At 69.5% G+C, this 54,853-nt stretch carries 59 protein-coding genes, 1 tRNA gene and 1 pseudogene (1 of these 61 running past the window's edge); 23 read left to right on the forward strand and 38 right to left on the reverse strand.

Annotated features, from left to right (window positions below; all coding sequences use genetic code 11):
- Together BG418_RS13010 and BG418_RS40850 are read right to left on the reverse strand one after the other, a co-directional pair.
- On the reverse strand, window positions 1–180 hold the start of the coding sequence (locus BG418_RS13010) for a response regulator transcription factor (protein WP_317453634.1). 513 nt of this gene lie to the left of the window's left edge; only the first 180 of its 693 coding nucleotides appear in the window; its start codon is at window positions 178–180; its stop codon lies beyond the left edge, outside the window.
- 7 nt (window positions 181–187) lie between these two features.
- Window positions 188–916, reverse strand: coding sequence for a 4'-phosphopantetheinyl transferase superfamily protein (locus BG418_RS40850; RefSeq protein WP_188273967.1), 729 nt, complete (start codon window positions 914–916; stop codon window positions 188–190).
- A gap of 295 nt (window positions 917–1,211) precedes the next feature.
- Here BG418_RS40850 and BG418_RS13020 point away from each other — a divergent pair, with 295 nt between their 5' ends.
- Window positions 1,212–2,462: an NAD(P)/FAD-dependent oxidoreductase gene (locus BG418_RS13020; protein ID WP_317453635.1), complete on the forward strand. Its 1,251-nt coding sequence runs from the start codon at window positions 1,212–1,214 to the stop codon at window positions 2,460–2,462.
- Window positions 2,463–2,517: 55 nt separating this feature from the next.
- On the opposite strand, the gene BG418_RS13025 is transcribed toward BG418_RS13020, so the two are convergent.
- From BG418_RS13025 to BG418_RS13045, 5 genes are all read right to left on the reverse strand, one after another.
- Window positions 2,518–4,065: a long-chain fatty acid--CoA ligase gene (locus BG418_RS13025; protein ID WP_188273968.1), complete on the reverse strand. Its 1,548-nt coding sequence runs from the start codon at window positions 4,063–4,065 to the stop codon at window positions 2,518–2,520.
- Window positions 4,066–4,141: 76 nt separating this feature from the next.
- Window positions 4,142–5,359, reverse strand: coding sequence for a 5-aminolevulinate synthase (gene hemA, locus BG418_RS13030; protein ID WP_188273969.1), 1,218 nt, complete (start codon window positions 5,357–5,359; stop codon window positions 4,142–4,144).
- 57 nt (window positions 5,360–5,416) lie between these two features.
- On the reverse strand, window positions 5,417–6,994 hold the full coding sequence (locus BG418_RS13035) for a fatty acid--CoA ligase family protein (RefSeq protein WP_317453636.1): 1,578 nt from the start codon (window positions 6,992–6,994) through the stop codon (window positions 5,417–5,419).
- Window positions 6,995–7,183: 189 nt separating this feature from the next.
- Window positions 7,184–8,158, reverse strand: a complete 975-nt coding sequence (locus tag BG418_RS13040; protein ID WP_188273970.1) for an MBL fold metallo-hydrolase — start codon at window positions 8,156–8,158, stop codon at window positions 7,184–7,186.
- 110 nt (window positions 8,159–8,268) lie between these two features.
- A complete protein-coding gene (locus tag BG418_RS13045; protein ID WP_188273971.1) occupies window positions 8,269–8,949 on the reverse strand; it encodes an XRE family transcriptional regulator in 681 nt (226 codons plus the stop codon).
- A gap of 639 nt (window positions 8,950–9,588) precedes the next feature.
- Between BG418_RS13045 and BG418_RS13050 the strand changes: the two genes are divergently transcribed.
- The 3 genes from BG418_RS13050 to BG418_RS13060 all read left to right on the forward strand — a co-directional run bounded on the left by BG418_RS13050 (window position 9,589) and on the right by BG418_RS13060 (window position 14,202).
- The gene (locus BG418_RS13050; RefSeq protein WP_188273972.1) at window positions 9,589–9,930 is read left to right on the forward strand and encodes an SDR family NAD(P)-dependent oxidoreductase; all 342 of its coding nucleotides are present in this window, start codon (window positions 9,589–9,591) and stop codon (window positions 9,928–9,930) included.
- Window positions 9,931–10,719: 789 nt separating this feature from the next.
- Window positions 10,720–11,991 (forward strand): hypothetical protein, encoded by a 1,272-nt coding sequence (locus BG418_RS13055; protein ID WP_188273973.1) that lies wholly within the window; start codon window positions 10,720–10,722, stop codon window positions 11,989–11,991.
- 459 nt (window positions 11,992–12,450) lie between these two features.
- Window positions 12,451–14,202, forward strand: a complete 1,752-nt coding sequence (locus BG418_RS13060; protein WP_317453637.1) for a hypothetical protein — start codon at window positions 12,451–12,453, stop codon at window positions 14,200–14,202.
- 50 nt (window positions 14,203–14,252) lie between these two features.
- On the opposite strand, the gene BG418_RS13065 is transcribed toward BG418_RS13060, so the two are convergent.
- Both BG418_RS13065 and BG418_RS13070 read right to left on the reverse strand, forming a co-directional pair.
- Complete coding sequence (locus tag BG418_RS13065) at window positions 14,253–14,807, reverse strand: GNAT family N-acetyltransferase (protein WP_188273974.1); 555 nt, start codon at window positions 14,805–14,807, stop codon at window positions 14,253–14,255.
- A gap of 125 nt (window positions 14,808–14,932) precedes the next feature.
- A complete protein-coding gene (locus BG418_RS13070) occupies window positions 14,933–15,901 on the reverse strand; it encodes an ankyrin repeat domain-containing protein (protein ID WP_317453638.1) in 969 nt (322 codons plus the stop codon).
- Window positions 15,902–16,069: 168 nt separating this feature from the next.
- Between BG418_RS13070 and BG418_RS13075 the strand changes: the two genes are divergently transcribed.
- Window positions 16,070–16,219 carry a hypothetical protein gene (locus BG418_RS13075; RefSeq protein WP_188273976.1) on the forward strand — a complete coding sequence of 50 codons (150 nt, stop codon included), beginning with the start codon at window positions 16,070–16,072 and terminating at the stop codon, window positions 16,217–16,219.
- A 20-nt stretch (window positions 16,220–16,239) separates the two neighbouring features.
- Window positions 16,240–16,689, forward strand: coding sequence for a hypothetical protein (locus BG418_RS13080; RefSeq protein WP_223184761.1), 450 nt, complete (start codon window positions 16,240–16,242; stop codon window positions 16,687–16,689).
- 180 nt (window positions 16,690–16,869) lie between these two features.
- Here the strand turns inward: BG418_RS13080 and BG418_RS13085 are convergent, their stop codons facing one another.
- The 14 genes from BG418_RS13085 to BG418_RS13150 form a co-directional block, all read right to left on the reverse strand.
- On the reverse strand, window positions 16,870–17,874 hold the full coding sequence (locus tag BG418_RS13085) for an MmcQ/YjbR family DNA-binding protein (RefSeq protein ID WP_188273978.1): 1,005 nt from the start codon (window positions 17,872–17,874) through the stop codon (window positions 16,870–16,872).
- 66 nt (window positions 17,875–17,940) lie between these two features.
- On the reverse strand, window positions 17,941–19,197 hold the full coding sequence (locus tag BG418_RS13090) for an ATP-grasp domain-containing protein (protein WP_188273979.1): 1,257 nt from the start codon (window positions 19,195–19,197) through the stop codon (window positions 17,941–17,943).
- 84 nt (window positions 19,198–19,281) lie between these two features.
- Window positions 19,282–20,556: an MFS transporter gene (locus BG418_RS13095; protein ID WP_188273980.1), complete on the reverse strand. Its 1,275-nt coding sequence runs from the start codon at window positions 20,554–20,556 to the stop codon at window positions 19,282–19,284.
- Window positions 20,557–20,587: 31 nt separating this feature from the next.
- On the reverse strand, window positions 20,588–21,979 hold the full coding sequence (locus BG418_RS13100; RefSeq protein WP_188273981.1) for an FAD-binding oxidoreductase: 1,392 nt from the start codon (window positions 21,977–21,979) through the stop codon (window positions 20,588–20,590).
- A gap of 31 nt (window positions 21,980–22,010) precedes the next feature.
- A complete protein-coding gene (locus BG418_RS13105) occupies window positions 22,011–22,850 on the reverse strand; it encodes an isocitrate lyase/phosphoenolpyruvate mutase family protein (protein ID WP_188273982.1) in 840 nt (279 codons plus the stop codon).
- An 80-nt stretch (window positions 22,851–22,930) separates the two neighbouring features.
- Window positions 22,931–24,016, reverse strand: a complete 1,086-nt coding sequence (locus BG418_RS13110; protein WP_188273983.1) for an FAD-dependent oxidoreductase — start codon at window positions 24,014–24,016, stop codon at window positions 22,931–22,933.
- Window positions 24,017–24,020: 4 nt separating this feature from the next.
- Window positions 24,021–25,274: an ATP-grasp domain-containing protein gene (locus BG418_RS13115; protein WP_188273984.1), complete on the reverse strand. Its 1,254-nt coding sequence runs from the start codon at window positions 25,272–25,274 to the stop codon at window positions 24,021–24,023.
- Window positions 25,274–25,597 (reverse strand): hypothetical protein, encoded by a 324-nt coding sequence (locus tag BG418_RS13120; protein WP_188273985.1) that lies wholly within the window; start codon window positions 25,595–25,597, stop codon window positions 25,274–25,276. Before BG418_RS13120 ends, BG418_RS13115 begins: the two co-directional genes overlap by 1 nt.
- Window positions 25,590–26,408: a dimethylargininase gene (gene ddaH, locus BG418_RS13125; protein WP_188273986.1), complete on the reverse strand. Its 819-nt coding sequence runs from the start codon at window positions 26,406–26,408 to the stop codon at window positions 25,590–25,592. The genes BG418_RS13120 and ddaH overlap by 8 nt, the downstream gene beginning before the upstream one ends.
- Window positions 26,405–27,646, reverse strand: coding sequence for an ATP-grasp domain-containing protein (locus tag BG418_RS13130; protein ID WP_188273987.1), 1,242 nt, complete (start codon window positions 27,644–27,646; stop codon window positions 26,405–26,407). Before BG418_RS13130 ends, ddaH begins: the two co-directional genes overlap by 4 nt.
- Window positions 27,643–29,205, reverse strand: a complete 1,563-nt coding sequence (locus tag BG418_RS13135) for a class I tRNA ligase family protein (RefSeq protein ID WP_188273988.1) — start codon at window positions 29,203–29,205, stop codon at window positions 27,643–27,645. The genes BG418_RS13130 and BG418_RS13135 overlap by 4 nt, the downstream gene beginning before the upstream one ends.
- Window positions 29,202–29,567: a cupin domain-containing protein gene (locus BG418_RS13140; protein ID WP_188273989.1), complete on the reverse strand. Its 366-nt coding sequence runs from the start codon at window positions 29,565–29,567 to the stop codon at window positions 29,202–29,204. The genes BG418_RS13135 and BG418_RS13140 overlap by 4 nt, the downstream gene beginning before the upstream one ends.
- A gap of 14 nt (window positions 29,568–29,581) precedes the next feature.
- A complete protein-coding gene (locus tag BG418_RS13145) occupies window positions 29,582–30,865 on the reverse strand; it encodes a SidA/IucD/PvdA family monooxygenase (RefSeq protein ID WP_188273990.1) in 1,284 nt (427 codons plus the stop codon).
- A 310-nt stretch (window positions 30,866–31,175) separates the two neighbouring features.
- On the reverse strand, window positions 31,176–31,334 hold the full coding sequence (locus BG418_RS13150) for a hypothetical protein (protein WP_188273991.1): 159 nt from the start codon (window positions 31,332–31,334) through the stop codon (window positions 31,176–31,178).
- 178 nt (window positions 31,335–31,512) lie between these two features.
- Here BG418_RS13150 and BG418_RS13155 point away from each other — a divergent pair, with 178 nt between their 5' ends.
- On the forward strand, window positions 31,513–32,538 hold the full coding sequence (locus BG418_RS13155) for a LuxR C-terminal-related transcriptional regulator (protein ID WP_188273992.1): 1,026 nt from the start codon (window positions 31,513–31,515) through the stop codon (window positions 32,536–32,538).
- 126 nt (window positions 32,539–32,664) lie between these two features.
- Here BG418_RS13155 and BG418_RS13160 read toward each other — a convergent pair.
- Both BG418_RS13160 and BG418_RS13165 read right to left on the reverse strand, forming a co-directional pair.
- Window positions 32,665–33,613, reverse strand: a pseudogene (locus BG418_RS13160) (alpha/beta fold hydrolase).
- A 37-nt stretch (window positions 33,614–33,650) separates the two neighbouring features.
- Entirely contained in the window at window positions 33,651–34,271 is a 621-nt protein-coding gene (locus tag BG418_RS13165) for a TetR/AcrR family transcriptional regulator (protein WP_188273993.1), read from the reverse strand.
- A 246-nt stretch (window positions 34,272–34,517) separates the two neighbouring features.
- On the opposite strand from BG418_RS13165, the gene BG418_RS39845 reads away from it, so the two are divergent.
- The 4 genes from BG418_RS39845 (at window position 34,518) to BG418_RS13185 (ending at window position 37,114) form a co-directional block, all read left to right on the forward strand.
- Window positions 34,518–34,694, forward strand: coding sequence for a dihydrofolate reductase family protein (locus BG418_RS39845; RefSeq protein ID WP_223184762.1), 177 nt, complete (start codon window positions 34,518–34,520; stop codon window positions 34,692–34,694).
- A gap of 30 nt (window positions 34,695–34,724) precedes the next feature.
- Complete coding sequence (locus BG418_RS13175; protein ID WP_188273994.1) at window positions 34,725–35,012, forward strand: DUF4287 domain-containing protein; 288 nt, start codon at window positions 34,725–34,727, stop codon at window positions 35,010–35,012.
- A gap of 209 nt (window positions 35,013–35,221) precedes the next feature.
- On the forward strand, window positions 35,222–35,881 hold the full coding sequence (locus tag BG418_RS13180; RefSeq protein ID WP_188273995.1) for a rhomboid family intramembrane serine protease: 660 nt from the start codon (window positions 35,222–35,224) through the stop codon (window positions 35,879–35,881).
- 21 nt (window positions 35,882–35,902) lie between these two features.
- Window positions 35,903–37,114, forward strand: a complete 1,212-nt coding sequence (locus BG418_RS13185; RefSeq protein WP_188273996.1) for a cytochrome P450 — start codon at window positions 35,903–35,905, stop codon at window positions 37,112–37,114.
- Here the strand turns inward: BG418_RS13185 and BG418_RS13190 are convergent.
- Window positions 37,104–38,045 (reverse strand): FAD-dependent oxidoreductase, encoded by a 942-nt coding sequence (locus tag BG418_RS13190; protein ID WP_188273997.1) that lies wholly within the window; start codon window positions 38,043–38,045, stop codon window positions 37,104–37,106. The genes BG418_RS13185 and BG418_RS13190 overlap by 11 nt on opposite strands.
- A gap of 167 nt (window positions 38,046–38,212) precedes the next feature.
- On the opposite strand from BG418_RS13190, the gene BG418_RS13195 reads away from it, so the two are divergent.
- The 3 genes from BG418_RS13195 to BG418_RS13205 all read left to right on the forward strand — a co-directional run bounded on the left by BG418_RS13195 (window position 38,213) and on the right by BG418_RS13205 (window position 41,066).
- Entirely contained in the window at window positions 38,213–38,548 is a 336-nt protein-coding gene (locus BG418_RS13195; protein ID WP_188273998.1) for a helix-turn-helix transcriptional regulator, read from the forward strand.
- Window positions 38,549–38,758: 210 nt separating this feature from the next.
- Entirely contained in the window at window positions 38,759–39,157 is a 399-nt protein-coding gene (locus BG418_RS39850; protein ID WP_398998630.1) for an ATP-binding cassette domain-containing protein, read from the forward strand.
- 667 nt (window positions 39,158–39,824) lie between these two features.
- Complete coding sequence (locus BG418_RS13205; protein ID WP_188273999.1) at window positions 39,825–41,066, forward strand: MFS transporter; 1,242 nt, start codon at window positions 39,825–39,827, stop codon at window positions 41,064–41,066.
- 23 nt (window positions 41,067–41,089) lie between these two features.
- Here the strand turns inward: BG418_RS13205 and BG418_RS13210 are convergent.
- From BG418_RS13210 to BG418_RS13220, 3 genes are all read right to left on the reverse strand, one after another.
- Window positions 41,090–41,164: transfer RNA gene (locus BG418_RS13210), tRNA-Ala, on the reverse strand.
- 410 nt (window positions 41,165–41,574) lie between these two features.
- Entirely contained in the window at window positions 41,575–41,865 is a 291-nt protein-coding gene (locus BG418_RS13215; RefSeq protein ID WP_188274000.1) for a DUF6087 family protein, read from the reverse strand.
- A 12-nt stretch (window positions 41,866–41,877) separates the two neighbouring features.
- Window positions 41,878–43,248 carry a Tat pathway signal protein gene (locus BG418_RS13220; RefSeq protein ID WP_188274001.1) on the reverse strand — a complete coding sequence of 457 codons (1,371 nt, stop codon included), beginning with the start codon at window positions 43,246–43,248 and terminating at the stop codon, window positions 41,878–41,880.
- Window positions 43,249–43,403: 155 nt separating this feature from the next.
- Here BG418_RS13220 and BG418_RS13225 point away from each other — a divergent pair, with 155 nt between their 5' ends.
- The 3 genes from BG418_RS13225 to tgmC are packed head-to-tail and all read left to right on the forward strand — an operon-like array spanning window position 43,404 to window position 45,853.
- Window positions 43,404–43,670 carry a putative ATP-grasp-modified RiPP gene (locus tag BG418_RS13225; protein WP_223184763.1) on the forward strand — a complete coding sequence of 89 codons (267 nt, stop codon included), beginning with the start codon at window positions 43,404–43,406 and terminating at the stop codon, window positions 43,668–43,670.
- Between the two features lie 3 nt (window positions 43,671–43,673).
- Window positions 43,674–44,657, forward strand: a complete 984-nt coding sequence (gene tgmB / locus BG418_RS13230; RefSeq protein ID WP_188274002.1) for an ATP-grasp ribosomal peptide maturase — start codon at window positions 43,674–43,676, stop codon at window positions 44,655–44,657.
- Window positions 44,654–45,853, forward strand: a complete 1,200-nt coding sequence (tgmC, locus tag BG418_RS13235) for an ATP-grasp peptide maturase system methyltransferase (RefSeq protein ID WP_188274003.1) — start codon at window positions 44,654–44,656, stop codon at window positions 45,851–45,853. Before tgmB ends, tgmC begins: the two co-directional genes overlap by 4 nt.
- Before the next feature lie 152 nt (window positions 45,854–46,005).
- Here the strand turns inward: tgmC and BG418_RS13240 are convergent, their stop codons facing one another.
- A complete protein-coding gene (locus BG418_RS13240) occupies window positions 46,006–46,830 on the reverse strand; it encodes a hypothetical protein (protein WP_188274004.1) in 825 nt (274 codons plus the stop codon).
- Between the two features lie 254 nt (window positions 46,831–47,084).
- On the opposite strand from BG418_RS13240, the gene BG418_RS13245 reads away from it, so the two are divergent.
- Genes BG418_RS13245 through BG418_RS13255 form a run of 3 tightly spaced genes read left to right on the forward strand, consistent with a single transcriptional unit; the run spans window position 47,085 to window position 48,227 of the window.
- Window positions 47,085–47,567 (forward strand): hypothetical protein, encoded by a 483-nt coding sequence (locus BG418_RS13245; protein WP_188274005.1) that lies wholly within the window; start codon window positions 47,085–47,087, stop codon window positions 47,565–47,567.
- Window positions 47,561–47,881 carry a hypothetical protein gene (locus tag BG418_RS13250; protein WP_188274006.1) on the forward strand — a complete coding sequence of 107 codons (321 nt, stop codon included), beginning with the start codon at window positions 47,561–47,563 and terminating at the stop codon, window positions 47,879–47,881. Before BG418_RS13245 ends, BG418_RS13250 begins: the two co-directional genes overlap by 7 nt.
- A 19-nt stretch (window positions 47,882–47,900) precedes the next feature.
- Window positions 47,901–48,227: a DUF4288 domain-containing protein gene (locus BG418_RS13255; RefSeq protein WP_188274007.1), complete on the forward strand. Its 327-nt coding sequence runs from the start codon at window positions 47,901–47,903 to the stop codon at window positions 48,225–48,227.
- Window positions 48,228–48,239: 12 nt separating this feature from the next.
- On the opposite strand, the gene BG418_RS13260 is transcribed toward BG418_RS13255, so the two are convergent.
- From BG418_RS13260 to BG418_RS13275, 4 genes are all read right to left on the reverse strand, one after another.
- Entirely contained in the window at window positions 48,240–48,809 is a 570-nt protein-coding gene (locus BG418_RS13260; RefSeq protein ID WP_188274008.1) for a transcriptional regulator, read from the reverse strand.
- A 1-nt stretch (window position 48,810) separates the two neighbouring features.
- Window positions 48,811–50,337, reverse strand: a complete 1,527-nt coding sequence (locus BG418_RS13265) for a helix-turn-helix transcriptional regulator (RefSeq protein ID WP_188274009.1) — start codon at window positions 50,335–50,337, stop codon at window positions 48,811–48,813.
- A complete protein-coding gene (locus BG418_RS13270) occupies window positions 50,334–50,636 on the reverse strand; it encodes a helix-turn-helix transcriptional regulator (RefSeq protein ID WP_188274010.1) in 303 nt (100 codons plus the stop codon). The genes BG418_RS13265 and BG418_RS13270 overlap by 4 nt, the downstream gene beginning before the upstream one ends.
- Window positions 50,637–50,808: 172 nt before the next feature.
- Window positions 50,809–51,126: a hypothetical protein gene (locus BG418_RS13275; protein ID WP_188274011.1), complete on the reverse strand. Its 318-nt coding sequence runs from the start codon at window positions 51,124–51,126 to the stop codon at window positions 50,809–50,811.
- Window positions 51,127–51,468: 342 nt separating this feature from the next.
- Here BG418_RS13275 and BG418_RS13280 point away from each other — a divergent pair, with 342 nt between their 5' ends.
- Complete coding sequence (locus BG418_RS13280; protein ID WP_188274012.1) at window positions 51,469–51,663, forward strand: hypothetical protein; 195 nt, start codon at window positions 51,469–51,471, stop codon at window positions 51,661–51,663.
- Window positions 51,664–51,806: 143 nt separating this feature from the next.
- On the opposite strand, the gene BG418_RS13285 is transcribed toward BG418_RS13280, so the two are convergent.
- The 3 genes from BG418_RS13285 to BG418_RS13295 all read right to left on the reverse strand — a co-directional run bounded on the left by BG418_RS13285 (window position 51,807) and on the right by BG418_RS13295 (window position 52,726).
- Window positions 51,807–52,064: a hypothetical protein gene (locus BG418_RS13285; protein ID WP_188274013.1), complete on the reverse strand. Its 258-nt coding sequence runs from the start codon at window positions 52,062–52,064 to the stop codon at window positions 51,807–51,809.
- Window positions 52,065–52,248: 184 nt separating this feature from the next.
- On the reverse strand, window positions 52,249–52,506 hold the full coding sequence (locus tag BG418_RS13290; RefSeq protein WP_188274014.1) for a hypothetical protein: 258 nt from the start codon (window positions 52,504–52,506) through the stop codon (window positions 52,249–52,251).
- Window positions 52,496–52,726, reverse strand: a complete 231-nt coding sequence (locus BG418_RS13295; RefSeq protein WP_188274015.1) for a hypothetical protein — start codon at window positions 52,724–52,726, stop codon at window positions 52,496–52,498. Before BG418_RS13295 ends, BG418_RS13290 begins: the two co-directional genes overlap by 11 nt.
- 217 nt (window positions 52,727–52,943) lie before the next feature.
- On the opposite strand from BG418_RS13295, the gene BG418_RS40855 reads away from it, so the two are divergent.
- Complete coding sequence (locus tag BG418_RS40855) at window positions 52,944–53,477, forward strand: hypothetical protein (protein ID WP_317453639.1); 534 nt, start codon at window positions 52,944–52,946, stop codon at window positions 53,475–53,477.
- Between the two features lie 136 nt (window positions 53,478–53,613).
- The gene (locus BG418_RS40860; protein ID WP_317453640.1) at window positions 53,614–54,237 is read left to right on the forward strand and encodes a hypothetical protein; all 624 of its coding nucleotides are present in this window, start codon (window positions 53,614–53,616) and stop codon (window positions 54,235–54,237) included.
- A gap of 107 nt (window positions 54,238–54,344) precedes the next feature.
- Here the strand turns inward: BG418_RS40860 and BG418_RS13305 are convergent, their stop codons facing one another.
- On the reverse strand, window positions 54,345–54,761 hold the full coding sequence (locus tag BG418_RS13305; protein WP_188274016.1) for a helix-turn-helix domain-containing protein: 417 nt from the start codon (window positions 54,759–54,761) through the stop codon (window positions 54,345–54,347).
- Window positions 54,762–54,853 lie beyond the last annotated feature (92 nt).

The raw sequence follows: 54,853 nt of genomic DNA on the forward strand, positions 1-54,853 counted from the left end.
CTGCTCCGTGGCCAGTTCCGCCGCCGAGGTGACGACCAGGTCGAACGGAACCGCACCGTCCTGGAAGGCATGGCTCCCCTCACCGAAACTTGGGATGACGTGCACACTGTCGAGCTGACGGAGCATGCCTTCGACGCCATATCTGCTGACCTCGTTCTCCAGAATCAGCGCGATCCTCACGTCACTCTCAATCGACTGGATGAACACCTTTGCACTCTCCCCCAACGAACACTAGATCCTTTTCCGAATCCTGCACGGCCAGCGCCGAAGAATATCCGGCAACAGTCGGCAGGTCCATCACGAGCCAGGAATTTATCCCGCACTCGGGTACCCTGTGAGAGACTCTGGAAACGAGCGAATCCGGCCCCACTTCCACCTTTCTCAAATCACCTTCGATACCAATTCCGCTCGCCTTCACAACGGCTTCTTTTCGAGTCCAGCACCGCATGAACTCCCTGTCGCGGTGCTCGGTCGGCACCCCGTCCAAGTAGCTCCGCTCGCCCCTGCTGAGCACGGCAGGCGCGAGCGTCCCGAAGCTCGCCCGCCGCACCCGCTCCAGGTCGACTCCTATCCGCACCCCGTCGACGGCGGCACACAGCCACCGCGGGCCGGACCTGGACAGGCTGAACTCCCAGGTGGTCTCTGGATACTGGACATAGGGTCGGCCATGCGCGGCGCGCCCGCAGCCGGGACACGGAAGGCGGCCGAACCGGATCTCTTCCGGGCCGACACCGATCACCCCTGCGAGACGACGGCGTATTTCGGCATGCGCCCTGCCGAAATACGCGGCGCGCACCCGGTCGCGGAATGCGGTGAACCTCCGCCGTTCCTCCGCCGACAGAATGTCGAGGTCCGCCGTTTCAATAATCCCCGCGGACCGCCCCGACCACGACCAGACTTCTATGCCGCCAGTCACGGAAACAATCTCCCCGAATTCCTGGTCGAGGCCTGCCCGAAATCATTCGCCATTGAAATGATCCGTAGCCCCGCTTCCGCCGACCCATCGAACACGAGTCCGCTGTATTTTCTCTGTAATTTAAACTTTGCTTACAGCCTGCAGGTTCCGGGAACGGCCGCCCTGCCCGTCCGGCGTACCCGTGCGGGCTGCCCGCACGGTTCCCTGAAGGTGCTGGCCCGGCGAGCACACGGGCGCCGCACCGGCGCCGCGAGGATGCCACTGACCGCATTCGGCGCCAGCAGGAGGAGCGACAGTGACCACGCACGTCCCACCGAACGGGCCCGAAATCCCGCCCGGCACAGCCGAGTTCGACGCCGATGTGGTCGTGGCGGGGGCCGGCGCGAGCGCGCTGTTCGCCGCGTTGCGCTGTGCGCGCCTCGGCCAGTCGGTCGTCCTGGTCTCGCCCCGGGAGGAGTTCGAACCGGCCGGCACCGGCATCTCGCCACTGCTCGCCCCGCCGACGCTCGCCCTGCTCGCCGCGGACGGCATCGACGCCGAACTCACCGAGGCCGGCCAACGCGTCCTGGGCGTCGACGACCACGGCAGCGCGGGCCTGCTGTCCAGCTGGCGCTACACCGACCACGTCGGCGTCGCCCGGCCGCACGGCCTGACCGTCCCGACCGGCACCCTGGTCCAGGCGGCACTCGCCCAACTGCGCGCCGAGCCCCGCGTACGGATCAGGACCGCGGAGAGCGTCCTCGCGGTCGACCAGGACGAGTTGGCGGTGCAGCTCACCGTCGGCCGCCCGGGCACCGCGGACGCGGACCCGGCCGCCACCGCCCGCATCCGGGCCCGTTACGCGGTGGCCGCCGAGGGCCGCGGCTCGGCACTGCGCGACCTGGTCGGGATCGAGCTCGACGTGTCGCACTTCGACCGGCCCGCATGGCTGCTCGTCACGCCCGCGGTGCCGGACCGCGACCCGGTCCTCCTCGTACGGCACCAGGCGCCGAGCGCGCTGTTCACCATCCCGATACCGCCCGCGTCCCTCGCCGTGGTCTGGTCCCCGGACCAGGAAGGAGCGTCACAGCTCACGGCCGACGGGGCGGGTCCGGACGCGGCCATCACCCAATTGGCGCACGTGGACGCCGAGTTGGCGGCATGGATGGACAAGGCGCGGGAGCGGGTCTCACCGCTGATCCGGCTGAACTTCTCGCTGTGGCGGGCGAAGTCCTGGCGCGCCGGCCGGGTACTGCTGCTCGGCGAGAGCGCACACGGCCTGCACACACTCGGCGGCCAGGGCCTCAACCAGTCGCTGCAGAGCGGCGCTTCACTGGCCGCGGCCGTGCACGACGCGCTCTCCTCCGGTGACGCCGAACGGATCGGGGCGTACGAGCGCATCCGCCGCCCGCACGTCGAGCAGTTGCAGGACTTCCAGTGGAATCTGCAGGCGCTGCGCTCCTACAGCGCGGCCCCGCCCGAACGCGGCGCGCACGAGGACTTCATCGAGGTCATGACCCGCCTGCAGCCCGAACTCGCCGCACAGCTGGCGGCGCACCGGCCGTAGCACCACGTGTTCCCCTGCCGCGTCCGGCGCGGCAGGGGAACACGGCACGGTGGCATCACCCGGCCGGTCGGGGCGCGGCGAAGCGCGCCGCCAGTTCCCGCTTGAGCACCTTGCCACTGGGACCGAGCGGGAAGGCGTCCACGAACTCCACCCGCCGCGGGTACTTGTACGCGGCGAGCCGCTGCCGCGCCCAGGCCACGATCTCCTCGTCCAGACCGGCAGGCCGGGTCCGGTCCCGGGTCCGCACGACGGCACAGACCTCCTCGCCGCGCACGGCGTCCGGCACCCCGATGACGGCGACCTGCGCGATCGCCGGGTGCCGGGCCAGCACCTCCTCGACCTCCCGCGGATAGACGTTGTACCCGCCGCGGACGACCATGTCCTTCTTGCGGTCGACCACGGACAGATAGCCGTCGGTGTCCTGCACACCGAGGTCGCCCGTGCGCAGCCAGCCGTCGACGATCGCCTCGGCGGTCTCCTCGGGCCGGCCCAGATAGCCGGCCATCACGTTGTGCCCGCGCACCACGATCTCCCCGACGGCGCCCTCGGGAAGCAGTTCGATGCGGCCCACGGTCTCGGCGCGGGCGATGCCCACCTCGACGCCCCACACCGGCCGCCCCACGGTGCCCGGTTTGCAGGGCCAGGCGGGCTGGTTGTAGGCGACGACCGGCGAGGTCTCGGTCAGGCCGTACCCCTCGTAGATCAGGCAGTCGTACGTCTTCTGGAACTCCTCGAGGATCGGCACCGGCAGCGCGGAGCCGCCGGAGAAGGCCCGGTCCAGCGGGGGCCGTCTGGCGTCGTGGGCGGCGGCCTCCAGCAGGGCGAGGAACATCGTCGGCACACCCATGAGCACCGTGCACGTATGCCGCACCATGAGGTCGAGGGCTCGCGCCGACTCGAAGCGGTCCATCAGCACCATGGTGGCGCCAGCCCTGAAGCACGTGCTCATGCCGCAGATCTGACCGAAGGTGTGGAACAGCGGCAGACAGCCGAGCAGCACGTCCTCGGGCCGGAAGGCGAACGGGGACTCCATGCCGACCTGGATGTTCATGGTGAGGTTGAGCTGGGTGAGCATCGCGCCCTTGGGCCGCCCCGTGGTGCCGGAGGTGTACAGCACCACCGCCAGATCGTCCGGCCGCATCGGGACGCAGCCCGCGATGGGCGCCGTCCGCCCGGCGAGCACATCGAGCCGGGGCGCGTCGTGCTCCTGGCCAGGTCCCGCGGTGAACACCCGGACCCCGGCGGCCTCGGCGGCCGGGGCGCCCTCGGTGAGCAGATCCGTGCCGCAGACCAGGGCCACGGCGCCCGAGTCCGTCAGCACATGCTCGATCTCCGCCGCCTTGAGCAGCGCGTTGACCGGGACGACCACCGCTCCGAGCGCGAGCGCGCCGAAGTACGCGAGCGGGAACTCGAAGCCGTTCGGCAGCAGCAGCGCCACCCGGTCGCCGGACGTGATGCCGTGGGCGCGCAGCGCGGCCGCGTACTGCCGTGAGCGCAGCCACAGTTCGCCGTAGGACATGCTCCGTTCGCCGAAGACCACCGCCGGGTGGCCGGTCCTGCGTGCGGCGGACTCGGCGAGCACCGCGGCCACCGAGAGAGTCATGAGGCCTCCTGCCGGGAAGGGCCGCGCGGCGGCCCGGGCCCTTCGTGCGCCGGGCCCGGCCGCCGCCGGCGGGATGTCAGTGGTTCGTGCGCGGGATGTCGAGCTCCTGCCAGATGCTGTCGAGCGCCTCGGCGAACTTCTCGACGTCCGTGGTGGTGTGGGTGGCCGACGGCGCCACACGCAGGATCTCCTCGCCCTCGCGGACGCTGGGCGCGTTGATCGGCTGTACGTAGATGCCGTGCCGCGACAGCAGCAGCGCGGACGCCTCCCGGCAGCGGGCGTCGTCGCCGACGAAGACCGAGACGATGTGCGACATCGGCGAGACGAACGGGATCCGCCGCTCGTCGAGCAGCCGGTGCAGCAGCTGGGCGTTGGTGCGCAGCGACTCCCGCTCCTGCTCCGAGGAACGCAGGTGCCGTACGGCCGCCAGGGCGCCCGCGGCGATGGCCGGCGGCAGCGACGTGGTGAAGATGAACGAGCGCGAGAAGCTGCGCACCGCGTCGATCAGCGCGGCGGGTCCCGCCACATAGCCGCCGGCCGTGCCGAGCCCCTTGGCGAGCGTGCCCATGATCACCGAGAAGTCGTCGGCGATGCCCTCGCGGGCGGCGATGCCGGCGCCCTCCGGCCCGTACATGCCGACCGCGTGCACCTCGTCGAGGAAGGTGCTGGCGTTGTACCGCTTGGCTATGTCGGCGATCTCGGCGATCGGTGCGATGTCCCCGGACATGGAGTACACCGACTCCAGGACGATCAGCTTGGGCCGGTCCACGGAGTCGGCCGCGATCAACTCTTCCAGGTGGGCGGCGTCGTTGTGACGGAAGATCCGTTTCTGTGCGCCGCTGTGCCGCAGGCCGTCGATGATCGAGGCGTGGTTGAGCCGGTCCGAGTAGACGACGGTGTCCGGGGCACGGCCGGCCAGCACCGACAGCGCGCCGTCGTTCGCCGTGTAGCCCGAGGTGAACAGGAGGGCGGCCTCCTTGCCGTGGAGCGCGGCGAGCTCCTTCTCCAGCAGCACGTGGTAGTGGTTGGTGCCCCCGATGTTGCGGGAGCCGCCGGAGCCGGCCCCGTACGTGTCGATGGCCTCCTTCATCGCCGCGAGTACGGCGGGGTGCTGGCCCATGCCCAGGTAGTCGTTGCTGCACCACACGCTGATCTCGGTGTCGGCGCCGCTGGCCCGGTCGCGCGCCACGGCGCTGGGGAAGCGTCCGGCGTTGCGGCCGATCTCCAGGAACTGCCGCTGCTGACCGGAGAATTCCTGCATCTGGCGGGAGAAGTGCTCCAAGTGCTGGTTCATGACGTCAACTCGCTCTCTGGTCACTGGCGTACGGCCGATCGTTTGCTTCCTCGTGGTTCACGTCGCCGCGGCCGCCGGGGTGGAGGCGAGCGCGCGCAGCCGGGGCTTGTCCGGCTTGCCCGAGTCGTTGAGCGGCAGCGCGTCCAGCAGGACGACCGCTTCGGGGACGTGCCGCTCGGAGAGGGCCTCGGCGACACGGGCGCGTACGAGTGCGGGCTCGACCCGGGCGCCGGGGCGCGCCACCACCGCGGCGTGCAGACGCTCCAGGCCGTCCGCGTCGCGCACCCCGTAGACGGCGGCGTGCGCGACACCGGGCAGGGTCTGGATCTCCCGCTCCACGGCCGCCGGATACACCTTCACACCGCCGGTCTTGACGACATCGGCGATGCGGTCGAACAGGCGCAGATAGCCCTCCGCGTCCAACTGCCCCAGATCACCGGTGCGGTACCAGCCGTCGCGCAGCACCTTCGCCGTCAGTTCGGGGTCCTGCCAGTACCCGTCCATCATGTGCGGCGAACGCAGCCATACCTCGCCGGTGGCACCCACCGGCAGCTCCCGGCCCGACTCCGGATCGCACACCGTGAGTTCGACCTCGGGAAACGGCCGCCCCACGGTGGAACGCAGCCGCTCCTCCTGGTGCTCCACGGGGTTGAGCAAAGTGATCCGGCCGCTTTCGGTCGTGCCGTAGCCCTGCACCAGGGCGGGTCCGAAGACGCGTACCGCCTCCGCGATGCGCGCGGGCGCCGCGGCGCAGCCGGTGTAGATCAGCTGGCGCAGCGAGGACAGGTCGGTGGCGTCGATCAGAGGGTGGTCGAGGAGGCGGTACAGCTGCGGGGTGGCCACCAGGGTCCGGGTGATCCGGTGTTCGGCCACCGCGCGCAGAATCCGTTCGGCGTCCGCCTCTTCGTGCAGGTGGACCGTGCCGCCGCGGACGAGTACGGCGTCGGCCATCGGCCCGACCGTGTGGCTGAGCGGGGTGGTGACGAGCATCCGTGCAGCGGGCTCGGTCACCGCGGTGGTCGTCGCCTCGACGATGCTCTGCCAGCTGCGCCCCGACTGCCGTATCCCTTTGGGCAGCCCGGTGCTTCCGCTGGTGAACGCGATCACGGCGAGCGTCTGCGGGTCCCATGCCGCCGGCTCCTGCGACCCGTCGGCGCTCGTGCCCGTCGCGTCGAGGCCCTCCCCCTCGAAGCCCGCCGCCTCCTCGGACCCGGCCAGGGCGAACCGGCCGGGGCGCAGTGCCGCCAGCTCCCGTGCCCGGTCCGCGTTCTCCTCGTCGGTGTAGAGCACGGACGCCGCGGTGGAGTCCAGGATCCGCAGCTGAGCCGGGACACTCAAGGGCTGCTCCGAGGAGCCCGGGTTGATGGTCCGCAGATGACATACGGCGGCGCCGAGCCGGTGGGCCGCGTACCGCACGTAGAACATCTCGGGGCTGTTCGGCGCCACCAGGATCCCGACCACGCTGCCGGCCCCCGCGCCGAGCCCGCGCAGCCGGCGCGTCGCGCCGTCCACGGACTCGACGAACTCTCCCGCCGACACCGGGCGTTCGCGCCAGTACAGCGCGGTGCGCCCGAGATTCTCCGAGAGCACCGCCATGACCTGCGCGACATATCCCTCGCCATCCGTAGCCACCACGCCCGCCCTTCGTTGCCCTCACCGACGCAGGCCAGCCTCTTCGCACCCGCCACCGGCGACAATCTGCGAACGGAGTGCCTGAAGGGACAGCCGCACCCGCGCCCGACCGAGCTGACCGATCGGGCTCACCAGTGCCCCCACCTGGGCGTTTGACGTTTCTACGGGTTCGGCGCTTCGGTGATGCCGGCGCTACGCGGCGCGGACGCCGACACCTCGCCGCTCGAAGGCCCACCGCGCCGCCTCGCTCGCGAGGCCGATCAGGTCGGGGTCGGAGGTGTCCCCGTCCAAGTGGCGGTATTCGACGGCCGTTTGGATCAGCATGCGTTCCGCCAGGCCCAGGTGGCTGTGGAAGCCCGACTCGATGATGCTCGCGGCGGTCGCCTGCGCGCTGCGGCCGGCGGCGTGCCCGGCATGGATGCGGGCTTCGAGCTCGCGGAGATAGCGCAGGTATGTACGGACCCCCTCCGGGCCGACGATCGGGCCGTGCCCCGGGACGACGGTCCGGGGCTCCAGGGCCAGGATGGTTTCGCAGGCGTCGGCTACGCGGGACAGGGGGCCCTGCCAGTGGACCGGGTGGTCGCCGACGAAGAGGATGTCGCCGGCGCAGACGACGGCCTGTTCCGGCAGGTGGACGATCAGGTCTCCGGCGGTGTGGGCCGGGCCGACTTCGATGAGCTCCAGCGGAATGGTTCCGATGTGGAGTCGGTGGCGTCCGGTGAAGGTCTGCGTGGGGGGCTGGAGTTCGAGGCCGTCGTAGCGGTAGTGGCCGAAATGCTTGCGCATGTACCAGCCGAGCGGCTCGTCGGCGGGCGTGGCATGGGTGAGGTGATGCATCGCCTCGGGGTCCGGCTCGATGCAGATGTGGTCGAGGCTGGCCCGGGTGCTGATGATTTCGGCGTCGGGGAAAAACGCGTTGCCGAAGGTGTGGTCGCCGTTGGCGTGGGTGTTGATGACGGTCCGTACGCGGGCTTCCTCGGGCAGCACGGCCGAGGTCGCCGCTATGAGGGCGCGTGTCATCGGCCCGTCGTAGGGAGTGTCGACCAGAGCGGCCTCCGTACCCGAGGCGATTACCAAGCAGTTGGCGAAACCCCAGGTTCCGGATTTCTGCGGGACCCAGGCATGGATTCCCTCGGCGAGATGGGTGAGTGCAGTGGGCAAGCTCATGGACGCATTGTTTCCCCGTCCGCCCGGTTGTGCGCTGTGGTGATCACCACAGCGCACAACCGTGATTCTGTCTGGAAACAGCCGATGCCCAGGCCGACCGGGCGTCAGATTTACGGCTGGACCGGGTCGAACAGCAGGGTCATATAGCGGGCTCCGGACCCGCTGAGAAACTGGGAGAGCATCATGGTGACATGGCCCTGCCCGCGCACGGCGTGGTGCAGCGGCCGCCGGTCGCCGTCCGGGTGGATTCTCGTGCTGCCGCTCTCGTGGTACGGACCGCGCACCCACGGGTCTTCCATGATCTGCGCACGGATACCCAGCAGGACCGGGTCGTCGGGATGGGCGGCGAGGGAGGCCCTGAGTGCCGAGACGAGGGTGGGCAGCCATACGGACTCCCAGTCCACCAGCGAGAATTCGCGGGCCTCCCGGTCCAGCAGCATCCAGGCCAGGGTGTTCTCGGGCGGTTCGCCGCGCAGGAACATCTCGGCGAAGGGCTCGTTGTACAGGCGCAGGTTGTAACGGAAGTCCGTGATGTACGCCATCTCCCGCTGCCCGTCCAGCACCTGCTGCCAGATCGGCGGCACATCCGGATCCGCGGACGGGTGGAGCGGGAGGGACGGCTCCGTCCCGAAGTACTCCAAATGGACATAGATGTACTCACTGTCCTTGAATCTGAGTACCCGGGCCAGCTCCAGCAGATACGTCGGCGTCGGGCGCAGGGCACCCGACTCGACCTTCTGATAGGTGCCGATGCCTTTCCGCATCAGCAAGTCGACGTCCGTCTGGCTCAATCCCTTGACCCGCGGCCCGCGTCGGCCGCCGGCAGGGCGCGGCGGTAGCCCTGCTTCTTCCGGACCGAGTGCCTCCCTGCAGGCCCGCATTATCTGCTGTATGACCTCACGATTCACGCGCCTCTTCCCCCAGAGCAGTAGTAGTTGAAAGTTAAATAGCAGATACGAGAATACCGGAGATTTACTTCCCGTTGTTAAAAGGGTGTCACGTCCGCCAGGATGAACCACCATCGGGATGCACAGTGGTCATCCGGACGACCGGAGCGAACGGGGATGGAGGACACGTGTCGTATGGCTCTTCGGTGTGGGAAGTGCGCCGACGGGCCGGGCATTTGCTCGACACGCACGCCCCGCACATCCCTTCACGGTCAGAACCGCATCTCGCCGATGGGCGACTCTCGCCTCGTACGGATTCCGACGTCTGGGGGGACATCGAAATCCGGTCATGAGGTGGCGAGTTGAACATGCCAAGGCAGGAGCGGCCCCTATCGCGGCGCCGACAAACGCATACCGATTTACCCCTCACGCACTGCGGCCTTGCCGATAGAGGCCGGTGCGGAGGTTTGTCTTTCCAGAGAGATCTGGTCCGGCGATGACGGGTTCAGAGGGTTCCCGGCCGGCGGAGACGGGGAGTGGAGAATGGCACGGGGACAAGCCCGTTCGGTCTTGGTGACCGGCGGCAACCGAGGCATCGGGCCGCAGACGGCCCGCCGCCTCGCGCGGGGTGGGGACAGGGTCGCCGCCGTATACCGCACTACCGCACCCGCTGAGGGGTTCCTCGGTGTGCCGTGCGATGTGACCGGCGGCGCCGAGGCCGATCCGGTCCTCGAAGAAGTCGAGGCCGCCCACGGCAACGGTCAGGCGCCGGTGGCGAACGCGAGAGTCACGAACGGCCAGTTGCCCGCCCGTATGACGGATGGCCAGGCCTGTATCTCCGGCGCGGCCCTCTGCGTCGGCAACGGGATCATCATGGGGCACTGATTCCTCGCGGCCCCGTACCGCAGGACGCCACCGGCGCCCGGTCGGCGAGCGGGACCTCATGCTCCAAGCCACTCGCGGTGTCGAGCAGGTCCAGGAAACCGAACTCACACTGCCGGGGTGCTCACGGCGCGCCGCCACCGCGCCGTCTTTGACGGACAGTCATGCCCAGGACGTGCGCGATCACCTCACGCCACGCGCGAACGGGGCACATCTGTTGTCAGGGTGCACGAGCTCCCCATCACCGAGGGGAGCCTCGTGCGCTGTTGTCCGCAGTCCCGGTCCACTACCCGGCGAGCAGGTACCGCCGGCGTCGTCCCATGCCCGGCCCCGGCCGAGCCCCGCCTTCGGCGCCGCGTGCCGCGGGGTCCCGGCGGCGGCCGTGTGCCGCCGGCCGGTGCCGCCCGCCCCGTGCGCCTGCCCGGAGCGGGCAGGCGGACCGGCCCACCGCCGAACCACCGTCGGCTCCGCCCCCAAGAGGTCCGGTCAGCACACTTCCCCCAGCTGACCGGGACCAGCCGAGACGGCGGCCTCGTTTCCCTCGACGAGCCGCCGTACGCCCGCCGCCTGGGGCGGGTGCCTCGGCCCGGCAGGGGGCGCCGTCCACTCCCGGCGGCGCCCCCTCCCCCGGCCGGCCCGCGAGCCCTTGGCGCCGGCCGACGCCCAACCGCCGCACGATCGCCCGGTTCCCCGGCGCGCTCATGCCCCCGACCACCCACCCACGGGAGCCCCGCTCCCCTGCCGCTCGGCCTGTTCGCCTTCCCGGCCAGCGTCCCGTTCCGGAGCCATACCGTGTCCCACACCTCGACTGCCCTGGCGCTGTCCGCCCGTTCCGTGCCGTCGCTGGGATGCGTGGCCGTCGTCGCCCCGTACGGTGACGGCGGCCACCACGCCCAGCAGTACGACCGCCACGGCTGGAGCGGTGTCGCCGTCACCCTGCCCGCGGAGACACTGCCCGCGGCGCACCGCAACTGCGGCCGACCGACCGGCTATCAGGACACGATCCGGCACGACAGCGTGAGCCGCACCGCGCGCGCCCTGCGGGCCCGCAACGTCAGCGCGATCGTGCCGGGGAGCGGACTCGGTGTCGACCTGGCCGAGCGGCTGGCCCATGCGCTGGGGATGGTCGGCAACCTGCCCTCGACGTCCGCGCTGCGCACCGACCGGGCCGTCCAGGCGGCCGCGCTGCGCGACCGGGGTCTGGCGGCCCCGCGCAGCCTGCGCACCAGCAGCCTGACGGCGGCGCTGCGGTGGGCGGAACTCTGCGGCCTGCCCGGCTACTTGCTCACCGCCGCCGACAGCGCGGTGACCGCGCCTGCCGCCGTGTGCACCAGCGACGCCGAGATCCGCTCGGCCTGGCCGTGGCTGCGCCGCGCCGCCCTGCACGAGAGCGGCACCGGCGACCTGGTCATCCAGGAAAGGGTGACGGGCCAGCAGTTCGTCGCCCATACCGTCGCCGTCCCGGGCACCGGGCAGCGCGTGGCCGCGCTCTGGTCCGAACTGCGCACCGGCGAGGGCGTGCACGGCCGCTCCGACCTGATGGATCCCGACAGCCTGCTCGGCCGCACCCTGACGCGCTACGCGATACGGGCCCTGGACGTGCTGGGCGTGGAGGCGGGTGCGGCCCGCTGCCGGATCGCCTTCTCCACCGAGCGCGGCCCCACCCTGCTTTCCGCCCGGGCCTTTGCCCGTACGTCACCGGGCGACGAGCTCGCGGCGCGGGCCACGGGCATCGACCCCGTGCGGGCCGCCGTCGAAGTCAGTGTCACCGGACGGCTCGCGCCTGCGACCGGCCCGCACCGGCACGTGTCCCGCGTGTCGCTGATCGCCCCGCACGACGGAGTCCTCGACGGACATCTTCTGCATACCCTCGACTCCCTGCCGACGGTGGTCGCCGGCGTCGGGCCGCTGGTGGCGGGTATGCGCGTGCGGCGCACCGTCGACCGCACGACGTGCCCCGGCCAGATCGTCCTGGCCGCCACCTCCCGCGATGCGATCGACGCGGACTACCGCTCGATCCGGGCACTGGAGGGACTCGGCCTGTACGGCGAGTCGGGCCGGTGACCACACGGCTCACGGACACCCGGACTCGGCCTGCCTGCTTCCGTATCCGCTCGGACGCGGACACGTCTGTGCTCCGACGGGGGTGGAGATGACGTAAGGAGTGGGCGGCCCGGCCGCCGGGGCGCTCAGCCGTTCGGTGTTTGCCGCACCGTGGCCGTGCGCCCCACATGTCTCCGGCTTCGGCTTACCAGGCCGCCCGGAGGAGTTGTTCGCCCCGGTACCAGCCGATGCGAACACTTCGATCTTTGGTTCTGCCCGAACCCATGACACAGACCGGCAGCGAACCACCAAGGCCCACCGAGCAGTTGTGTCATGTCCTCCCTATGAGATGGAGGCTGCCGCTATTTTGCACCAGAGTTTCGCCTTTCACCAGCCCGACGATGTCAACTTGGTCTGCTTGATCCTGTTCCGTGGGGGTGAGGGGCCCCGCATCGCACGCCCTTCGCCCTGGGCGATGCGGTGAGGGGCACGGCGGCGCAGCCCTGCGGGCAGTGCGCACCGCCCCCGTCGCACGAGGCCGCGAACACACCGCAGCGACGGCAGCGGGTACGCGTACCGTGGCGTCTGGTCGAGTCGGCGTTCTACGCCGACATCGCGCTGGCGGTCTACATGAAGGTGAAGGCGCTCGGACTGCGACCGCAGGGGTGCACCGCCTCAACGGCGACCCTCGCCGCGTACCTGGGGATGTCGAAGGCATCGGTCGAGCGCGGGCTGACGCAGTTACGCGGCCCGGCGCCCGACGGCGTGGTCGAGCTGCCGCAGAACGCGCGGCGCTCGCTGCCTGGAGGCACCGGGACGACAGCGCGGCGACAGGTGCGGGCGATGACTTCGTCGGAGCGGTTCGTGTGGCTGCCGGTCGCGGCGTGCGAGGCCCTCACCCCCCGGCAGTTACGCGCGTACGCGGTACTGGTGTTCACCCAGGTCCAGCGGATCCCGCTGACGCTGGGCGAGCTCGCCGGGTTCCTGCGCCACCACTCGGGCACACGGGCCGGGCAGCCGGTCACCGCCGCGGCGGCCGCAAGCGTCGTCGGCCAACTCGAAGCCGCGGGCTGGGTGAGCGTGGGACGGCGAGCCGGGACGCGCGGCCGCCACCAGTACGTCGCCCACGAGATCCCACCCGCGGCCGTACGGAGTACCCGGATCGGCGTCGTCGCCGTGGCCCGGTGCGCGCACAGCGCCGAAGAGGCACTGCCCGGCCGGGCTGCGACCGCGGTGGTCGGTGAGGGATCGGGTGCCTCGGTGGGTGAGGGATCGCTCGCGAATGAGGAATCACCTAGGACTGACCGACCTGATGACGAGCGGGGTGGTTTCCCACCCGCCGTAGGCGCACTACCGGTAGGTGGGGGCCCTGGCGTTGTCCTGGACCGGCCTGAAGCCGCGTCAGCTGCCGAGGTGCCACGAAATCGCGCGCCGCGCGCGCGGGAGACCACCCGCGCCGCCTCCTCGACACCGACGACGAAGGGGCGGGGCAGCGGCGCGCGATCGCCCCGGTCCCCGTACGCCGAAGCCCGGTTGGCCATGAGCCCGCAGGTCCACGCGGCGCTGGAGCCCGTCCACTGGCTGCTGAAGCGGGTCGAAAGCGACGTCGTCCTACGGAAGATCGCCCAGGAGGCCGGCCGCCAGCTGCGTGACGGCACCGCCGTGGACCGGCTGCGCCATCGTCTGACCGTCCGGTTCGCCGGGACCTCGCCGTCACTGATCCGGGATCCCGGCCGGTGGCTGCTGGGCGTGGCACTGCCGCGCTGGGGTTGCGGGCACTTCGACTGCGAGGCGGGCGTGCTGTGGTCGACCGGCGCGCTCTGCGCGCTGTGCGAGGAGGTCGTCGCCGACCGGCGCGCGGCCCGGCGGCGAGAGCGAGCCCTGCGTCCCGACGACGGCGCCGCGCGCCCCGGATCGGGGATGTGCGACAGCGGGCCCGCCATGGCCGACCCGGATGCGGCGACGGCCTCGGCACGCGCACCGCAGTGGCCGCCGCGCGGCGAATGCGCCGACTGCGGCTGCCGGATCCTTCTCGTCAAAGGCGCGCTCACCGACGGGCTGTGCGGGCCCTGCCGCGAAGGCGCTGCCCGGTCGTCCGCGCCCACCGGGCAGCCGGAGCCGGTTCGGTGTTCACACACCGAGGGTGTGCCGTGCGGCCGCCCGGCGCTGCCGACGCGCGGCGTCTGCGTCCGCCACCGGGCGCATGAACTGGTCGGCGCGGTGAGCAACTGATGGGCGTGCAAAGGCAGTTCACGGGCCGAGGGCGCCGGGTCGGCAGGGCGTCAGGGGTGGCGTACCGGGCGGATCATCGCCGTGTGGGCGGTGGTTGCGTGGAGCTCCCGGTGGTCGGCGACCCTGCGGTATCCCCAGGTTTCGCAGGCGGCCTGAAGTGCTCCGTCGCCGACGGCGGGGTCCACGAGCAGCGTGACCCGCTCCTCCTGCCGCAGCGAGAGCCATATCTCGTGCAGCTGGGAGGCGACCCCGGTGCCGCGCCAGGGCTTGCGTACCGCTATCTCGCTGAGCACGGCCGTACGCTGACCGGTCTCCCAGGTCACGTACTTCGGCAGCGGCAGGATCATGTTCGACCACCAGTCGGTGTCCGCCGCAAGGCAGAAGCCATGGCAATAACCGACGGGACGGCCGTTTTCATAGCCGATGGCCACCGTCCAGCCCGGCATCGACGCGGCCGCTTCCAAACGCGCCTCGAAGGACTTGTCCGACCCCGCGTCCACGGCCGGCTCCGCATCCTTGCGCCAGACCTCCGCGTGCACTTCCAGCAGACTGTGCTTGACGAACGGAAGATGCTCGGCGTCGGCCATGCTGAACTCGACAGTCACAGACGTGCCGCCCTCTCACTCGGTATCACCCACGCGGGCAAGGCCCACGGGCGCCAGCCCACCCCAGGAGCCAAGACGGCAAGGCTAACCGAAATCCGACCGGCTCGGCTGTTTCTATGGCGGCATCAGCGACTCCAGTAGTCACCCTGCGGCAGCCGGACCCATAGATCGGGTGGACCGACGACGGCGCGTGCGTCGGTGAGGCGCAGGCCCGCGTAGAGACAGGAGTGGGCCACCGCGTTGTAGCGGCAGAGGTAGGAGGCCAGGACTTCCTGCGCGGTGGAGTCCGGGTACGGCGGCCCGCCCGGGTGGAGGCCCCCGCGTTCGATGCCCCCGTCGCGGGTGATGCTGCCCTGGTTGCCGCTCTTGGGGTTGGCGTACAGGCCGTAGCAGACGGTGCCGGCGGACAGCCGGGCCAGCGGGCCCGGCATCGCTGGCGCGTAGCCCCACGGCTGGGTGACGACGCAGCCGCCCGGCACGCTCGTCACCCCGACGATCCGCAGACTCTCGTCCATGTCGTACGCGTACGGGTCCACGAGCAGCCCGTCCAGCGCCCGGCTTTCCGCCTCCGTCGCCTCCAAGCGGCGTACGGCCTCCTCGGCGTCGATCCCCGCGACGCACGCGAGGCCCGTGCCCTCGTAGCGGATGTCTCCCAGCACCGCGACGAGCCGTCGGCCCTCCCGCACCGCCGTACGCTCCGCCTCGGTCAGTCCGCGTTGCCCGGCGGGCAGCGCGAACAGGTCGGGCACCGGTCCGGCCAGGCTGAGCCGTCCCGGCGACCAGCCGCCGATCTGGATCCGCCAGGGATCGGCTCCGGCGGCGGCGAGAGCCCGCGCGTTGTCCGGCCGGCCGGACAGAACGGCCTCCCACAACGCGGTCGTCCCTTTCTCCTCCTCCAGCGCGTCCACGTCCGCGACGCGTCGGGCCAGCTCCGCGACGACCTGCGGTGAGCCGTGCGACGCCGCCCAATGCAGGGGCAGGCCTCCGCGCCACGCGTCGGGATCGGCGCCCCGATCGAGGCGCTGCCGTATGCCGTCGTAGTCCTGCCAGTCCTCCCCACTCACGTCCGCCCAGCCGTCGTTGCGACCCACCACGATGCCCCCCTCAAGCCCCGATCCGGGGCGGCTCCTCTCACCACCGCGTACACACCCCCCGTCGCAGACGGGTCTGACAACGCCCGCGCCCTTTGCCTGCACGGAACGCCCGGCCTGGCCGGGGTTGCCATGCATAGGATCAGATCCTTTCGATCAGGAGACAGCAACATGCCGGTGGATTCAGGTCAGGAGCCGGACCGCGAGCGGGCGGGCGGCTCGGATCAGCGGGTGGGCACGGTCGAGACCGAGCGGGACTTCGTGCGCACGGTTCGCCCCGGCTATCAGGACGCCGGCGACACAGGGGCGGGGGCTTGGTGATGGGCCGACTTCGGGACAGGATGACCGGCACCCGCTACCCCGACAGCGGTGTGAAACCACTGCCCACCATGGAGGTGCGGGCCGCGCTGCTCGCACTCAACACCAACGCCCCCGACCTGCGCTTCCGCGTGCGCCACGGCATCCCCGAAGAACGCGCCGATGTGGTGGCCGAGTTCCAGATCCCGCAACTGAACGTGGCCCTCAAGACCCGCATGCGCCTGGTCCCGGCGGACCGCGAGGTCCGTGTCCTTGAGGAGCGGTGGGAGGACTCACCCGAGCACTCCGGCAGGCAGCACGGCCGAGGGCACGCACCCGCGGTGTACCGCCAGTGGTCGTACGAGCGCGGGGCCGACGGCCACCGACACAAGGTCGAGACGTTCCGCTTCGACACACGCGAGATGAGAGACCCACTGGTGAAGGTGGCCCTCGACGCGGGATGGACCTGGCGCGGCGTGATCTTCAGATGGTGACCGGCACCCCCACCCCTCCCCGTCCCGGCCACCCGGCCGCGTGGGCGCGCTGTGGCGGGGCGGGCGGGAGCAGGGGAAATGGGCATCCCGTTGGCGCTTGACCCTCCCGGCAGTGCGGTTCAGGAAACACCTTCGTGTTGCGGGCCTGCACCCGGGCTCACCCCGGCCGAAACGCCGAGGTCAACGAGGCATCTTCTTCTTCATGGAGAATCGGACATAGAGGTATTCATCCAGGATCTTCGACAAAGGGATACCCGGGCGGCCGACAAGTCCCGGGAGGGCGTCCTCAGCCACATCGGTCTCGCTCAGGACATCTCTGGCCCAGTTACGGCCGAGGGTGAGGTGTCGGGTGAACGCGGCCGCGTCGCGAGCGCCGTGCAGGCGTTCGGCGATCGCCGCGTCCCAAGCCATGATCGCTTCCGGTCGCAGGGCGTAGAGGGTCTTGGCGGCAGCGGTCGGGCCGAGGGAGCGTGCCGCCCGGCCCGCTGCGACGGGTATGGCCGCCAGTTCTCCGCAGGCACGGCCGAAGGCGGCCACGGAAGAGTCGCTCAGGCTCGCCAGGGTGCCCGACGGCAGAGCGTCCTGCCACGTGGCCCACCAACCGGCGAGCCCGGTGTCGAACAGGGCCGGCTCGCCTTCTCGGGGGTAGCGGATGCGGCAGCCCCAGGAGTTGAGCCAGCGCAGCAGAGCATCGCGATGGTCGGCGCGGGCCAGGTCCAGGGCCGGGCCGGTGCCGTCCCGAAGGGAGTGCCAGCTCCTGTCGATGTCGGCGAAACCGTTGAAGACGTCGGCCGCCGCCCGGAGGTCGGCAAGGGAGGGCGTGTGGAGGGCCGGCGTGGAGCCGGCTCCCAGGTGTGTCGACGCCACGCTCTTGGGCACCACCATCCGCCACGCCTCCGTGACGATTTCCCGCATCTCTTCGGCGTCGATGGCAGTCAGCCGCACCTGGGCCCAGTTGAAACGCTCGTCCCTGGGGGACGGCATCGCGAACTTGTCCGGCTCCGAGGCCACCAGCGCGGCGCGTTCCTCCTTCGGGTACGAGAAGCCCATGGCTCTCTCGTCCCGGGAGAACGCCAAGTAGACGATCCGGCCGACACGGAACTTCACCCGGTCCCGCACGAAGGCCTCGTACGTTCGGGGCAAGCTCAGGGCGTGGGCCCGCACTTCGTCAACTGTCACGGCCATGCCGATCCCCTCCTGTTGTGGTGGATGACGGGCTGGAGGGTGGCTCGGACCCGCCGCCCTGTGCCATCAGATCGTCGGCACCGTGACGATATTGATCCTGGCGAGGGCTTCCTCGGTGCGCGAGCGCGCCTCCCGTACCGTCTCGGCCACAGCAGTGGCGGCGCCGATGCGTTCCTTGGAACTGCGGAGCCTGCGCACTCGGTCACCCGCCTTCACCACGACGGTGCAGGAGACGACGCCGGGTACCTGCCGGGCCTGGTCCATGCCGTCGACCGTCTCTACCAGGCCGGGCCGGGTGTGCAGGAAGCGAACGGCTGCCGCCCTCTGGGCGCTGCTGGGCAGGGGGCCCGGCACCGGCTCGCCCTTCATCACGGTCCAGAAGTGCTTGACGAGGTCCATCGAGTACGCGCGGTCGATCAGGTCGATGATGCCGTCACCGGCGAAACGGCCCGCGCACTCGACGAGAAAGGCCGTGCTCGCGGAGACGATCCATTCGCAGTGGACCACCCCGCTGCCGAAACCGACCGCTTTGAGCACCTGCCTGGTCTGCTCGAAGAGCAGGTCCTGCAGTTCCTGCGAGATGTCGGCGGGCACCACATGCCCCATCTCCACCGGACGGTCGCCGGGGAAAAGGGTCTTCTCCGTCACGTTGGCGAACAGAGGGGTGCCCCGGTCGACCAGCATTTCCACGCTGTACTCGGCACCGGCCACGTACTGCTCCGCGAGCATGCGGACATCGCGGGGGCGGTCCGGTACGAAGATGCCCTCGTCGTGGTCGGTGCACTCGATCCAGGCCGCGTCCACTTCGTCCGCCCCCGAGAGGATCCTCGTACCCACGGAGCCTTGCCGGTTGGCCGGCTTCAGCACCACCGGCCCCTCGTGCTGGTCCATGAACTTCCGCAGGTCGGCTTCGTCGGCGACGGACACGGACCGCGGGTTGGGGATGCCCGCGGCGGCGGTCACCTTTCGCAGCAGTTCCTTGTCCCGCATGATCTGCGCCGCGCCGAAACCGGCCCCCGGCAGTCCGTACCGCTCCGCGAGTCTGGCCGCGAACGGCGTCGCGTACTCCTGGAGCGCGGCAATCGCCGCGGGGTCCAGGTCGGGGAACGCGTTGGCGAACTCATCGGCGGCTCCGGCGAGTTGGTATTCCCAGCCGATCACCTCACGGACGACCTGGGCGTCCGCCACCTGCGCACGTACATCACGCTTACGTATGACGTCCGGCTCATCGATGATGATCACGGATCGGTCGGGCTGGAACTGAGCGAGCGAAGCCACTGCCACGGGGACGAACCCGACCATGATTACGGGGCGGTCAGCCATTGTTGATTCCTCTTCCGCTGTCCAGCTTGAGTGGGGGTGGGCAGGCGCGCGCTGCCCAGTACACGGACGCGCCTACGGATCGGGTCAGGCAGCCGTCGCATCCGCGACCTTGCTGATGTCCTGCTGCCGACTCTTTTCCCGGGTTTCGCTGAGCCCGTACGCGGCGCACAGTGCCGCGATGGCCCCGATCGCTCCGCAGAGCAGCCAGATGCCGTTGCCGAGCATCCCCCAGGCGAGCACGCCGAGGGTCGTTCCCGTCGCCGACCCGAGGGAGAACGCCGCCTGCGACGAGCCGATGTACCGCCCCTTGACCTCCGCGGGCTTCTTGGCGGGATGTGCCCACAAGGTGGGTCCGCTCGTCATCATCCCGCTCACGAACACGGCCGTGCCCAGCAGGATCACCACCGGTGCACCGGATATGGCGTACGCGGTGAGGCCCAGTGACATGACGAGGGTCCCGATGCCGGCCGCCACCGGCGCCTTCCAGTGCGAGACATAACTGGTGATCTTCAGTTCCAGGGTGATCAGAAGCCCCGACGACAGTGCGAGGGCGCTGCTGTACAGAGCTATCGGGTGCCCGTCCGCCTGAACCTTGAGAGGAAGCACGGCCATGAACTGCATGTAGAACATGGCGCTCAGCGTCATCGAGGCGAGGTAGAGAGCGAATTTGGTGTCCCGCAGGATCGCCAGGTACCCGATTTTCTTTGCGGGCTGCACTTCTGTCACGGCCTGGGGGGAAGTTCCGTGGGAATCGGCAGCCTTGGCGGGGAGGAAGGCGAGGGAGAACAGGGCATATCCCAGCGCGGTGGCCCCATCGACCCAGTAGAGCAGATCCCAGTTGGCCTGGGTGAGGGCCGCGGCCGTGAACGGACCGATCACGGATCCGAGGTTGAGTGCGGTCCGCATCATCGAGAAGGCCATCACCCGAAGCTCCTCGGGCATCGCCTCGTTCAACAGCGCCGAGGCTCCCGGCCGGTACGCAGCCGTCGCCGCACCCGCCGCGCCGACCAGGGCGACGACGAAGCCGTAGTTGCCCGGGTCCTTCAGCAGCGGAAGGCTCGCCACCAACAAGGCCGAGCAGCTCATCGCGGTGATGATGGTGTTACGGGGACCCAGCCGCTGGGTCAGCTCGCCGCCGATCAGACCGCCTGCCAATGCACCGAGACTGTAGGCGCCGAGACAGAGTCCGGCGTGCTTCGTCGACCAGTGGTTGTGCACCAGGTAGAGCACGAGGAACGTCTGGACGAACGCGCCCATCTGGTTGACGAATATTCCGCCGAGAAGGAAGCGCGCGGTGCGCGGGGTTGCTTTCAGTGCGGCGAAGACACCTATGCGCTCGCCCTCACTCGTTTTCTTCATCGTGCACTGCCCCGCGTTTCGTGAAGAGATGTCATGGCCGAATTCCTTGGTCGAAGCCGAACACGTTCGCGGGATCGTACTTGCGCTTCACTTCGACAAGCCGCGCGTAGTTGGCTCCGTAGTAGGCGCTTGTCCATGCGGGCAGATCCGGATCGACGAAGTTCTGGTACGACGAGTGGGACATGTGGGAACCCATGTCGTCGTAGAGGCCGTTCACCCAGTCCTGAACCGCCCGAACCCGCTCACAGGAGTCTTCGCGGCTCCAGGACGCGTCCATGGAGGCGAGGAACATGGTGTCGCGGTGCACGAACGCGGTGTCGGTGGCGGGCACTTCGTTGATGGCGCCGCCCCAGGCGAACATGCCGAGCCCGCCGCCGTCCGGGTTGCTGCTGCCCGGCCAGCGTTCCATCCAGGAGAGGATCGACTGGATTCCCTGGTCGGAGACGGCCTGCTTCACATATCTGGTGCGGGTGATGAAGTGGTCGTCGACGGGTGAGGGGTGCGCCATGTTCCCCTTCGCCTCCCAGTACGTCTGATCGACGAACTGCTGCCTCGTCACAGGCGCCACGGCCAGCAGGGGTGCGACAAGCTCACGCAGCTCCTGGGAGGAGCCGAAGTAGTAGCCCGAGATCGCGACGACACGGTGCGTGGTGGACGTGGCGGTGTCGATACCGGCGGTGGCGATCCGCAGGTTGAGGGAGAAGTCGTGCGGTGCCTGCGGCAGGAGACGCTGCACGGCATCGATCACCCTCGCCGCGTCCGACCACTCCCAGGCGAGACGGCACATGGCGACATCTCGGGCCTGGTGCGCGCGGAAGGTGAACGACACGTTGATGCCGAAGTTCCCGCCGCCCCCGCCCCGGCATGCCCAGAACAGGTCCGGATTCTCGCTCTCGTTGCACGTGAGCAGGTCGCCGTCCGCGGTGATGAGAGTGGTTTCGACCAGGGAGTCGCACGTGAGCCCCAGCTTCCGGGACGCGTACTCGCATCCGCCGCCAAGGGTCAGACCGGCGATGCCGACCAGGGGACTGGTCCCGGTGGGAACGGTCAGCTCGTAGGGCCGCAGGCGGTCGTGCATCTGCCCGGTCCGCGCTCCGCCCCCTGTGGTGACCAGGCCGGCCGACTCGTCCACGTCGACGAGCGAGCACCTGCTGAGGTCCACGACCAGCCCGTCGTTGAGCGAGTATCCCGCGAAGCTGTGTCCGCCAGAACGCGCGACGACGGGAACGTCGTGCTCGCGTGCCCACAGGACGGCCTTTCTCACGTCCTCGGGATGGGCCGCCAAGGCGACGGCACGAGGGGTGCGGATGCCCTCATGGCGCTTGTTGCGCACCTGGGTGGCCACCCGGTAGCCGGGGTCTCCTGGGTGGAACACTCTCCCCTGCAACTGGCCTGCCAGCGCGCCCCAGTTCGGGTCGCTCACGTGTCCTCCTCCGCTGAATCGGGTTCCGTGCTCAGGCGAAGAGCCCGTTGATGTCGGTGTACGTCAGGGGGTGCGCGGCCGGGCGGATCTCACCGGGGTCGGAGAGCAGCTCGCGGGCTGCGGTCTGTGCCGCCGCGTAGGCGATCTCAGCGATCGCGGTGCCCACGCTGATGCGCTGCACGCCGACGGCACTGAGGTCGGCCACGCTCGGGCCACCGGGGCCGGTCATGGCGTTGACCGGCAGCGGGGAGGCGTCGACGAGCAGCTTGAGGACCGTCAGATCGACCAGGCCCGGAACGAACAGGCAGTCGGCTCCGGCCTCGGCATAGGCCCGGGCCCTGCCGATGACCTCGTCGAACCGGCCGGACGGGTCGCCTACCTCGAACAGGAAGACGTCGGTGCGGACGTTGATCACAAGGTCCTGGACGCCGCCCTGTGCCGCGGCTTCGCGCGCCGCGCCGATCCGTGCCGACTGCGCCTGCACGCTGAACAGAGGGGAGTCGACGGCGCCCGAGTCCTCAAGGTTGATGCCGGCGACGCCCGCGGCTACAGCGGCATCGACGGTGTCGGTCACGTCCTGAGGGGTGGCACCGTAGCCGCCCTCGATGTCCGCGGTCACCGGCACGTCGACCGTGGCGGCGATGCGCTGCGCCATCGCGAGCATCTCGGCTCGCGACAGCCCCTGGCCGTCAGGGCGTCCCAGCGCCCAGGAGACCCCACCGCTGGTGGTGGCGATCGCCTTGGCACCCGCCGCTGCGAACAGCGCGGCGCTCGCGGCGTCCCAGACGTTGGGCAGGACGAGGGCGTCCCCGCAGTGGTACGAGCGCAGCAGCTGGGCCTTGGCGTTGAGGGAAGGGGCAGCAGTGGTCATGTGCATCATCTTTCGCGTGGCGGTCCCGAGCGGGGCCGTGTCTGTGGGGGGGGGGATTGCGGGTGCGGAGGAATCCGGATTTACCGGTCTGCCTGCGGTGGCCCCGAATGATCTGTGGTGAGGCGATCGAGCAGCTGGGATGCGGCGGTTCGGCTCGCGGCCAGGATGGTCTTGGCGGCGCCGCCGCTTCCGCCGGAGAAGGTGTACACCGGCGAACCGCTCTCCAGGTCGCGCAGTGCGAGGCCCGGTTGCCGGTGGAAGCAGTCCGCCGAACTGAACCCCGCGACGTCGGACGGCTGTTGGGACAGGTGCAGCCGCGTCGCCGCCACCTCCAGCAGGGTGGCGACCAGAGCAGGGTCGACACCGACCGCGTCCGGATCCACACCCCACCGGTCCGTCGGTATCCCCAGGAGAAGGCCACCATCCGACAGGGGGCGCCCGTACAGCCCGGTCGTCTCGTCGGTGAAGGCACCCAGTCCTGGCGGAGCGAGGGGGCAACGCACGTACTGGATCGCCTTGGTCCGGAATCCGGCGACTGCCGGGTCCTGGTCCAGCAGGAGGTGCGGCGTCCACGCTCCGGCCGCGATCACGACGGCCTGGAACCCTTGCGCCTGCACCCGTTCGGCACTCTGGATCACTCCGTCGGGCCGCACCCCGGCCACAGGATCGTGGGAGACCACGACCCGCGACCGGAGCACCTCACCCACCAGCGAGGTGCGCAGCCGGTGGGGTGAGAAGTATCCGCCCCGGCGCTCCGTCACCGCGACGGCGCCTTGGGGCAGGCCACGCATCGGGAAGGAGCGGGGAAGATCCTCGGCTGCCGAGATGGTGAGCGAGCCGGGAAGTCTCGCTTCGACGATCGAGGCCAGGGCCGCGACATCGACGTCGGCGGGTTCCAGGAAGTAGTGGGACCCGACTTCGCGATAGTCCGCCCAGTCCCGCAGCACGGGGCTGGCCACCAGCTCGGCCATGCTCTCCGTCGCGGCGCCGCACAGCTCGGCGTCGGTCTCGAAGCCCCGGACCATTCCCCCGGAGGCACCGGTGGCGTCTCCGCGGACGTGGTGATGGCCGACGAAGAGTGTGATCTCCAGCGTGGGGTCGAGTTGCCGCAGCCGCCAGGCGAGGGCCGCGCCGGCGATCCCTCCACCGATCACCGCGATACTCATCGCGCTATCCCCCGATCGGCTCAAGAGTCAGCGCGAACGATGCTTGCGCGGCGTCCAGCGCCGCTTCGCACGCCTCCTGGCCGTCTCCCCGGCAGATGGCGTAGCCGAAGCGCGCCACCACCCCGCGGGGCGGCAGGAGCAGTGTGTCGCCGACCTTGGTCAGAGGGGCTGCCTCGATCAGGCCCGGACCGGAACGGGGGACCTTGACGTCCTGTACCCGCCCGTCCTGGGGCGGGTAGCCGAAGCGGATGCCGACGCAGTCGCTGCTGGTCGCGTTCACGGACGGCTCCTGGCCAGTGGCTACCTGGACGGCCACCAGCGCGGGGTCGATTCCGGTGGCCAGCTTCCCCAGGTACGGGATGAGGCCCCCACCGAGCCGACCGTTCACCTCCACGATGGCCGGTCCGGCAGAGGTGAGCTTCACCTCGGTGTGCGTGATGCCGTCCTGGACGCCGAGCACGTGGTGGGCCCGCGTCAGGACGTCGAGCAGCCACGGATCGGACAGCAGCGGATCGCCGGCGTCCACCACGTGTCCCGTCTCCTCGAAGTACGGCTCCAGGCCGACCTGCTTACGGGCCAGGACGAAGGGCGTGTACACCCCTGCCACGATGGCGCCGTCCACACTGATCTCCGGGCCGACCAGCATCTCCTCGACCAGGACGCCGCCTTCGTACGCGGGGTTGCCGCCGTGGCTCGCCTGCTCGGCGACCTCGTACGCGTGGTCGAGGGCGGCCGTGTCGTCCGCTCGGATCACACCGATGCTGGCGCCCATACCGCGAGGCTTGAGGACCACGGGGAACCCGATGTCCGCCGCCGCCGCGCGCACCTCCTCAGCAGATCGCGCATAGCGGAAGCGGGGCTGCGGCAACCCGGCTGCGGTCAGCAGCCGGCGTGTGAGCTCCTTGTTCCGGCAGTTCTGCGCGCCTTCGACGGACAGGCCGGGGAGTCCCAGTGCCTCCGCGATGTGCGCGGCGGCGACGACCAGTGTCTCGTCGTAGGTCCACACGCCGGCGATCTGCCGCTGGTCGGCCAGGGTCAGCGCGGCCTTGAGCAGCGCTTCCTGGTCGGGGATCAGGCGGGTCCGGTCAAGGAGTTCGACCACCGTGCAGCCGCGGATGAAGGGACGCTGCCAGGTTGGCTCCGCGGAGTCCAGGAGCCATACGGGCAGCTGGCGGTGAGCGCCGGCGAGCAGGTACTCACGGTAGGCCTGCCCGCCGCTTCCCACTACGAGGATCACGGCTTCGTTCGCGGCGGACATCAGACCTCCACCAACGTGGAGACCCCGGTGTCCGCGTGCGGCCCGTAGCGCTCCCAGGTCTCGTGCAGCGTGGCACGGCCGTCGGGGCCGACCTCCACCGTGCTGTGGCACCGGCCCGCGATGATGTCGCCACTGGCCATGACCATGCTGTAGGCGAACTCCAGGGTTCCGTCCGGCAGTCGTCTGCCGGACAGCGCCCCACGACGGACGTCGCCGCCCTCGAAGTCCGCCCACAGCAGGTCACCGTCCTGCCGGTACAGGGCGACGGGTGCCTGCTCACCGTAGGCGGCGTTACGAAAACGCCTTCCGTCGAGGTCAGTCACGGTTGCGGATCTCCAGCGTGCAGCACTTGACGCTTCCGCCGGCCTTCAGCAGTTCCGAAAGGGACGCTCCGATCGGCGTGAACCCCCGCTCGGCCAGGCGCTGTGCGAGATGGGTCGCCGCCTCGGGCAGGATGACGTTGCGGCCGTCGGACAGCGCGTTGAGGCCGAAGGCCTGCGCGTCCTCGTCCGTTGCCGTGATCGCGTCGGGGTACCGGTTGCGCAGGAACTGCTGGCTCTTCTCGGAGAAGGCGGCCGGGTAGTACATGATCTCACCGGGCGCCAGGACGGACAGGGCCGTGTCCAGGTGGTAGTAGTGCGGGTTCACCAGCTCCAGGCCGACGACAGGAAGCCTCAGGTGCTTCTCCGCTTCGCGGTGGGCCTCGGGTTCGGTGCGGAATCCCGTGCCGGCGAGGATGATGTCGTCGTCGACGAGGAAGTCCCCCTCGCCTTCGTTGACGTGGACCGGGTCATGGACGTCAAAACCGCGAGCCCGGAACCAGTCGGCGTACGCGGGGCCTTCGGCCTCTCGTTCCGGGTACCGGAACTTGGCGGCGAAAACACGCCCGTTCACGACGGTCGCGCCGTTGGCGGCGAACACCATGTCGGGCAGGCCCGGCAGGGACTCGATCTGTTCCACGGTGTGCCCGAGGGAGACGAACAGCTCGCGCAGCTGCTCCCACTGGAGGATCGCGAGGTCGGCATCGACCGGCTTGCCGGGGTCCATCCACGGGTTGATCGAGTAGTCGACCGCGAAGTAGGTGGGCCGGCACATCAGGTAGTGACGCGGGCGGGCTATGCGCTCACGGGTCATGAGAGGGACACCTCTATCTTGTCGGCCAGGTCGCTGGCGGTGTTCATCGCGTCTTCGAAGGAGGTGCCGGTGGCACCGAGGAAACCGAGAATGCTGTTGCCCTCCGGCGGGCGCTTGACGAGGTCGCCGGGCTTGGCGGTCACCTTGAAGAAGAAGAGCCGGTCCGACTCCTCGACCTCCGGGGGCACGGTGATCGCCCCGATGGTGCCCGGCGCGCAGATCAGGCACATCGCCGCCGTGTGGACGCCGGTGGGCGCGTAGTGCCCCACCTCGGGCCGCAGCCCTGCGGCAACGGACGCCGTGGCGCGGATGGGGCAGAATCCCGCGCTCAGCCTCGCCATGTGGTCCAGGCCGCCGCCTCCCGGCCGGGCCGCGATCTCCACCACGTACGGCTCGCCGTCGTGGAATCGGATCTCGGCATGCATCGCGGCCCGCTCAAGTCCCTGTGCATGTGCCGCCGCGGTGACGGCCCGGTGTACCTGAGCCAGCTGCGTTTGTGTCAGTGAGGTGGGTGCGTGATGCACGTCGTCGTCGAAGGTGTCGCCCTCGACGGTGACGCGATCGACCACCGACCCGAGATACACCTCGCCTTCCCAGGCCACGGCCTCGATCAGGTATTCGTTCCCGTCGAGGAAGGACTCGATCAGGAGGCCCGAGGGGCCGACGTCCACACCGTCGGCTTCCATCTGGAACAGGGGCGCGTCCGTCACCCCCTGGGCAGCGACGGGGAACCGCTCGCGCAGGTCCTCCGCGTCATCCAGCCGGAACACGAAGCTGCTGGCCGCACCGAGGGTGGGTTTGAGGATCACGGGGTAGCCGAACTCCTCGGCGGCAGCGGCCGCCTCATCGGCCGTGGAGACATACCGGAACCGCGGGTGGGGCGCCTTGTGCTCCTCATGGGCCTGCCGCATCAGCAGCTTGTTCCGGCTCGCCCGCGCGGCCTCCACCCCGATCGTGGGCAGGCCCAGTGCCTCGGCGACATGCGCCACCGGTATGACACTGAACTCGCTGAAGGTGAAGACGCCGTCGAAGTGCTCCTGAACGTGCCAGTTCCGTGCGGCTTCGATGATGTCGTCGATGTGCTTGCTGCCGACGACCCGGTACCGGTCCTCGGGCCAGAAGTCCTGCGTACCCAGGCCGTTCAGTACGTGGACCTCGATACCCAGTTCCTCCACCTGCTGATACCGGGTCCGGTAGTAGGTGCCGTACTGGGACGCCTCGATCGCGAGCAGCTTCACGAGGCGGCCCCCGCGGCATCACCGATCACCGGCAGGTGGAACGGCAGGACCTCGGCGGCGGAACCACCCTCAAAGCCGAGGTCGACGCCGGCTGTGCGAGCCTGCTCGGCGACGTCGATGAGGATGGGGGACGCGCAGGCGAGCAGCGTCCGGACCTCAAGGAGAAGGTCGCCCGGGTCGGCCGTGGGGTCGGCCGCGTTGCGGCTGAGCCGCTGCACCTGCGAGACGATCAGGTCCGCGGCCCTGGCCAGGCTGTACGAAGGCAGTTCGAAGCACGCCCGGAACCTGTCCGTCATCGCGCCGGCGCGGGCCCTTCCCTCCGCGGAGGTCGCCGACGGACCCGCATCGCGGAGTGTGTCGAGCCGCTGCACCAGCCTCTGCGACAACAGCCCCCACGGGGTGCTCAAGCGGTCGAGAGTGATCTGCTCGAACGCCGCTCGGCTGAAGTCCGTGCGCTGGTTCTCGGGACATGTCAGCGAGAGGTAGAAGCGGATCAGGTCGCGAGGCACCTCGTTGACGAGGTCCTCCGCCCACACCACGTGGCCCTTGCTGGTCGAGAACTTCTGGTGCTCCAGTTCGTAGAACTCGTTGCAGACGATGGTGTCGGGCAGGATGTACTTGCCGTTGTGCGCCATCAGCAGCGCGAGGTGCGTGCCACCCCAGAAGTAGCCGTTGTCGAAGCCGAGGAAGTAGACCAGCTTGGCCGCGTGCTCGGCTCGCCAGGCCTCGTCGGTCGCCGCCGCGACGTCACCCTGGGCCCACCAGGTGCAGTACATCGACGCGGCCATGCCCTCGGCCCACGCGTTGAGCACCTGCCCGGGCGTCTCGGGGAACGGCGCCGGGATTCCCCACCCGGTGGGGAAGGTGATGGGGAAGTCCGGCAGGGGCCGGGACAGCACCTCCTTGAACAGCTGCACGAGGTGGGGACGCCAGCTCGCGCCCTGGCTCTCGTGGTAGGCGGTGAGCTGATCGCGGTACTCCTCCATGGGGAGTACGAGGATCTCCGCCTCGCGGAAGCCGACCGGCTCGGCGGGGTCGATCGTGGAGTGGGGGTTGATCAGCTCCGCGAAGTTGTTCGGGTGGCCGCACGACTCGCAGAGCCCGCCCCGGCTCTCGGCCAGGCAGACCGGGCAGTCACCGGCGACCAGGCCCTCCATCAGGAATTCGCCGGTACGTTCCAGGTAGGGGAACACACCGGTGCGGAGCCGGAACCGGCCGGCTGCGTGCAGCTCGGTGAGGAAGTCCAGGGCGGTCTGCCGGTATCCGTCGTCGAACGCGGCGAATCCGTCAATGGAAATGCCCATCACGTCGAGCGTGTTCTCGATCTGCTTCGCGGACAGCGCACACAGTTCCTGCGCAGTGGTACCGAGCTTCGCGGCGCTGGAGACCACGTACGTCTGGCTGTCGTCCGTTCCGGTGGTGAAGATGACCGGTCGGCCGTTGGCGCGCAGGTAGCGGGCGTACACATCGCCGGCCAGGAAGGGTCCCGCGATGTGACCGAGGTGCAGGTTCCCGTTGGGCGTGGGCGGAGGCGCGATGATGACGGTGGTGGCGTTCACTTGCCCTCCCCGTCCTTCGTGAGGAACAGCTCGGCCATCGGGCGGTCCCACCAGATGCTGTACATCTCGAAGTCGGCTTCGCTCTCGTTGACGATCGAGTGCCGCTGCTCGGGAGTGAAGTGCACGATGTCACCGGCGGTGAACGGCGTTCGTCCGCCGTCGTGGTCGAGGACCGCCGTACCGGACATCGCGATGAAGATCTCGTACTCGTGATGAGCGTGAGGGGTCGAGGCGGTGCCCGGTCTGATGACGCACCAGGACCCCTCGAAGGGGGCGTTCAACGCGGGCCAGGGTACGAGGCGTTGGGCGTCCAGACCGTTCTCGTGGACAAGCCCGCTGCGGTCAAGATGACGGATCTCCATCAGAATTCCTTCGGTCACGCTGCACGGGACGACACGGAGCCGGCCTCGTATTGCTGGATGATGTCTGCCGTGATTTCCCCGGCCCGGCTCGCCAGCACGCTGAGGAGCGAGTCGGCGATGCCGTGCGTGGCCTCGTTGACTCCCTGCAGGTAGCAGCCGGCGCCGGTCTGACCGGGGATCAGCATGCGGTAGTGGCGATCGACCTCGATGTCGGCCAGACCCAGAGAGGTCGCCAGATCCCGGATGTGGGCGGGCATGGAGCGAACGAATCCGGTGCCGAGCAGCACCATGTCGCACCGCAGGGAGTCGCTGTTTCCGGTCTTGCGGTCGGTGAGGGTCAGCACGACGTCGTCACCGTCCATGTGCGTCGCCACCACATCGGTCATGCCCACCATCTGGATGCGCTCGGTCCCGGTGAGCCGGTCCTGGTACATCTGGTGGTAGAGGGTGTTCAGCAGATCCGGTGCGAGACCGCCGTAGTTCGTGCGGTACATCTCCTCGAGCATCTGGTGGCGGGCCACGGGATGCGAGGAGTGGAACTCGTCGATGAACGACGGGTAGAACAGCTCGTTGGTGAACTTGCTGCCTTCGTAGCCCACCAGGCCGATCGACCGCATGAGCAGCGTCAGCTGGGCATGCGGGAAGTCCTGGTAGGACGCCCACAGCATTTCCCCGGCGCTCTGTGCGGCACCGACCACGGCGATGCGATGTGCCTCGGACCGGTCGAGCTTGCCGATGCGTTCCGAGAACTCCGTGCTGTGGATGACGCGCTCGGCGGGCAGCGACTGGAACACCTCGGGAACACGCGCGTCGCGGCCCCCGCCGATGACGAGGTTCCGACAGGCGATGGCCGATCCGTCGGAGAACGTGACCCTCCACCCCGTCAGGTCCCCGGACTCCAGCCCGATCGGCTGGATGCCGACCGCCCTCTTGTTGAACTCGATCGGGACGGGGACGTTCTCCGCCACCCACCGGAGATACGCGGAGATCTCCATCCGGTGCGGAGTGAACGAACCCGTGTTGATGAAGTCGTCGAGGCGGCCGACCGCGTGAAGGAAGTTCAGGAAGGAGAAACGACTGGTGGGGTTGCGGCGTGTGACCAGATCCTTCAGGAACGAGACCTGGCTGCGCGCCCACGGCATCAGCATGCCGCGCTGCCACGTCACGTCTTCCGCCTGCTCGACGATGAGCGAGTTTTCCACCAGCCACGGCGGTGCCACCTCGCTGAGCGCTACTGCCAGCGCGAGGTTTGCCGGCCCGGCTCCGATGGCCAGCAGTTCCACATGTCGTTCGGACACTTGACTTCCCGATCTCTACGGCGCCACGAATAGATCAGCGGCGAGCACTTCTCTGCTGGAACCATCTCCGCACGCACCGGAACGTCACAGATACGGGTGCATGATTTTCGGAGAATGCAATCAATTCTCAGGAAAGCGACTGGGAGCGCCTATCCGAGAGTGCGGAACGCATGACGCTCCGATGAATGAACGCACTGCTGGCGGCTGAATAGGCGCAGCAGATACATGAGAGGAGGTCAGGGGCGGGTTATCCAGCAAAAGGGAGCACTGCTGACCCGCGATGACCCTCTGTACCCCGCGGAGCGGCGTGTCATCCCCAGCCGAGGTCGCTACCGGGTGCGGTGACAGCGGTTCCACTGCCCAGCGCGTTGACGGTGGTGGCAGACACGTCGACCTGGATCCAGGCCGCAGCGCCGAGCGCGGCTACAACGATGAGCGCACGCTTGAGGTAGGTGGAAAAGGTGTTCATCTTCGGATTCCCCCGTCTGTCATCTCGCCGCTCAGGCTCGTGACCTGCGGCGATGCATCACTATCGCCAGACGGAGGCCAAGGGGTCCAGAGTGGGTGAGGGGCCGTATCGTTGTTGGCGGTAATACGACCCCCGGACGTAGGTTGCAGCTGTGACAAAAATGGGACATTCCCAGACTATGGAATCCGGCATTCCGGTAACCATGCAGGTCTACGCCCACCTTGTTACCGAGGGGAACGCGACGTTTCAGGACATCCAAGCGGCTGTCGGCTGCCAGCCCTCCGATGTCGAGGAATCCATTCGCGCCCTGATTGACTGCGGCCTGCTCCAGGGACCCTCGGATGACGGCCAGTTCCACGCCGTCTCCCCCGAGGCCGCCCGCCGGATCACACTCAGCCCGCTCTACCGAGAATTCCATTCCCTCCAGCGCACCATTGCCGAAACCAGCGCGGCACTCGAAACCCTCACGCCTGTCTACGAGATGCACACCCGCACACAAGGGGCGCCCGGCCTGGAGGAAGTGCGATCACTCTCGGCCGTTCGCAACCTCATCACCGGACTGGCAGCCGACGCCCACGAGGAAGTGCTGACATCACAGCCCGGAGGCCCCCGCCCGGAGGAGCTGATCCGCGAATCACTGGCGAAGGCGGACAGCCTCCTGCGGCGGCAAGTGCGCATGCGTACGCTGTATCAGCATTCCGCCCGGTTCTGTCCGGGAACCATTGCCTATGTGGAACACGTGGCCGGCCAGGGAGCCGCGGTCCGGACAACGGTGGCAGGGTTTCCCCGTATCCTCATCTTCGACCGCAGGGTTGCCGTGCTCTCACTGCATGGAAGCGGCGGACACGGGGCACTGATCGCCCGGGACCCGAGTATCGTCGAAACCGTCGTGCAGGCATTCGAACACGCTTGGGCCGTCGCAACGGATTTTCCACTCCGATACGATCGCGCCACCACACAGAGCACCGCAAACGAAATCCGCTCGTCCATCGTGCGGCAGCTCGTCGAGGGCGTAAGCGACAAACGGATCGCTGACGGTCTGGGCTTGTCCCTCCGATCAGTTCAACGGCACATCGCGGAGATGATGAAGGAAATCGGCGCACTGAACCGCCTGCATGCCGGATATTTGCTTCACAAGAAGCTCCACGAAGGTTCGATTGTCATCGACAGCCCAATGGACACCCCTAGGGTTAATCCAGAGTAGATCCGACGTCGTTCAAGAGGCCGTTCTTATAAAGAAGCCGCGCCGCGCCGGAGCACGGAAACCGACCCCCGCTCCCACCTCGCAACCAACTCGCTGATGTCACGGCAAAGTTGAGCCGCTTCCTGATCACCACCGCCCCACGTTCACACACAACGCACGCGCGACGCTCCCGCCCACCGGCCACCCCAAGGGCAGCTGGTGTGGATGCTGCGTATGCCGGTCGCCCTGGACGACAGCCAGGTGACTGGAGGTCAGGTTCGCTTGTGGGTGGGGAGGTTCGGTGATGTCTCGGAAGAACCGCTGGAGCGCCTCATGCAGGACGTGGGACTGCTCCAGGTGGAGGTCGTGTCCCGCCTTCGGGACGCTCATGGCCACCGTCTCGGGTCGCTGCTGAAGCATTCTGGCGGATTCCTCCGCAGCGATGATGCCCCGCTGGCCCAGAACGGCCAGGGTTGGGCAGGTGATGCTCGCCCACTCCTTCCAGTAGGAGCGTCGGGCGTTCTCACCCAAGGAGTCGACCATCACGTCGCGGTCGAACCGCGGCCACCAGCCGCCGTCACGCTCTTCCAGTCCGGCCGCCCAACCCGCTCCGACCGCGCCGCCGCCGAAGAACTCGACGGCGGCACGGCATGAAGGGAACGGGGTCGGCCAACTGTCGAGCCATCCGCCGATCTCCGCCTGGACGTTCGGATTCGGGCCGCCAGGGCCCGCCTCGATGAGGACGAGCCCGCTCAGCAAGCCGGGGTGGGTGGCAGCGGCGAGCATCGCGGTGTGGCCGCCCAACGACTGGCCCACCAACACGGGCCGATGCAGACCGAGCTGATCCAGGACCGCGATGACGTCGGCGACATAAGCGGCACGGCTCGTATCGCGCGGATGGCGCGCTGGCACCGTGGCCACGCTGGTCAACGGCGACAACGCGATAGAGAGGGCTCAGGCCCTCGGCGAGAGAGTCCCACTCGCCCATATGCCCGGCCAGACCGTGCAGCAGAACGACGGGCGGCCCGTCTCCGCCCCAGTCACGGCAGACAAGGCGGACGCCATCGCGCACCACCGTTCGCTCGGACCAGGTCATGTGGCTCTGCCCTTCTGCGGATCGGTGACGCGGTGGTTCAGCGGTAGGCGGCGAGGAAGGCGCGGACGCCCGCCGTCGTGTAGCGGTCGAGGTCGGCCTCGGTGGGCTGGGCGCCGCCGGTGAACATCGCCTTGTTCACCGGGGCCCACAGCAGCAGGCCGGAGAAGTGGTTCGCGGCCAGGAGCGGGTCGTCGATCCGGAGCAGTTTGTGGTCGGCCAGGCGCTGGAAGGCGCTCGCCAGGGTGGCCATTCCGCGCTCGAAGCCCTGCTCGTACCAGGTGGTGCCCAGGCCGGGGAAGGTGCCGGCGCTGGCGATGATCAGGCGCCGCAGCTGGAGCACCTGGGGTTGGGTGAGGGTGGTCAGCAGTCCGCGGGCGAGCCGGGTGAGGCTTTCTTCGAGGGTGTCGGCGTCGGCCGGGATGTCGGCCACGAGGTCGATCATGCCGTCGAGCCGGTCGGTGGTGGCCAGGACGATCTCGGTGAACAGTTTCTCCTTGTCACTGAAGTGCTTGTAGACGGTCTGCTTGGACACCCCGGCCAGTTTCGCGATGTCGTCCATGCTGGTGCCGGAGTAGCCCTTCTCCATGAACACCGTGGTCGCGGCCTCCGTGATCACCTGGTGTTTGCGCGCCGACCGGCTCTGCCCGTTCACTTCCATGCCATCCCCTCTCACCATCAGTACTGGACAGTCTAGTTCCTCTTTGAGTACTGTACCGTCCAGTTCCCGCGAGGGTCGGGCGCCAGGGGAGGAACACCATGAGGAAGATCGTCGCGGGCCTGTTCGTGTCACTGGACGGCGTGGCCGAGGCTCCGGGGCAGTGGAGCACTACGTCGTCTCCTCCACCCTCACCGACGTCGGTGAGGGGAACAACAGCCACCTGATCACCGGCGGCAGCATCACCCTGTGCAGTGGCTCCTGGGCAACAAACTGGTGGACGACCTCTATCTGCAGATCGCGCCCGTCATCGCCGGCACCGGCCGCACCCTCGCAGGCGGCGAGCACATCCCCCTGACGCCGGCCTCCACCCGCGCCTTCGCCAACGGCGTCATCGAGGCCCACTACACCCTCCCGCCGAACTGACCCCACACCGACAGGAACGGAAGAGAGCACATGTCGTTTCAGGCGTACCTGGACAACATCGAGGACAAGACCGGACTGACGCCCCGCGAGTTCATCGCGCTCGCGCACGAGCGCGGGTTCGACGAGCCGGGGACCAAGGCGGGGGCCATCCTGACGTGGCTGAAGGACGACCACGACCTGGGACGCGGCCACGGGATGGCGCTCGTCCACGTCATCAAGAACGGGCCGAAGATCGACGCCAAACACGTCGGCACGACCGGCTCCCACCGCGACGAGTCCGACACCCTCTGGCTGGACGGGAAGAACAACCGCCCCTGACCCGCTCTGGTCCTCAACCAGCTGCCCATGGAACCGACTTCCACTCCGCGGTTCAGCAGGTGACCCGCGTCGATGTGAAGGCCCCGCTCCGCCCGCCGACCGGGGCCTTCACGTTCACCTGTCGCCAGTGGATCCAGGCGGATTGCAGGTATCGACCCCCGCACAGCAGCGCCTGTCGGAGGAAGGCATCCCTCTGACAAGCTGCGATCATGAACGTCCACACCGTATTGCTTTATGCCTGCGCAGCCGCTGTCATCGTCACCGGCACCCGACTCCTGGCGACGCTCGCCACTCAGGGCGGTCAGGAGGTTGCTCCTCCGTTGGCTGTGTTGCGGATGTGGCGGCGGCCGGTTCCCATAGCCTCTGCGGTGCTGGTGTCCGTCATGGTGGTGCTCGGTGTGGCGCAGACGGTGTTCCCCGGCATGATCGACGCTCTGGAGCGGCACCCCGGAGGCGCCTGGTGGCGGGCCGGGACGGCGTTGGCCGTGCAGTCCTCCGGGTGGTTCCAGATTCTGTTCAACGTCACCGCGTTGGCCGTTGTCGCTCCCGTCGCCGAACGGCGGCTCGGGGCGGGGCGGATGGTGCTGGTGTTCGCGGTGAGCGGTGTGGCCGCGCAGGCCGTGAGCCTGGCCAGCTGGAGCCCTCACGGCGGCGGTGACTCCGTGGCCATCTGCGGCCTGGTGGGCGCACTCGCCACCTCGTACGCCCTGCGCGGCAGCCTCCCCGCCCTGCGCCGGCTCGTCCTCCTCATCCCCGCCGCCGGACTCCTCCTCTGCCTGGTCACCAACAACCACGGCGCGGGTCTCGTCGCCGGGTGCGTGCTGGGTGTGGGTATGGCGGTCCCTGTCCGTCAGCCCCTTGCCGCCTGAACCCACCCTGAGAGACTTCCCATGACCTCTGCGGCCTCTGCCGACTCCCTGCCCCGCCCGTTCGACCACCCCTCGCACTCCACCGATCCGTACGCCACGTACCGACGACTCCGCGCCCAAGCCCCCATCCACCGCATCGCACTCCCCGACGGCTCCCCCGTCTGGCTCGTCCTACGTGAGGCGGACGTCCGCGCCGGGCTCAGTGACCCTCGGCTGTCCGTCAACAAGGCGCATGCTCGCGGGGGTTACACCGGATTCCAGCTGCCGCCCGCGCTGGACGCCAACCTCTTGAACATCGATCCGGACGACCACCTGCGGCTGCGCCGTCTCGTCTCCAAGGCGTTCACCCCGCGGCATGTCGAGACCCTGCGCGGCCAAGTGCGTGCCGCCGCCGAGCGCCTCGCCGACGGGCTGGAGAAGCGGATCGCTTCCGACCCGTATGCCGACCTCGTCAGCGCGTTCTCCAACCCCCTCCCCCTCGCCGTCATCGGGGATCTCTTCGACATCCCCGAGCAGGAGCGGCGCGACTTCTCGGGGTGGGTCACCACCATGCTCGCGCCGCCCGGCCGCGAGGAGCTCGCCGCGGCGATCGGCGGGATTCATGAGTACCTGCTCGGCCTCGTGGCCGCCCGCCGGGCCGACCCCGGCGCCGACCTGCTCTCCGGGCTCATCGCCGCCCGCGACGAGGACGACCGGCTCACCGAGGACGAACTCGTCTCCCTCGCCTTCCTCATCCTCATGGCCGGGAGCGAGAACAGCCAACACCTCATCAGCGGCGGCATGTTGACGCTCTTTCAGCATCCTGAGCAGTTGGCGGCGCTGCGGGCCGACCCCGGACTCATATCCCAGGCCGTCGAGGAACTCCTGCGTTACGCCCACCCCAACCACATGGCCATCCGGCGCTTCCCCACCTCCGACATCGAGATCGCCGGAACCACCGTCCCCGCCGGCGACACCGTGCTGCTGTGCCTCGCCTCCGCCCACCGCGACCCCGACCGCTACCCCGATCCCGACCGCTTCGACATCCACCGCGCCGACACCGCCCACCTCGCCCTCGGACAGGGCATGCACTACTGCCTCGGCGCACCCCTGGCCCGTATGGAAATACAGATCGCCCTCGACACCCTGTTGCGCCGCTTCCCGCGCCTCACCCTGGCCGCCTCGGCGGAACGGCCCGCCTGGCGCACCTCGTTCCGCTCCCACGCCCTCAAGGAACTGCCCGTCACGGTCTGAAGAGACCTGGAGCCGTCCCCAGCGAGCCGTAGTACGGGGTGAGCGCCGCCCTGCCGCCGTCGCCCAGGGCCACCGCGATGCGCTGCATCCGGGCGCCCTTTAGGTCGCCGGCCACCAGGACGCGCGGGTGCTGGGCGTGCGGTGGGCAGTAGCCGTCCGGGCCGGTGACCAGGCCGGGGAGCGCGGCCGGTTTGCTGCCCAGGTTCGCGAGCAGGGCGTCGGCGGTGATGGTCGGGTGACTTGTACCGTCCGGGGCGTACGCCGTGATGTCGTAACCGCCGCCCCGGCGCGCGGCGATCTCGACCCTCTCCACCAGGTCGAAGCGCACCCTGGGGTCGTCTTCGACCTCGGCCGTCTTGTACGTGTCATGGGCCGGGTGGAGTACGCGGAAGCGGGCGTCCGCGTGCGGGTGGGCGCGCAGCCACGTTCCCAGCGGGCGGTCCGCGCCCAAGACCACCACCTCGCGAGCCGCGACCTCCTCGGGGGTGGATCGCCACAGCGGCGACGTATGAAGGGCCTCGGCCGCCTCCACCCAGTCCACGTCCCAAGGCGTCAGCGTAGTCACCCCCGTCGCCACCACCACCGTCGCCGCCGTGAACAACTGACCGTCTGCCAGGGCTACTTCGGCCCGGTCGTCGTAGCCCTTCACCGCCGTCGCCCTCCCCTGCACGAGCGTGACGCGGCCCGACTCCCGCTGCCTCGCGACATCCGCCACCAAGGCCTCGGCGAGCTGCGGGCCCGTCGTCCAGCCGCCCGGCACGTTCTCCAGGGCCCCGATCGCCGCCACCTTCGAGCCGACGGCGACCGCTTCCACCAGCGTGACGCGCATCCGCAGGCTCGCGGCCATCACGGCGGCCGCCACGCCCGCCGGGCCCGCGCCCACCACCAGCAGGTCGACCGGGTCGGCGCCGTCGTCTGCGGTGCTGGTCATGCGCGTACGTACTCCTTCTTCTCGGCCTTCATCTCGGCCTACTTCTCGGCCTACTTCTTGACGCTTTCGCGTGAAGCCTGTTTTTAGCTCCAACTAAAGGTGGCATCCTGTCAGTAGGAGCTCAGCAGGAGTTCAGTTGGAGTGTCGACGAGTGTCTAGGAGCTGACATGCCCTGGTTCGCCAAGGATGATCCCGGCAGTGCCGACTTAGTGGCGGGCGCGGCGGCCCGGCAGGTCGCCGCCTCACTGGCCGGGCTGCTGGAGGAGCGCGGGCTCACCCGCAGCCAACTGGCTGCCAGAATGGGCGTGAGCCCAGGCCGCGTCAGCCAGATCCTGTCCGGTGACGCGAACTTGACGATCCGCTCGCTCGCCATGGCCGCCGCCGCGCTCGACGCGGGCGTCGAGGTCCTGTTCACCGGAGCTCCGGCGCCGCAGGCTCCCACCACAGCTGAGACCACCACCGCAGACGAACGCGGACGGGTGCTGGCGCCCACGCACCACTAGTGCTTGCCGCCGACCCTCAGAAACGAGCTGCCTGTCTGCCTGGTACGCACGCGGGAGACGCCGAGATAACCATGCGCACCGCCCCTGTCCTGTGCACCGGACTGTCGTTCGACTGGCCGAACGGCACCCACGTCCTGCACGACCTCACCGGGCCACAGGCGACGGCCGTACGGGCCTGCTCGACCGCAACGGCAGCGGGAGTCCACCCTCCTGCGGCTGATCGCCGGACAGCACGGGCCGACCTCGGGCACGGTCGGGGTCACGGGTAAGTCCGGCTTCCCGCCCCAGAACCCCACGCTGGACCCCACCCTGCGCATGGACGATGTCCTGGGCGTGGCCGACGCTCGTGCCACCCTGCACGTCATCGAGGCCGGAGACGCCGGCGAACACCACCTCACCGCCCTGGGCGAGCAGTGGAATGTGGAGGAACACGCCCAGGTCGCCCCGGCCCGCCTGGGTCTTGGGCACATCGGCCTGGACCACACCGTCGGCGAGGTCTCCGGTGGCGAGGCGGTGCTGCTGCGGCTGGCCACGCTCCTGCTGGCCCGCCCGGGCGTCCTGCCCCTTGACGAGCCCACCGACAACGTCGACCGTCACGCCCGCCAGTAGCTCTGCCGGGCGATGGCCGAATACCGCGGCACTGTGATCATCGTGGCCCACGACCGCGAACTGCTGGAGCTCGTCGACCAGATCGCCGAGCTGCAGGACGGCACCGTGCGCACCTTCGGCAGCAACCTGAGTTCCTACGGGGAAACCACCGCCACCGACGAGCAGGCGGCCGCCGAACGGACGCACCCCACGGCCCGGGCCGGCCTCGCCCGGCAGCGACACCACCTGGCCGCCGCCTGGACCCGTCGGGCGCGCAGCGCCCTCCATGCAAGCAGATGTACGCCCACAGCCGCGTGGACGAGACGGGGAGGACGAGTGACGGTGGTCATCGCCCCATGCCGGCGTATGCCGTTGCGGCTGGTCAGGGGTGTCCCGCCTGACTCCTCCGATCGGCCCATGACGCCCGATCCGCAGGCGCCCGGGCTCACATCGAGCTCACATTCTGGGGGCGCTGACCTGCTCGTACGGGCAGTTCCCGCATGGGGCAATCAGCGCCCCGAGCTGCATCCGGCCGGACGCGGCACGCCAGCCTCTGTAGGCGGCGTGCCGCGTTCGTGTGAGGTCTGCGAGAACGCCGCTACCCGTGCTGCCCAACGGGCCTAGGGTGAGCCGCGATTCGACCGGGGCCGCTGCTCCTGGTCTGGCGTGGCCCCGCCCCGGAGGACGCATGAACTACCTGCTGCTGTTGCGACGGCGGCCCGTACTGGTGCTGTGGCTCGCGCAGAGCCTGTCCGTCCTCGGGGATCGGCTGTACGCGCTCGCAGTCATGTGGGTGGTGTACGCCTCGACCGGCTCGGCTTCCCTCATGGGCCTGGTCGCAGTCGCCGAATCCGTCCCGTACATCGTGCTGGGGAGCGTCGGCCGACAGCTGGTCGCCCGGTTCTCCTCGTTCGCCTCGCTCGCGTGGGTGGACGGGGCGCGGGCAGTGGTGGCGGTCGTGTTGCCGTTCCTGTGGTCGCCGGACGCGCACGGCTTTGCCCTGCTGCTCGTCGGGGTGCTGCTGCTCGGCACCTTCGGGGCACTTTTCGATCCGAACCTCGGCGCCCTGGTGCCCGACCTGGTCGAGCCGGAGAAGGTGCAGGAGATCACGGGACTGCTCGACCTCACAGGGCGCATTGCCCGGATCGCGGGCCCGGCGAGCATCGGCTTGCTCCTGCTCGTCGTCTCCGAGGTCCAGCTCTTCGCGCTGAACGGGCTCACGTTCGCGGTGTCGGCGGTGGCGCTCGGCTGGCTGGCACGCCGGTACGCCATGGCAGCCGGTAGCGGGACGGGCGAGCGGCCCGGCAAGGCACGGTCGGCGGTCCGAGCGTGGCCGGTACTGCGGGCGCACCCTCGCGTCGGGCTAGCGGTCGGGCTGCACGGTGTCGCGCTGTTCTGCTCGGCTGTGGCGGCGGTGGGCATGCCCGCGCTGCTCGCCACCCGGTACGGCGCCGGGGCGGGCGTCTATGGGCTTGTGACGGCTGCTGTGGGCGCCGGGGCGCTCCTGGGCAATCCCTTGGCCAGTAACCGGCGTTCGGGCGGCTGGCTGCCCGTGTACTGCGGCGCGTGGGTGGTGCAGGGTGTCGCGACAGCGTGCATGGGACTGATGTTGCAGCTTCCCGCGTTGATGTTGCTCGCCCTGGTGACTGGTCTGGTCACCCCCGCGACGAGCGTTACCCTGCGGGCGCACCTCGGCGCGTTCGCCCCCGCCGAGCGGCTGCGGCTCATGTCCGTGGACCAGACCGTGATCCGTGCCGGGGGCACGGCCGGGATGCTGCTCCTGCCGTTCCTCGTCGATGCCTCGCCGCGTGGCGCGTTCGTCACGAGCGGACTCATGGTGGCGGGGACCGCGCTCAGTTCCTTGCTGGCAGCTTCACGGCTGCTGCGGCCCGAGACGCCTGTGCCTGCACTCTCTGTAGCGAACAGATGAGCCACGGGCCGGAGGATTGAAGGGGCGGGGCGGCCGGATTCGAACCGGCGTCCTCCTCCATGCTGTGTAGGCGCACTACCTCTGTGCTACGACCCCGCCTTGCCGTGATCATAACCGGCTTGCCTGGCCACAGGGCCAGTGATTTCCGGGGGGCACCTCGCCCCTCACCGGCGAAGTAGATCCGGTGAGGGGCGAGGGTACGCGGGGCGGCTGCTACTTACGCCGCAGGCGCCTCCGGCTTCCACTGGGCCGCTTCGAGGGCGAGCCAGTGGTCGACGGTGACGTTCTCGAAGGGGACGCCGATCTCCTGGTAGATGTGGGTGTGCATGGTGCCGAACCAGGCGCCCCGGCGTCGTCGAGGAACTCTTCCCGCTCGGGTGAGAGTGGTGGGGGATCCACCAGTGTCGATGCCCCAGGAGCTGGGCCGGGGTCGGCCCGTCGCGCTGTCCGACCACCCCGGAGATCAGCTCGTCGGCTGACGCAGCAACCAGACTCAGTTCATTGCCGCCTACTTGGCTGCGGTCTCGGTGCCTGGAGCTTCGGTCACCCACTGCTGTGCGGTGGCCAGGTTCGGTGCCGTGCCCGCCATCTCGTAGGCGAAGCCGTTCCACGTGATCAGGGCCCGCGCCGCGTCGGGCTGTACGTGACTGCCGCCGCCGTGCAGCGGCCGGTGCTTGCGCCAGATGTCCATCGGCGGGCGTCGCCGCTTGTCGTACGCGGCGAGCGGGTCGTCGGCATCCACGCCCGGCAGTGCGCGCGACGGCTGGTTCGGCGGCCCGGGACGGGAGTGCTTGCCCATGTCTCGATGGTCTCAGGCGGCGATCGTAGTCGGCCGGGCGGCGGCGAGTTCTCGTGCCTTCGTACATACGTCGTCGACGACGGTGGTGTCGTACAGGCGGGCGGCGTTCAGCAGGGTGTTGAGCCGGGAGGTCACGAGGGTGGAGTCGATGCGGACGGCGGCGTCGAGCGCTTGGTGGGCCGCGACGGCGCCGCGCTCGGCCTCTCCTTCGTCGAACAGGGCTGCGGCCAGGCCGACGCGGTCCATCACCCGGACCCGGTCGAACCCGGGCTTGCGCAGGGCGAGCGCGTCCTCGAAGTGGACGCTCGCCGCACGGCTGCCTCGGTCGAGTCCGGCGAGGTCGCGGGCGGATACCGCGCGGGCACCGGCGTGCTCGGCCGCGTCGAAGTACGCCACCCAGTCCGGGACGTTGTCGCCGAGTCCGGCCGCCACGATTTCGTCGGCGGCGCCGAGGTGCCGCTCGGCCTGACGCTGGTCGCCGAGGGCCGCGTGGACCCGGCCCGTCTGCGAGGCGACCAGCGCCCGCGTCGCGGGCATCTTGGCCTTCGCCGCGGCGATGCCGAGGAGGCCGAGGGCGTCGGTCAGGTGGCCGAGATAGATCATCTGGTGCGACATGCGGGTGACGATCTCCACGCCGCGATCCGGCTGCCCGGCCTCGCCTGCCGCGTACGTGCCGTAACTCCAGTACCGCTGTGCGGTGGGGTACCGGCCGCTGTCGTGGCTCACCCATCCGGCGAGGGCCGCCAAGTCGGCGGTCACCGAGAAGACCCTGGTCTTCAGGCTCTTCGGGACGCCGTCCTGGATGCGGCGGGCGACCTCGGCGAGTTGGGCGACGATCGCCGAGCGGTACAGGCCGCCGCCCTTGGACGCGTCGGCTGTGGTGAAGAAGGCCGTCACCTCCTCCAGTGCGGTGACGGTGTCCGCGTCGAAGCCGCTGGTCGTGGCGTTGAGGGTTCGAGCGGTGGAGCCAAGCATCCGTGTCGCGGCGAGGATCAGCGGGGTGCCGAGGGCGAGCTTGAGGGTGTCGCGGCGGTTCGTGAACAAGTCCATCCGCGTCCATCCGGCCAGGGTTTGGGCAGCTGCCTCGGTCAGCAGCGGGAGCTGGATACCATCCAGCTCCGGACCGGCGGTCGTCAGACCGAGATCACCGGGAGTGAGCAGCTGACCGGTCGTCTCGGAGAGGACTTCCGCGAGCAGGACGGGGACTGGTGGGCGGGGCCGTTCACCGTCGATCCAGCGGCGGATGCGGGTCGCGTCGGGCGCGATCTGGCGGTGACCTTGGGCTTTGGCCGCCGCGGCGATGCGCCGGGCAATCTCCCCGTGGGACAAGCCCGTCGCCGCGGTCCACAGCGCCAGGTGCGGGTTGCCGGATCTGCTGGCCATCGCTGCTCGTCCTCCTCGCCCGCAATGACGGAACGTGACATTTCCGCCACGGTTCGCGACTCCTACGGTACTGGTCAGGGCGGGTGTCGGGCACCGATTCTGTGCAGGCGGCAGCTGTCCGGCTGACGCCCGGCACAAGAGGAAGGGACTTTGGCATGGCGACGCTTGCACCCGGGGCTCCGTGGGCGATGCGGCTGGTCACCGACCGGCTGCCGATCGGCCCGCCGTCGTACGCGACGGTGACGCTCGACGCGTCCACGCAGATGGCCCGTTACACCGGCACCGCCGGTCAGATGGTCGAGATGGGCAAGCACGGCACGTCGAGGACGACCGGTACCGCCTCGATGTCCGGAGGCGGCGACGGGGCAAAGCCCCAGCCGCAGACCCAGGACGACAACACCACCGACTACGAGTCGGACTGACCCATGGCCGCCTCCACTGTCCTGGTCGTCACCGCGCTGGAAGACGTCACCGCGGACTGGGTGATTGCCGCGCTGAACGAGCGCGAGGTGCCCGTCGTCCGCCTCGACCCCGCCGACATCGGACCCGCCCTGACCTTCGGGTTCCGCATCGGCGAGGACAGCCCTGCCTGGGATGGGCGGCTGCGCACCGGCAGCCGGGAGGTGGAGCTGGGGGAGGTGGCGGCGGTGTACTGCCGCCGCCCCACCCCCTATGCCGCCCGGTTCGGGCATCTGACCGCTCAGCAGCGGGACTTCTGCACCGCCGAGGCCCGGCAAGGCCTCGGCGGCGTCCTGAACGACCTGCACACCACGCTGTACGTGAACCATCCCGCCGCCGTGACGGCCGCAGACTTCAAGCCCGCCCAGCTCCGGCGGTTCGCCGAGCTCGGCCTCACGATTCCGGCGACCCTGGTCACCAACGACATCGAAGCCGTGCGGAAGTTCGCCGCCGAGCACGAGCACATCATCTACAAGCCTTTCCGCGGCCTGCCGGCGGGCGAGGACGGGCACACGGGGGCGATCTGGGCCCAGCGAGTGAACCCGGACAGCTTCGATACCGCCCTCGCGGTGACCGCGCACCTCTTCCAGGCCGAGATCCCCAAGACCGGCGACGTCCGGGTGACCGTGGTCGGCACCAAGGTGTTCGCGCAGAAGATAGCCGCGCCGGACGGCGCCCTGGACTGGCGCCGCGGCAACTGGGACGAGCTGATCCACGCCCCCATCACCGTGCCCGCGCCCGTCCAGGCCGCGCTGCACCGCTACCTGGCCTCCTTCGGCCTGGTCTTCGGCTGCTTCGACTTCGCCCTGACGGGCGACGGCGACGAGGCCGGGCACTGGACCGCGATCGAGTGCAACCCAAACGGACAATGGGGCTGGCTGCCCGATGCACCGGCCATCACCGAGGCGTTCGCCGACATCCTCAGCAGGAAGGAACGGGGCCGACCATGACGATGCCCGCCGACCATGAGACCGACGCCGTACGGCTGCGCGAGACGATGGCGAAGACCCTCGCCAAGGACGGCGCCCTCGCCGATCCCGCCTGGCTCCAGGCGGTGGAGCAGGTGCCCCGGCACCGGTTCGTGCCCGGCTTCTACCTGCCCGCCGACGAGCGCGACGGACACGGCCTGACGGTGTGGCAGCCGGTCACCGCCGAGCTCGACTACGGCCGCTGGCTGACCGCCGCGTACACCGACACCACCTTGATCACGCAGTTCGACGGCGACGAACCCAACTGGAAGCAGCCAGTGGCACGACACGGTGGGGCACCTACCTCCTCGTCCACGCTGCCTTCACTCGTGTTGCGGATGTGGGCGGACGCCGACCTTCACGAGGGGCACACGGTCCTGGAGATCGGCACCGGGACCGGCTACTCGACCGCGCTGGCCTGCGAACGTATCGGCTCCGCCGACATCACCTCCATCGAGGTCGACGGCCGCCGCCTGGAGCAGGCCGCGAGCGCGCTCTACGGCTGCGGCTACACCCCCACCCTGGCGGTGGCGGAGGGCAGTTACGGGTACTGGCCCGAAGCACCCTTCGACCGGATCGTGGCCGCCTGCTCCTTTCGCGCCGTCCCGCCCGCACTGCTCGCACAGACCCGGCCGGGCGGGAAGATTCTGCTCACCCTCTCGGGCTGGCTCTACGGCTACGCCCGAGTTCTGCTCACCGTGGCGGCGGACGGCACCGCCGAGGGCCAACTGCTCCCCGGCACCGTCTCGTTCATGTCGGCCCGCACGCACGCCGCCCCCGCGTTCGGCAACCCCGCCCACTGGGCCGCGTGCCTGCCGGAGAACACCCGGACATCTCGGCACAGCCCGGAGCGGATCACCGCCGCGACCGAGGAAGCGTTCCACCTCCGCTTCCTGGCCCAGAGCGCGGTGCCCGACGCGCAGATGGTCACCGTCGGCGAGAGAGTCCACTTGGCCGACGTCGTCACCGGCTCTGCCGCCACCCTCACCCCGACAGACGGCGGTTGGCGCGTACGCGAGGGCGGGCCGGTGAACCTGTGGGAACGGGTTGAGCGCATCCTGGACGCCTACGACGCGGCCGGTGCTCCGGGCCCGGATACCTTCACCCTGCACGTCTACGACGGCGGCCAGCACCTGCGGCACCCGCAGCTGCCCGGCCTGCCGCTACCCCGGCCCTGAGTACCGCGCTGCCGGGCGATCTTGCGGCGGTGCACCGGATCCGACATCGCGGTGTAGATCGTCCTGCGGATCGCCCCGTACTCCTTCAGCGCGACCGCGACCGTGGCTGCGTCCGGAGGATGCGGTCCGTCCTTCGGGGGCCCGGGGCCCCACTACCCCCGGCTGCGCTCCCCGCTCCCGCGCAGCACCCGGTGCAGGAACGGCCTTCGCGGGGACGGCACCGCGGCGTTGCCCTCCTGGCTGGCCCGCCACAGGCGTTCGGCCGCGCGGTCGTCCGTACGGCGTCCGTACTCGTGCGCCAGATGAAGCAGCAGCTTGCAGTGGTGCAGGGCCGTGCCGTGGGCCCTGCGGCTCTCGTGCCTCTCGGCGTCGGTCCGGGCGCGCAGGCCCGTCCACTCCCCCCGGTCCTCGGCGCACGCGGTGTCGATACGGGCCTCGACCTGCGCGCACCGCGCGAACGCGTCGACGGCCTCCCGGTACCGCTCCTCGATGTGCTTCACCCTCGTCTTGTCCGCGCCCCAGCGCTCGCGCAGATGGTGGGCGACGTCGTCCATGAACCGCTGGGCGCGCCACCGGTCCTTGGGGCCGTCCATCTCCATCAGCCGGTCGCACCAGTCCGCCCGGTCGAGCGCCAGCCGCTCCTCCAGACGTACAAGCAGACGGGCCACGCCCAGACTCAGTACGGTCGTGAACGCGCTCACGCCCTCCTGCTGTCTGCGGCCCCGCCGGGTCACGCCCGCGCCCACGAGCGCGAAGGTCGCGGCGGGCAAGTGCGAGGCCAGCGGCAGCAGATACGCGCCCGCGCCGGCCGCCGCCGCCATCAGCAGACACACCGCCGAGGCCAGGGCCGCCGCGTGGACGCTGCCCAGCAGGCGGCCCTTGCCGTGGCAGCGGTCGGTCAGGGTGATCCAGGTGACGACCGCGCTCAGTCCCGCCGCTAAGCCCTCCTGGCCCGCGAGCTCGGACACCGTCTGCATGCTCAACGCCCCCACTGCCGCCCGCGTACCACTTGTTCACGCCCTGTCACGACGTTGCTGTGTGCACGATATTCGCAGACCGCCGAACCGCTGGTCACTCAAGGGAGTACCAGCCAAAGGGAGTACACGGTCGGGGGACTGGTGCCGACCGGTGACTTGAAGTAGTTTTGTCGTTACTCCCCGTGCACGATGGCGCCTTGTCGCGGGGAGCTGAGCTGAACACGGCCGAACAGAGCAGAGCAGAAAGGCACCCCATGCAGCACCGGCACCGCATGCGGAATCTCTCCCGTACGTGCGTCTTCGCCTTCGCGGGTCTCCTGGCGACCGTCACCTCGTCCGCGGGGCCGGTGTCCGCCGCCCCCGCCCCCGCGCACGCCCCTTCGGCCGCCCGGGCCGCCGATTGCAAGGGCATCGGCACCTCGTTCGACGACCGGATGCTCCCCGGGCAGTGCCTGCGCAACGGCGGCTACCGCTTCGAGATGCAGTACGACGGCAATCTCGTCCTGTACTCGGGCTCGCGCGCATGCTGGGCGAGCGGTACGGACGGGACCGACGGCGTGTACGCGAAGTACTCCGGGGACTGGAAGATCGATTCGCCGTACATGACCCTGGAGTCGCAGTTCGGCGAGCTCAGGAAGTACCGGGGCACCTACACGTATCTGCACAAGAGCGGCAACGTGAGCCTCAACAACAAGGGCGAAGTGTGGATCGCGTACGGGAAGATGGCCAATTGCTGACGTCGACGGCGGTACGTGTGCGAGGGGCGGTGGCGGCGGCTTTCGTCGCGGTCGCCGCGCTCACCGGCGTCTCCGCGACAGCGACCGCGTCCGCGTCTTCGGCCACGGCAGTCGTCGCCGAAGACGTCTGCGCCGCCAACGACAACCTCGGGGAGATCGCGACCAACTTCATCTCGCGCTGCCGCAAGGGCTCCATCCGATCGGTGTTCCCCGGGCAGCACTACGGCGACACCCTCGGGTACATCAAGGGCTGCGGCGACGCGTCCTGCAAGACTGCCTGGAAACTGTTGAACGACAACCGGTTCAAGAAGTAAGGCGAAGGTGGCCGGGGAGATGAGCCTTTTCGTCGCCGTCCTGCTGTGCGCGGCCTCGACCACAGCCGAGGACCAGGCTCCCCTCTATCAGGAGAACTTCGTCCTGCTGACGGCACAGGACGAGGACGAGGCCCGCGACAAGGCGCTTGCCCACGGCAAGCGCCTTGAGACGCGTTACGAGAACGAGCTCGGCGAGACCGTCACCTGGAAGCTGCTCCACGTCGTGGACGTCAACGAGGTCTCGGACCCCGAACTGGGTGACGGGTCCGAGCTGTACACCCGGCACTTCCGGAACTACGACGCCTATCGGTCCTTCGAACCGCTGCTGTCCGGGGAGGAGCTCTAGAGCTCTGCGGTTTCAGGCCGCGAACCCCACGTTCGTCACGTACTCGTACTGGCCCCAGTTCGAGCCCAGGTCCTCGATGACGGTGGTCCACTCGTCGTCCAGGCCCTGGGTGTCGCCCTTCGCCCAGCACTCCACGATGCGGTCCCAGCGGCGTACGTTCATCGTGCGGTACTCGACGATCCGCTGGCGCGGGCGGTCGACCTGGGACTGGTTGAGGGGGTGCAGCTCGACGCGCGTACCGCCTCGGGAGTTGAGGCGTTTGAGCAGGTGGCGGGCGACGTTCTGACGGCGGACCGTCCAGTACGCCGTGTCGATGCGGTCCAGGTTCGCGGGGGTCGGCCGGCGCTTCTCGTCGAGCCACGCCTTGAGGGTGCGTTCGGTGACCGTAAGGCCCGCCTCGCGGGCGGCCTGGCGGGCATGCGGTGTACGCGTCAGATAGTGCAGGCGGGCGAGCAGGCCGCGCCTGACGGTGACGGGGGTCGCGATGCCGCCCGCGAGGTCGTCGAGGGTGCGGAAGACGAGCTCGCTGCCCTTGTAGCCACGGGCGCCGAACAGGCCGAACTCATGGGTGCGCTCGGGCATTTCAGTCCTCTTCCTGCGACGCCTGGTCCTGGTCGCCCTCGGCCTGGCCCACGTCGTACACGTCCTTCAGCTTGACCTCGGTCACGCCACGGCCCTCCGCGAACACCTGGCGCCAGTCGCCGATGACGTGGAGCTCGTCGGTGCCCATCGCCCGTACGACGGTCAGGCCCTCGTCGTGCGCCTTGTACGCCTTCATCCAGAGGTTGGCGAAGGCCTGCGAGCGGATGATGTGCATCCAGTCCGGACGGTACAGCTCGCGGTTGTAGTTCGACTCGCCCATCGTCGAGACGAACTTGGAGTACATCGCCTTCACGTACTCCAGTGTCACCTCGTCGTCGTCGGCGAGTGCCGCCTCGCGGGCGTCCTTGAGGGCGATACGGAACTTCTCCAGCAGGTTCTCCGTCGCGCCCGAGGTGTACGACTCGTGGATCTCGGGCGGGTCGCACAGGCCGTACTTGGGGCCGGACAGGCGCAGCAGAAGACGCAGGGTCGGCTCGGTGACCCAGAGGGGGCCGGGCTCGTCGCGGTTGCCGATCGGGTTCGGCAGCACCGCGTCGTGCTCCCACTCCGGCGGGGTGATCAGGTGCACGCCGGCCCGGCGGCGGTCGTGCTCGAAGCCCGCCGAGTGCTCCAACTGGCCCAGCGGCAGATGGGTCTTGAGCGCGGAGAGGTAGGCGCCGTTGATGTCGAGCGCGGTCACCTCGTGGCGGCCGGGCGGCAGCTCGTGGCGGGTCCACTTGGGACGCGCCTCCCAGATCTGGTCGGCGCCCTTCGCTGTCTGCTTGCGCAGGATGTCGGGGATCCAGGGGTGGGCGATGATGTCGTAACGGGCGCCCTTGCGGGTGTCGTCCAACAGCCGCATGGCATCCGGGATTGCCCGCCGCAGCAGCGCGGCCGTGGCCGCGTCGATGTCGCCCTTGTGCTCGGCGAGGGCTGCCTGGACGGCCTCGGCGATGAGGTGGGTCGCGTCGGGCTGGTCCTGGAAGGCGCGGCGGGTGGGGGGTTTGGGGGGCTTGGCCGACGACGGTCGGGGGTGGGTTGCCGGAGCCGCGGGGGCCTTCGACTGGGGCGCCTGCGGTGCCGGTTCGGGTTCCGTCCGGCAGTCGGCCGGGTCGAGGTGCTGGGCGAAACCGGCCACGCGGGTGCGGGCGGGGTGGCCGCACAGGACGCAGGGCTCGGGGGTGGCGAGGACTTCGACGTCGTCGTCGAGATCGGCGTCAGCCGGTACGACATCGGCCGGGGAGTCCTCCGGCTCTTCGGCCTCGGCTGTGGTCGGCTCGGCCGTCGTATCGAGCTTGGCGCGCAGGCCGTCCAAGAGATACGCGTACCGGGTACGCACCTCGCCCGACGGCTCGCGGCCCGTCTCCCAGCCGGTGACCGTACTCGGGCTCACGCCCAGCGCGCGGGCGACCTGGGTCTTGGACAGCCGGGCCTGCTCACGCAGCCGGATCCGCTCGGCGGGCTCGGGCAGCACGGCCTCGGGGCCGACCTCGGCGAGCAGCGAGTCGATGGCGTCGAAGTCGCTCACGCCCCGGCCCCGTTCTTCGCACCGTTACCGTTGCCGCTGACATGCGCGTTGGCGACACGGTGTGCCACCGGCAGCGCCTCGCACGCCCGGGTCGGCCCGGCGAGTACGTCGAGCGCGCCGATACCGTAGTGCTCGGCCAGCACGTCACAGTCCCGCAGACTCCAGGCGGTCGCCCCCGACTGACGCCGTGACACCTGCGTCTGCGAGAGCCCCAGCGCCGCCGCGACATCCGTCTGCGACTCCCCGGTCACCTGCATCAACGCGGCCACCGTCAGCCTCAGCGACTCCTCCAGTCCCATGCCATAACCGTATCAGATATGCGATTACCGCATGGGTTGAGGAGGTGGATGGGGTGCGGCGGGAAAACGGGGAATGGACATGCGCCGTGCGGTGCATGCCCATTCCCCGGCGTCCGATGCGGACGCGTAGCCGGTCCTGGCACAGCTGGGTCAGCCCCGGACCGGCCGCAGGTCAGCCGTACGTCTCGACCCACATGTTGACCGCGCCGCCACCCATGCCGCAGTCCAGGATCGAGGCCCACTCCTTGCCCATCGAGCGGCCGCCCTCAGTGCCGGTGTACGGGCCGCGCACACCGCCGACGTTGGCGCAGTAGCCGTGCACCCGCCAGCGGCCGTTCTCGTGGTCGCACCAGCCCACACCGGCGCCGTCGTTCCGGTTGTAGGCGTGGCAGCTGCTCGCGGCGCTCGCGGACGGAGCGGCGAAGAGCATCGCGCCCGCCGCGACGGCCAGCGCGGTGGACACGGTTCCCGCAAAACGCAGACGTGACATATCAGTGATCCCCATTTCTGATGTGCAACTTTCCGCCCTCGCCCTGGTCGGGGGCGAAGACCGCAGGGGGCAGCCGGTCAAGCCGCCTCCTGCTGCTGGTTTCCCGGCCGGCGCCGGCCGGGGAACCGTGACCTCGATCGAGGAGCAGCAAGGGGGAACAGGCAGACAGCCGACCGAGTCGTCAGTTGTGAGCACGACAGACTCGGTGGCCCCTGCGGGCGCGCCCCCTTCGCAATACGAGGGTTACAGATGGGGCTAACAACTCGCTAACCGCCGCCCCCGGCCCGTCAGTTCAGCCTCGGCGGGGTCCAGTCCGCGTGGCGCAGGATCATGCGGAGAGCCATGCTGGACGGGCAGCGGCATTACCGCGTCCTGGCCGACCTGTTCGATGCCGACAGCCTGCTGCTCGCCGTCCGTCTGTCGATGAGCTCTGTGTGCGATTGCACGTCAGCGGCTACCTCGGCGTCCGTGAAGGTGGCCATGGGCGGAAGGAAGGATCACGGTGTCATCGTGCGCGTGACCCATCGGTGGCAGTAGAGGGCGATGCGAATCGTGCCGAAGAGCGCTGGCAGAGGCCTCCGCAGCGGACTGCTCTACCTGAGGCGTAGCCGGATCAGTTCCGGGAAAGGGCCTGCCGAACCAAGTCTGCGAGGCTGGAGGAGGACCCGCCGTACTCAAGGTCACCCAAGGAGTTCGGTCACAGCAACGGCCTGGATCGCAGGGGCCCACCGAGCCTTCATGTTGATCATCGCCGGTGTGCTCTCGGCGTAGACCACGTCCCAGGAGCCGAAGTTACAGATCACCACCATGTATTCAGGGACAGAGTCCAGACCTTCCTTGCGGCGGTAGATCTCCAGCCACAGGGGAGTGAAGTCCTTCTTCGACAGCGTGCCCCTACGGTGCCGCATCAACAGGCCACGCACTGCCGCTTTAGCCACCTTGGTATTGCCCGCGTGACTGCAAAGCACGGCCGGCCTACCCGAGCAGCAGCCTTGCGGCGCCTGGGGCCGGCCTTCGAAATGTCATCGCTCTCTGGCAGTTCGAACCACCAGCAGCAGCCTCTCGTGCAGCGGACACGGCAGTGCCCCGGACCCAATCGGATCTGAGGCGCTGCTGCCGTATTCAGGCTTCGACGTACGCGACGATCGTGATCTGTCGAAGGGCCGTGACGTAGTAGATGACGCGGACCCCGTCGATATCGTCGACGTAGTCGCGCAGCAGGGTGTCGGGCACCGGAGTGCCCAGCTCGGGGTTGACGCTGATCGCGACGATCGCGCGGTCCAGACGGTGTGTCTCGCTCGCCGTGAGCTTCGCCAGTTGGCTCAGGGCGGGCTCCACCAGGACGACCTGGGAGCGGCGCGGGGCGTGGTCAGGCGACACGGGGCTGCTCACCAGCGAGGCGGTCCAGGTGGGCGTCGCGGGCTTCCTCCCACAGCACGCCTGTCTCCGGGGACGGGTAGCCGTTGGCGGCGATGTCCTCCAGTACCGAGGCGAGGACGTCGACTCGCGCGCGCTGGTCGGCCGCGTACGCACGGGCGGAAGCGGCGGCGCGCTCATCGAGGGGCTGGCGGTCGGGCACGCGGGCCGGCTGCTCGCTCATCCGGGGCTCCTGGGCTGTCATCTCCGGTGTGTGTCACCACGGTATCGCCGTGGAGGGCCGCTGGAGCCGGGTACTGACGAACCGGTCGTCGCAGCTGCCGTGGACCGAGGCGCCGGGGAGATGGGCTCCTCCCTCCGCCAGAAGCGCGCTGGCGCTGGCCGGTTAGCAATGGGATCCCGATCGCCGTCCAGGCCGCTCTGATCTGGTCGTACGCCGTGTGGACGGAGAGGGCGCGAGGTATCTGAGACGCCGGGACTCCGCCCCACTGCCCGCCGACCTCACTCAGCTCGGTGAGTCCCGGCTCGCGCTCGCCCTCTGCCACCGCGACGGGAGGATCCGTCAGCAGGCGCTGCGCCAGTCGGTCCCCTACCCCGGCCCGCTGCCGTTGGTCGTGATTCGCTGCACCGACTGGGTCGGCCCGGTGCGCGAGCACGCCCGGCGGCTGCTGCGCGAGGCGCTGAACGTGGACTCTGCCCTCGACCTCGCGCCGCTCATCCTCCGCGTCGGCCGCCGCGACAGAGGCGCCTTCGGCGTCGATGCGCTCGGCCACATCCTGTGCCAGGCATCCCACGGGCAGCTCGCTGTTCTCTTCGCTGACCCCGACCGCATCGTCCGGCGGTTCGCCTACCGGCTGGCCATCGAAGGCCGACTGCTCCGTCCCGCTGAGCCGGCCCGCGCGGCCGCCCGGGACCAGGACACCGTGGTCCAGGACCTGTGTGCCACAGCGGCGCTCACGGCTCTTGGGGGATGAGGATGCCTACGAGGGTGTGCTGCCCCCACTGCTGTCCGCCCGCAACCCGCGTACCCGTTCGGCCGGCGTCACCGCGCTGAGGCGAGCGGGGCGGTGAGATCAGGCCGAGCCGTTTCTCAGCGACCGTTCCGCGCTCGTGCGTGCTTGCGCCCGGTACGTCGTACGACAGCAGGGAGGTGACGCGGCGGCCTGGTACCGGGAGCGGTGCACGGCACCGGACGACCCCGAGTTGCCGCCCGGTGCGGTCATCGGGCTGGCCGAGTGCGGTAACCGCGCGGACGCCGGGCTGCTGTGGCCGCTGCTCGTGCACCCGGCGGCCGGGGTACGGGCGCGAGCGGTCGCAGGGCTGCGGGCACTGGACCGCGCGGATACGAAGCAGCTGTGGCCGCTCCTCGACGACCCTGCCGCCGGGGTCGTCCGCGAGTCCGCCGCCGCTCTGCTGCCCTCAGTCCAGAAACTACCCGCCGACTGGCTACTGGAGCGCACCAGCTCCGAGCGGCCGCGGCACGTCCGCGTCGGCGCATTCCGGCTGCTCGACGCCCGCGGCGGCATCATGGCGCTACGGGCGGCGGTCGGTCTGCTCGGGGACCCGGACATGAAGCTGCGCACCTGGGCCGGACAATCAGTGCAGCGCTGGCATCCGTCACCAGACGAGCGGCACGGCGACGCGGAGGTGGGTGAACTGCTCGACCGGAGCCGACACCTCTTCAGCGAGCACGTGCTGCGCCGACGCAAGTGGGAAGCCGGCGTAGACAGCTGAGACTGCACAGTGGCCCAGAACGCTGCTCAGCAATCACGCGCCCGGTGGCCCTTGTGACAGCACGCCTGCCTTGGTGACAACTATCGTGCTTCGGCTCATCACGAGGTCTACAACAGGCTCGAATTGTGCGTGGCTAAAACGAGATCTTGAGCCACTCCAGCGGGCCGAATCCGAAGTACGCACGGCACGAGATGACGAGCCCTGCGGAGGTCGCCGCACGGTGCCTTGCTTGTGCTTGAGCTGCGGTTGCCACTCGCCTCGGTCTCCTTCGCCAAGGCGGTCTGGAGGCGCTGCTGCGGCTTGGTGATGGCGCCGGAGCGGAGCCGCTCCACAGTGCGCCGCGAGATGCCCAGGCGCTCCGCGACAGCCTGTGTGGAGCCCTTGGCACGCGTGAGGAGGAATTTCATCCGGGCACGCGCGGATTTCGGCGCAGGCCGGGTGGACGGGGCGCGCTCCGCGCGGGTGAGGCCATCCATGATCTTGGCGCGTGTCCGGGCGGCGCGCTGTGCATCGGCATCAGTCATGTGATCAGCAGACCCGGACCGGCCTGTGGACAGAGGACCCCGGTGGCTGATCTCTATCCCCGGCGGGCGCATAGCCCCTCATCCGAAGTCGC

The sequence above is a fragment of the Streptomyces sp. CBMA152 genome (genome assembly GCF_014596475.1).
Lineage (GTDB): Bacteria > Actinomycetota > Actinomycetes > Streptomycetales > Streptomycetaceae > Streptomyces.

What these genes read in the sequence shown, in the direction of transcription:
- BG418_RS13025 (WP_188273968.1), bottom strand. Translation starts at nt 4,065, where the DNA reads ATGACTCTCTCGGTGGCCGCGGTGCTCGCCGAGTCCGCCGCACGCAGG.
- hemA (WP_188273969.1), bottom strand. Translation starts at nt 5,359, where the DNA reads ATGAACCAGCACTTGGAGCACTTCTCCCGCCAGATGCAGGAATTCTCC.
- BG418_RS13040 (WP_188273970.1), bottom strand. Translation starts at nt 8,158, where the DNA reads ATGAGCTTGCCCACTGCACTCACCCATCTCGCCGAGGGAATCCATGCC.
- BG418_RS13050 (WP_188273972.1), top strand. Translation starts at nt 9,589, where the DNA reads ATGGCACGGGGACAAGCCCGTTCGGTCTTGGTGACCGGCGGCAACCGA.
- BG418_RS13075 (WP_188273976.1), top strand. Translation starts at nt 16,070, where the DNA reads ATGCCGGTGGATTCAGGTCAGGAGCCGGACCGCGAGCGGGCGGGCGGC.
- BG418_RS13080 (WP_223184761.1), top strand. Translation starts at nt 16,240, where the DNA reads ATGACCGGCACCCGCTACCCCGACAGCGGTGTGAAACCACTGCCCACC.
- BG418_RS13085 (WP_188273978.1), bottom strand. Translation starts at nt 17,874, where the DNA reads ATGGCCGTGACAGTTGACGAAGTGCGGGCCCACGCCCTGAGCTTGCCC.
- BG418_RS13090 (WP_188273979.1), bottom strand. Translation starts at nt 19,197, where the DNA reads ATGGCTGACCGCCCCGTAATCATGGTCGGGTTCGTCCCCGTGGCAGTG.
- BG418_RS13095 (WP_188273980.1), bottom strand. Translation starts at nt 20,556, where the DNA reads ATGAAGAAAACGAGTGAGGGCGAGCGCATAGGTGTCTTCGCCGCACTG.
- BG418_RS13105 (WP_188273982.1), bottom strand. Translation starts at nt 22,850, where the DNA reads ATGACCACTGCTGCCCCTTCCCTCAACGCCAAGGCCCAGCTGCTGCGC.
- BG418_RS13110 (WP_188273983.1), bottom strand. Translation starts at nt 24,016, where the DNA reads ATGAGTATCGCGGTGATCGGTGGAGGGATCGCCGGCGCGGCCCTCGCC.
- BG418_RS13115 (WP_188273984.1), bottom strand. Translation starts at nt 25,274, where the DNA reads ATGTCCGCCGCGAACGAAGCCGTGATCCTCGTAGTGGGAAGCGGCGGG.
- ddaH (WP_188273986.1), bottom strand. Translation starts at nt 26,408, where the DNA reads ATGACCCGTGAGCGCATAGCCCGCCCGCGTCACTACCTGATGTGCCGG.
- BG418_RS13140 (WP_188273989.1), bottom strand. Translation starts at nt 29,567, where the DNA reads ATGGAGATCCGTCATCTTGACCGCAGCGGGCTTGTCCACGAGAACGGT.
- BG418_RS13150 (WP_188273991.1), bottom strand. Translation starts at nt 31,334, where the DNA reads ATGAACACCTTTTCCACCTACCTCAAGCGTGCGCTCATCGTTGTAGCC.
- BG418_RS13155 (WP_188273992.1), top strand. Translation starts at nt 31,513, where the DNA reads ATGGAATCCGGCATTCCGGTAACCATGCAGGTCTACGCCCACCTTGTT.
- BG418_RS13165 (WP_188273993.1), bottom strand. Translation starts at nt 34,271, where the DNA reads ATGGAAGTGAACGGGCAGAGCCGGTCGGCGCGCAAACACCAGGTGATC.
- BG418_RS13175 (WP_188273994.1), top strand. Translation starts at nt 34,725, where the DNA reads ATGTCGTTTCAGGCGTACCTGGACAACATCGAGGACAAGACCGGACTG.
- BG418_RS13180 (WP_188273995.1), top strand. Translation starts at nt 35,222, where the DNA reads ATGAACGTCCACACCGTATTGCTTTATGCCTGCGCAGCCGCTGTCATC.
- BG418_RS13185 (WP_188273996.1), top strand. Translation starts at nt 35,903, where the DNA reads ATGACCTCTGCGGCCTCTGCCGACTCCCTGCCCCGCCCGTTCGACCAC.
- BG418_RS13190 (WP_188273997.1), bottom strand. Translation starts at nt 38,045, where the DNA reads ATGACCAGCACCGCAGACGACGGCGCCGACCCGGTCGACCTGCTGGTG.
- BG418_RS13195 (WP_188273998.1), top strand. Translation starts at nt 38,213, where the DNA reads ATGCCCTGGTTCGCCAAGGATGATCCCGGCAGTGCCGACTTAGTGGCG.
- BG418_RS13205 (WP_188273999.1), top strand. Translation starts at nt 39,825, where the DNA reads ATGAACTACCTGCTGCTGTTGCGACGGCGGCCCGTACTGGTGCTGTGG.
- BG418_RS13215 (WP_188274000.1), bottom strand. Translation starts at nt 41,865, where the DNA reads ATGGGCAAGCACTCCCGTCCCGGGCCGCCGAACCAGCCGTCGCGCGCA.
- BG418_RS13220 (WP_188274001.1), bottom strand. Translation starts at nt 43,248, where the DNA reads ATGGCCAGCAGATCCGGCAACCCGCACCTGGCGCTGTGGACCGCGGCG.
- BG418_RS13225 (WP_223184763.1), top strand. Translation starts at nt 43,404, where the DNA reads ATGGCGACGCTTGCACCCGGGGCTCCGTGGGCGATGCGGCTGGTCACC.
- tgmB (WP_188274002.1), top strand. Translation starts at nt 43,674, where the DNA reads ATGGCCGCCTCCACTGTCCTGGTCGTCACCGCGCTGGAAGACGTCACC.
- tgmC (WP_188274003.1), top strand. Translation starts at nt 44,654, where the DNA reads ATGACGATGCCCGCCGACCATGAGACCGACGCCGTACGGCTGCGCGAG.
- BG418_RS13240 (WP_188274004.1), bottom strand. Translation starts at nt 46,830, where the DNA reads ATGCAGACGGTGTCCGAGCTCGCGGGCCAGGAGGGCTTAGCGGCGGGA.
- BG418_RS13245 (WP_188274005.1), top strand. Translation starts at nt 47,085, where the DNA reads ATGCAGCACCGGCACCGCATGCGGAATCTCTCCCGTACGTGCGTCTTC.
- BG418_RS13255 (WP_188274007.1), top strand. Translation starts at nt 47,901, where the DNA reads ATGAGCCTTTTCGTCGCCGTCCTGCTGTGCGCGGCCTCGACCACAGCC.
- BG418_RS13260 (WP_188274008.1), bottom strand. Translation starts at nt 48,809, where the DNA reads ATGCCCGAGCGCACCCATGAGTTCGGCCTGTTCGGCGCCCGTGGCTAC.
- BG418_RS13270 (WP_188274010.1), bottom strand. Translation starts at nt 50,636, where the DNA reads ATGGGACTGGAGGAGTCGCTGAGGCTGACGGTGGCCGCGTTGATGCAG.
- BG418_RS13275 (WP_188274011.1), bottom strand. Translation starts at nt 51,126, where the DNA reads ATGTCACGTCTGCGTTTTGCGGGAACCGTGTCCACCGCGCTGGCCGTC.
- BG418_RS13280 (WP_188274012.1), top strand. Translation starts at nt 51,469, where the DNA reads ATGCTGGACGGGCAGCGGCATTACCGCGTCCTGGCCGACCTGTTCGAT.
- BG418_RS13295 (WP_188274015.1), bottom strand. Translation starts at nt 52,726, where the DNA reads ATGAGCGAGCAGCCGGCCCGCGTGCCCGACCGCCAGCCCCTCGATGAG.
- BG418_RS13305 (WP_188274016.1), bottom strand. Translation starts at nt 54,761, where the DNA reads ATGACTGATGCCGATGCACAGCGCGCCGCCCGGACACGCGCCAAGATC.